Source organism: Pseudomonas sp. GW821-FHT01C01 (assembly GCF_059422645.1).
Map to the genome: position 1 here is coordinate 1 of NZ_JBWKXF010000031.1, position 56,949 is coordinate 56,949.

General features: G+C 61.4%; 49 protein-coding genes and 1 pseudogene (1 of these 50 only partly in view). 21 read left to right on the forward strand and 29 right to left on the reverse strand.

The window, feature by feature from the left end:
• Positions 1 to 108: 108 nt before the first annotated feature.
• Genes AC07XF_RS18570 through cbiE form a run of 3 tightly spaced genes read right to left on the reverse strand, consistent with a single transcriptional unit; the run spans position 109 to position 3,135 of the window.
• Complete coding sequence (locus AC07XF_RS18570) at positions 109 to 837, reverse strand: cobalt-precorrin-6A reductase (protein ID WP_495027587.1); 729 nt, start codon at positions 835 to 837, stop codon at positions 109 to 111.
• Entirely contained in the window at positions 834 to 1,931 is a 1,098-nt protein-coding gene (locus AC07XF_RS18575; RefSeq protein WP_495027588.1) for a cobalt-precorrin-5B (C(1))-methyltransferase, read from the reverse strand. The genes AC07XF_RS18570 and AC07XF_RS18575 overlap by 4 nt, the downstream gene beginning before the upstream one ends.
• A complete protein-coding gene (gene cbiE / locus AC07XF_RS18580; protein ID WP_495027589.1) occupies positions 1,924 to 3,135 on the reverse strand; it encodes a precorrin-6y C5,15-methyltransferase (decarboxylating) subunit CbiE in 1,212 nt (403 codons plus the stop codon). The genes AC07XF_RS18575 and cbiE overlap by 8 nt, the downstream gene beginning before the upstream one ends.
• A gap of 229 nt (positions 3,136 to 3,364) precedes the next feature.
• Here cbiE and cobG point away from each other — a divergent pair, with 229 nt between their 5' ends.
• From cobG to AC07XF_RS18610, 6 genes are all read left to right on the forward strand, one after another.
• The gene (gene cobG / locus AC07XF_RS18585) at positions 3,365 to 4,672 is read left to right on the forward strand and encodes a precorrin-3B synthase (RefSeq protein ID WP_495027629.1); all 1,308 of its coding nucleotides are present in this window, start codon (positions 3,365 to 3,367) and stop codon (positions 4,670 to 4,672) included.
• Entirely contained in the window at positions 4,665 to 5,291 is a 627-nt protein-coding gene (locus AC07XF_RS18590) for a precorrin-8X methylmutase (protein ID WP_495027590.1), read from the forward strand. Before cobG ends, AC07XF_RS18590 begins: the two co-directional genes overlap by 8 nt.
• Entirely contained in the window at positions 5,291 to 6,022 is a 732-nt protein-coding gene (locus AC07XF_RS18595) for a precorrin-2 C(20)-methyltransferase (RefSeq protein WP_495027630.1), read from the forward strand. Before AC07XF_RS18590 ends, AC07XF_RS18595 begins: the two co-directional genes overlap by 1 nt.
• The gene (gene cobJ, locus AC07XF_RS18600; RefSeq protein WP_495027591.1) at positions 6,022 to 7,725 is read left to right on the forward strand and encodes a precorrin-3B C(17)-methyltransferase; all 1,704 of its coding nucleotides are present in this window, start codon (positions 6,022 to 6,024) and stop codon (positions 7,723 to 7,725) included. The genes AC07XF_RS18595 and cobJ overlap by 1 nt, the downstream gene beginning before the upstream one ends.
• Before the next feature lie 188 nt (positions 7,726 to 7,913).
• Positions 7,914 to 8,723, forward strand: coding sequence for a hypothetical protein (locus AC07XF_RS18605; RefSeq protein WP_495027592.1), 810 nt, complete (start codon positions 7,914 to 7,916; stop codon positions 8,721 to 8,723).
• Positions 8,724 to 8,792: 69 nt separating this feature from the next.
• Positions 8,793 to 9,443: a hypothetical protein gene (locus AC07XF_RS18610; RefSeq protein WP_495027593.1), complete on the forward strand. Its 651-nt coding sequence runs from the start codon at positions 8,793 to 8,795 to the stop codon at positions 9,441 to 9,443.
• A gap of 60 nt (positions 9,444 to 9,503) precedes the next feature.
• Here AC07XF_RS18610 and AC07XF_RS18615 read toward each other — a convergent pair whose 3' ends face one another.
• The 14 genes from AC07XF_RS18615 to gcbA form a co-directional block, all read right to left on the reverse strand.
• On the reverse strand, positions 9,504 to 10,100 hold the full coding sequence (locus AC07XF_RS18615) for a MarC family protein (protein WP_495027594.1): 597 nt from the start codon (positions 10,098 to 10,100) through the stop codon (positions 9,504 to 9,506).
• A gap of 65 nt (positions 10,101 to 10,165) precedes the next feature.
• The gene (locus AC07XF_RS18620) at positions 10,166 to 12,943 is read right to left on the reverse strand and encodes a hybrid sensor histidine kinase/response regulator (protein WP_495027595.1); all 2,778 of its coding nucleotides are present in this window, start codon (positions 12,941 to 12,943) and stop codon (positions 10,166 to 10,168) included.
• 99 nt (positions 12,944 to 13,042) lie between these two features.
• Complete coding sequence (gene purD, locus AC07XF_RS18625; RefSeq protein ID WP_495027596.1) at positions 13,043 to 14,338, reverse strand: phosphoribosylamine--glycine ligase; 1,296 nt, start codon at positions 14,336 to 14,338, stop codon at positions 13,043 to 13,045.
• A 143-nt stretch (positions 14,339 to 14,481) separates the two neighbouring features.
• Positions 14,482 to 16,089: a bifunctional phosphoribosylaminoimidazolecarboxamide formyltransferase/IMP cyclohydrolase gene (purH, locus tag AC07XF_RS18630; protein WP_495027597.1), complete on the reverse strand. Its 1,608-nt coding sequence runs from the start codon at positions 16,087 to 16,089 to the stop codon at positions 14,482 to 14,484.
• An 81-nt stretch (positions 16,090 to 16,170) separates the two neighbouring features.
• Positions 16,171 to 16,491 carry a DNA-binding transcriptional regulator Fis gene (fis, locus tag AC07XF_RS18635; protein ID WP_007907419.1) on the reverse strand — a complete coding sequence of 107 codons (321 nt, stop codon included), beginning with the start codon at positions 16,489 to 16,491 and terminating at the stop codon, positions 16,171 to 16,173.
• Positions 16,488 to 17,498, reverse strand: a complete 1,011-nt coding sequence (gene dusB, locus AC07XF_RS18640; protein WP_495027598.1) for a tRNA dihydrouridine synthase DusB — start codon at positions 17,496 to 17,498, stop codon at positions 16,488 to 16,490. Before dusB ends, fis begins: the two co-directional genes overlap by 4 nt.
• A gap of 184 nt (positions 17,499 to 17,682) precedes the next feature.
• The gene (locus AC07XF_RS18645) at positions 17,683 to 18,936 is read right to left on the reverse strand and encodes a DUF3426 domain-containing protein (RefSeq protein WP_495027599.1); all 1,254 of its coding nucleotides are present in this window, start codon (positions 18,934 to 18,936) and stop codon (positions 17,683 to 17,685) included.
• A 30-nt stretch (positions 18,937 to 18,966) separates the two neighbouring features.
• The gene (gene prmA, locus AC07XF_RS18650) at positions 18,967 to 19,845 is read right to left on the reverse strand and encodes a 50S ribosomal protein L11 methyltransferase (protein ID WP_495027600.1); all 879 of its coding nucleotides are present in this window, start codon (positions 19,843 to 19,845) and stop codon (positions 18,967 to 18,969) included.
• Positions 19,846 to 20,151: 306 nt separating this feature from the next.
• Entirely contained in the window at positions 20,152 to 21,510 is a 1,359-nt protein-coding gene (accC, locus tag AC07XF_RS18655) for an acetyl-CoA carboxylase biotin carboxylase subunit (RefSeq protein ID WP_429366255.1), read from the reverse strand.
• A gap of 17 nt (positions 21,511 to 21,527) precedes the next feature.
• Entirely contained in the window at positions 21,528 to 21,992 is a 465-nt protein-coding gene (gene accB, locus AC07XF_RS18660) for an acetyl-CoA carboxylase biotin carboxyl carrier protein (protein WP_495027601.1), read from the reverse strand.
• 48 nt (positions 21,993 to 22,040) lie between these two features.
• Positions 22,041 to 22,493, reverse strand: a complete 453-nt coding sequence (aroQ, locus tag AC07XF_RS18665) for a type II 3-dehydroquinate dehydratase (RefSeq protein ID WP_020797556.1) — start codon at positions 22,491 to 22,493, stop codon at positions 22,041 to 22,043.
• A gap of 132 nt (positions 22,494 to 22,625) precedes the next feature.
• Complete coding sequence (locus AC07XF_RS18670) at positions 22,626 to 24,371, reverse strand: protein-disulfide reductase DsbD (RefSeq protein WP_495027602.1); 1,746 nt, start codon at positions 24,369 to 24,371, stop codon at positions 22,626 to 22,628.
• A gap of 178 nt (positions 24,372 to 24,549) precedes the next feature.
• A complete protein-coding gene (locus AC07XF_RS18675; RefSeq protein WP_495027603.1) occupies positions 24,550 to 26,496 on the reverse strand; it encodes a methyl-accepting chemotaxis protein in 1,947 nt (648 codons plus the stop codon).
• Positions 26,497 to 26,548: 52 nt separating this feature from the next.
• Positions 26,549 to 28,219, reverse strand: a complete 1,671-nt coding sequence (gene gcbA, locus AC07XF_RS18680) for a diguanylate cyclase GcbA (RefSeq protein ID WP_495027604.1) — start codon at positions 28,217 to 28,219, stop codon at positions 26,549 to 26,551.
• 483 nt (positions 28,220 to 28,702) lie between these two features.
• Between gcbA and AC07XF_RS18685 the strand changes: the two genes are divergently transcribed.
• From AC07XF_RS18685 to AC07XF_RS18710, 6 genes are all read left to right on the forward strand, one after another.
• On the forward strand, positions 28,703 to 29,770 hold the full coding sequence (locus AC07XF_RS18685; protein WP_495027605.1) for a DUF2333 family protein: 1,068 nt from the start codon (positions 28,703 to 28,705) through the stop codon (positions 29,768 to 29,770).
• Positions 29,771 to 29,773: 3 nt separating this feature from the next.
• Complete coding sequence (locus AC07XF_RS18690; RefSeq protein WP_495027606.1) at positions 29,774 to 30,343, forward strand: NUDIX hydrolase; 570 nt, start codon at positions 29,774 to 29,776, stop codon at positions 30,341 to 30,343.
• Positions 30,344 to 30,670: 327 nt separating this feature from the next.
• Positions 30,671 to 31,042 carry a translation initiation factor Sui1 gene (locus tag AC07XF_RS18695; protein ID WP_007991289.1) on the forward strand — a complete coding sequence of 124 codons (372 nt, stop codon included), beginning with the start codon at positions 30,671 to 30,673 and terminating at the stop codon, positions 31,040 to 31,042.
• Between the two features lie 219 nt (positions 31,043 to 31,261).
• Entirely contained in the window at positions 31,262 to 33,175 is a 1,914-nt protein-coding gene (speA, locus tag AC07XF_RS18700) for an arginine decarboxylase (RefSeq protein WP_495027607.1), read from the forward strand.
• A gap of 232 nt (positions 33,176 to 33,407) precedes the next feature.
• A complete protein-coding gene (locus AC07XF_RS18705; protein ID WP_495027608.1) occupies positions 33,408 to 34,727 on the forward strand; it encodes a contractile injection system protein, VgrG/Pvc8 family in 1,320 nt (439 codons plus the stop codon).
• Positions 34,724 to 35,518, forward strand: a complete 795-nt coding sequence (locus AC07XF_RS18710) for a DUF4123 domain-containing protein (RefSeq protein ID WP_495027609.1) — start codon at positions 34,724 to 34,726, stop codon at positions 35,516 to 35,518. Before AC07XF_RS18705 ends, AC07XF_RS18710 begins: the two co-directional genes overlap by 4 nt.
• A gap of 51 nt (positions 35,519 to 35,569) precedes the next feature.
• Here the strand turns inward: AC07XF_RS18710 and AC07XF_RS18715 are convergent, their stop codons facing one another.
• Positions 35,570 to 36,919, reverse strand: coding sequence for an MATE family efflux transporter (locus AC07XF_RS18715; protein ID WP_007991298.1), 1,350 nt, complete (start codon positions 36,917 to 36,919; stop codon positions 35,570 to 35,572).
• 162 nt (positions 36,920 to 37,081) lie between these two features.
• Positions 37,082 to 37,375 carry a hypothetical protein gene (locus tag AC07XF_RS18720; RefSeq protein WP_495027610.1) on the reverse strand — a complete coding sequence of 98 codons (294 nt, stop codon included), beginning with the start codon at positions 37,373 to 37,375 and terminating at the stop codon, positions 37,082 to 37,084.
• 259 nt (positions 37,376 to 37,634) lie between these two features.
• Between AC07XF_RS18720 and AC07XF_RS18725 the strand changes: the two genes are divergently transcribed.
• Genes AC07XF_RS18725 through AC07XF_RS18740 form a run of 4 tightly spaced genes read left to right on the forward strand, consistent with a single transcriptional unit; the run spans position 37,635 to position 39,926 of the window.
• Positions 37,635 to 37,937: a MazG-like family protein gene (locus tag AC07XF_RS18725; RefSeq protein WP_126049043.1), complete on the forward strand. Its 303-nt coding sequence runs from the start codon at positions 37,635 to 37,637 to the stop codon at positions 37,935 to 37,937.
• A complete protein-coding gene (locus AC07XF_RS18730) occupies positions 37,937 to 38,686 on the forward strand; it encodes a methyltransferase domain-containing protein (RefSeq protein WP_495027611.1) in 750 nt (249 codons plus the stop codon). Before AC07XF_RS18725 ends, AC07XF_RS18730 begins: the two co-directional genes overlap by 1 nt.
• A gap of 12 nt (positions 38,687 to 38,698) precedes the next feature.
• Positions 38,699 to 39,307, forward strand: coding sequence for a DUF4136 domain-containing protein (locus tag AC07XF_RS18735; RefSeq protein ID WP_495027612.1), 609 nt, complete (start codon positions 38,699 to 38,701; stop codon positions 39,305 to 39,307).
• 55 nt (positions 39,308 to 39,362) lie between these two features.
• Positions 39,363 to 39,926, forward strand: coding sequence for a DUF4136 domain-containing protein (locus AC07XF_RS18740; protein WP_495027613.1), 564 nt, complete (start codon positions 39,363 to 39,365; stop codon positions 39,924 to 39,926).
• A 137-nt stretch (positions 39,927 to 40,063) separates the two neighbouring features.
• Here AC07XF_RS18740 and AC07XF_RS18745 read toward each other — a convergent pair whose 3' ends face one another.
• The 3 genes from AC07XF_RS18745 to AC07XF_RS18755 all read right to left on the reverse strand — a co-directional run bounded on the left by AC07XF_RS18745 (position 40,064) and on the right by AC07XF_RS18755 (position 45,309).
• Positions 40,064 to 42,805: an ATP-binding protein gene (locus AC07XF_RS18745; RefSeq protein WP_495027631.1), complete on the reverse strand. Its 2,742-nt coding sequence runs from the start codon at positions 42,803 to 42,805 to the stop codon at positions 40,064 to 40,066.
• A 294-nt stretch (positions 42,806 to 43,099) separates the two neighbouring features.
• The gene (locus AC07XF_RS18750; protein WP_495027614.1) at positions 43,100 to 43,954 is read right to left on the reverse strand and encodes a MaoC family dehydratase; all 855 of its coding nucleotides are present in this window, start codon (positions 43,952 to 43,954) and stop codon (positions 43,100 to 43,102) included.
• Between the two features lie 2 nt (positions 43,955 to 43,956).
• Complete coding sequence (locus AC07XF_RS18755; RefSeq protein ID WP_495027615.1) at positions 43,957 to 45,309, reverse strand: 3-oxoacyl-ACP reductase; 1,353 nt, start codon at positions 45,307 to 45,309, stop codon at positions 43,957 to 43,959.
• A 214-nt stretch (positions 45,310 to 45,523) separates the two neighbouring features.
• On the opposite strand from AC07XF_RS18755, the gene AC07XF_RS18760 reads away from it, so the two are divergent.
• Positions 45,524 to 46,801, forward strand: coding sequence for an acetyl-CoA C-acetyltransferase (locus AC07XF_RS18760; RefSeq protein WP_495027616.1), 1,278 nt, complete (start codon positions 45,524 to 45,526; stop codon positions 46,799 to 46,801).
• A gap of 138 nt (positions 46,802 to 46,939) precedes the next feature.
• Here AC07XF_RS18760 and AC07XF_RS18765 read toward each other — a convergent pair whose 3' ends face one another.
• Together AC07XF_RS18765 and AC07XF_RS18770 are read right to left on the reverse strand one after the other, a co-directional pair.
• On the reverse strand, positions 46,940 to 47,707 hold the full coding sequence (locus tag AC07XF_RS18765; protein ID WP_371319548.1) for a methyl-accepting chemotaxis protein: 768 nt from the start codon (positions 47,705 to 47,707) through the stop codon (positions 46,940 to 46,942).
• 90 nt (positions 47,708 to 47,797) lie between these two features.
• Positions 47,798 to 48,988 (reverse strand): annotated as a pseudogene (locus AC07XF_RS18770) (cache domain-containing protein); the annotation flags it as partial.
• Between the two features lie 345 nt (positions 48,989 to 49,333).
• Between AC07XF_RS18770 and AC07XF_RS18775 the strand changes: the two are divergent.
• Positions 49,334 to 50,227 carry a PA4780 family RIO1-like protein kinase gene (locus tag AC07XF_RS18775; protein ID WP_277534267.1) on the forward strand — a complete coding sequence of 298 codons (894 nt, stop codon included), beginning with the start codon at positions 49,334 to 49,336 and terminating at the stop codon, positions 50,225 to 50,227.
• Positions 50,228 to 50,403: 176 nt separating this feature from the next.
• Here the strand turns inward: AC07XF_RS18775 and cueR are convergent, their stop codons facing one another.
• From cueR to AC07XF_RS18790, 3 genes are all read right to left on the reverse strand, one after another.
• Entirely contained in the window at positions 50,404 to 50,817 is a 414-nt protein-coding gene (cueR, locus tag AC07XF_RS18780; protein ID WP_007991319.1) for a Cu(I)-responsive transcriptional regulator, read from the reverse strand.
• Positions 50,814 to 53,207 (reverse strand): heavy metal translocating P-type ATPase, encoded by a 2,394-nt coding sequence (locus AC07XF_RS18785; protein ID WP_495027617.1) that lies wholly within the window; start codon positions 53,205 to 53,207, stop codon positions 50,814 to 50,816. Before AC07XF_RS18785 ends, cueR begins: the two co-directional genes overlap by 4 nt.
• A 129-nt stretch (positions 53,208 to 53,336) precedes the next feature.
• A complete protein-coding gene (locus AC07XF_RS18790; protein ID WP_495027618.1) occupies positions 53,337 to 53,720 on the reverse strand; it encodes a hypothetical protein in 384 nt (127 codons plus the stop codon).
• 147 nt (positions 53,721 to 53,867) lie between these two features.
• Between AC07XF_RS18790 and AC07XF_RS18795 the strand changes: the two genes are divergently transcribed.
• A complete protein-coding gene (locus tag AC07XF_RS18795) occupies positions 53,868 to 54,065 on the forward strand; it encodes a heavy-metal-associated domain-containing protein (RefSeq protein ID WP_007991325.1) in 198 nt (65 codons plus the stop codon).
• Between the two features lie 90 nt (positions 54,066 to 54,155).
• Entirely contained in the window at positions 54,156 to 55,352 is a 1,197-nt protein-coding gene (locus AC07XF_RS18800) for a multidrug effflux MFS transporter (protein WP_495027619.1), read from the forward strand.
• 8 nt (positions 55,353 to 55,360) lie between these two features.
• Here the strand turns inward: AC07XF_RS18800 and AC07XF_RS18805 are convergent, their stop codons facing one another.
• Both AC07XF_RS18805 and AC07XF_RS18810 read right to left on the reverse strand, forming a co-directional pair.
• On the reverse strand, positions 55,361 to 55,534 hold the full coding sequence (locus AC07XF_RS18805) for a hypothetical protein (protein ID WP_007991330.1): 174 nt from the start codon (positions 55,532 to 55,534) through the stop codon (positions 55,361 to 55,363).
• A 250-nt stretch (positions 55,535 to 55,784) separates the two neighbouring features.
• Positions 55,785 to 56,798: a zinc-binding alcohol dehydrogenase family protein gene (locus tag AC07XF_RS18810; protein WP_495027620.1), complete on the reverse strand. Its 1,014-nt coding sequence runs from the start codon at positions 56,796 to 56,798 to the stop codon at positions 55,785 to 55,787.
• Between the two features lie 125 nt (positions 56,799 to 56,923).
• Between AC07XF_RS18810 and vimR the strand changes: the two genes are divergently transcribed.
• Positions 56,924 to 56,949, forward strand: the beginning of a protein-coding gene (gene vimR, locus AC07XF_RS18815) for a transcription regulator VimR (RefSeq protein ID WP_495027621.1). The gene runs 904 nt beyond the window's last position; only the first 26 of its 930 coding nucleotides appear in the window; it begins with the start codon at positions 56,924 to 56,926; its stop codon lies beyond the right edge, outside the window.

Below are 56,949 nucleotides of genomic sequence, written 5' to 3' on the forward strand. Positions count from 1 at the left end.
GATGAAAGCAAGCCAAACACGCATCGAAAACAGTATTGCAGAAATGGGGGTATCCATAGATGTGGGAGCGGGCTTGCCCGCGAAGGCGTCCTGACGCGTTCGCAAAAATCAGGTTAAAAACTGCTCTGTCATCGCTCGCAACAGGTCTACGACCGAATCGAACTCCCGTTCCACGCTTGGCAATTCGGGACGCTTCAAAACAATCACCGGCACCCCCCGCTCACGCGCCACTTCCAGTTTCGGCTCGGTCGCCGTGCTGCCGCTATTCTTGCTGATCAACACGTCGATGTTTCGCCGCTCGAACAACCCACGTTCATCGTCGATCAGGAAGGGCCCACGTGCGCCGATCACTTCGCAGCGCTCGTTGCCCGGATACTCGTCCAGCGCGCGCAGGGTCCAGAATTGCTCCGGGGGGATTTCATCCAGGTGCTGCAGGGGTTCGCGACCGAGGGTGAACAGCGGTCGGCGGAAGGGTTTCAGGGTTTCGATCAGTTCGGCCCAATCGCTGACTTCCCGCCAGTCATCGCCCGCCTGGGCTTGCCAGGCCGGACGCCGTAGCGCCCAGCAGGGGATGCCGCTCAATTGCGCTGCAGTTGCGGCGTTCTGGCTGATTTGGGCGGCGTAGGGGTGAGTGGCGTCGAGCAGCAGATTGATGCCTTCATCGCCAATGAATTGCGCCAGGCCTTCGGCGCCGCCATAGCCACCGACGCGAACCTGGCATTGCAGATCCGTCGGCACCCGACCGACGCCGGCCAGGCTGTAGATATGCTGTGGCCCGAGCGTGCGGGCAATGGCCAGGGCTTCGGTCACGCCGCCGAGCAACAGAATGCGCTTCATTGAAAAGCTCCCGCATGGCCAACAACCCCACCCTGGCGATCAATGGCAAAGACTTCCACTTGAACCTGCGCCGGCACCACGCTGCGGGCAAAATCCAGGGCGTGCTGACAGACTGCATCACCCAGGGTGACCCCCGCTGCGGCGGCCATGGCCAGTGCCTGCTGGCTAGTGTTGGCCTCGCGGATGCGCTGCTGCAACGCCGCATCGGCGCCAACCTGCGCCGCCCATAGCGCCAGTTGCGGCAGGTCAATGCTCGAATGACGACTGTGCAAATCCATGTGCCCGGCCGCCAGTTTGCTGATCTTGCCGAAACCACCGCACAGGCTGAGTTTATCCACCGGTACTTTGCGCAGGTGCTTGAGTACGGCGCCAACGAAGTCGCCCATTTCGATCAGGGCGATTTCCGGTAGGTTGTAGACCCGGCGCATGGTGTCTTCGCTGGCATTGCCGGTGCAGGCGGCGATGTGCAGGTAACCGTTGGTTTTCGCCACGTCGATGCCCTGGTGGATCGAGGCAATGTAGGCCGCACAGGAAAACGGCCGGACGATGCCGCTGGTGCCGAGGATCGACAGGCCGCCAAGAATGCCCAGGCGCGGGTTCATGGTTTTCAGTGCCAGCGCCTCGCCGTTCTCGACATTGACCGTCACGTCGAAACCACCGCTGTAGCCGAGTTCGTCGGCCAGCCGGGCCAGGTGTTCGCTGATCATTTTGCGCGGCACCGGGTTGATCGCCGGCTCGCCGACACCCAGCACCAGCCCGGGCCGGGTCACTGTGCCGACACCGCGACCGGCCTTGAAGCGTGTCCCCGGTTCGGCGCTCAGGTGCACCTGGGAGTAGAGCAGGGCGCCGTGGGTCACGTCCGGATCGTCGCCGGCGTCCTTGAGCGTTCCCGCTTCGGCGCCGTGCTCGGTGAGGCGACAGAACTCCAGGCGCATCTGCACCTGTTTGCCCTTGGGCAACACGATTTCCACGGCGTCGACCGCTGTGCCATCCAGCAGCAGACGCGCGGCGGCGAGGCTGGTGGCCGTGGCGCAACTGCCGGTGGTCAGGCCACTGCGCAGGGGGGCGGGTTGTTCGGCGGTTTCGTCACGCATCGAAAGGTTTCGTCACGTCCAGCAAGGTAATCGGAAGGGCCTGGCGCCAGGTGTCGAAGTCGCCCAGCGCTTGTGCTTGCGCGATATGAATGCGGGTCAACTCTCCGCCGTATTGCTCGCGCCAAGCCATCAGGGTCATTTCACTTTGCAGGGTGACCGCGTTGGCAATCAGCCGGCCACCGGGTTTGAGTTCGGCCCAGCAAGTATCGAGCACGCCTGCGCGGGTGACACCGCCGCCGATGAAAATCGCATCCGGCCGCTCCAGTCCGGCCAAGGCTTGCGGCGCACTGCCGCGAATCAATTGCAGGCCGGGAACGCCGAGGGCATCACGGTTGTGTTCGATCAACGCTTGTCGGCCGTCATCCGCCTCGATGGCCAGGGCGCGGCAACTGGGGTGGGCGCGCATCCATTCGATGCCGATCGAGCCGCTGCCGGCGCCGACGTCCCACAACAGTTCGCCGGGGATCGGGGCCAGGCGCGCGAGGGTGATGGCGCGCACATCGCGTTTGGTCAGTTGGCCGTCGTGCTGGAAGGCCGAGTCCGGCAGGCCGGCCAGTCGTGACAGGCGAGGTGTATCCGGTTCTGCGATGCAGTCGATGGCAATCAGGTTCAGGTCGGCAATCCGCGGATCACTCCAGTCGCTGGCGATACCGTCGACACGCCGCTCGGCTTCACTGCCAAGGTGTTCCAGGACGGTGAGGCGGCTGGGGCCGAAGCCACGTTCGCGCAACAGGGCTGCGATGGCGGCGGGGCTGCGGCCGTCGTTGCTCAATACCAGCAAGCGTACGCCGCTGAACAATTGCGCGTTGAGTGCGGCGACGGGACGGGCCACCACCGAGAGTGTGACCACATCCTGCAAGGGCCAACCCATTCGCGCAGCGGCCAGCGAGCAGGAAGACGGCGCAGGAAGCGTCAGCATCTCGGCCGCAGGGAGTTGCCGGGCGAGGCTGGCGCCGACGCCGAAGAACATCGGATCGCCACTGGCCAGGACGCAAACGGGTTCTCCACGCAGTGACAGCAGCGACTCAAGGCAGAAGGGGCTCGGCCACGGCTGGCGCTCGCCGCGTATGCACGGCGGGAGCAAATCCAGATGCCGCTGGCCGCCAAAGATCTTCGACGCGCGCAACAATGCGTGCCGGGCGTTCTTGCCCAGACCCTTGAAACCGTCTTCGCCGATGCCTACTACCGTCAGCCAGGGTGTCATGCCGTTCCTCAATCACGCGTTCAACGTTGTTGGGCGGCATGATAGCGCGGGTTCCTTGAGCTGACTGCCTTCTGTTCCCGGATGAGCCCGTTGGCCACAGGCCATTGAGGCAGAGCAAGCATTCCGACCGGAGTCTTTTCATGCGGTGAAGCAAAGCAGGCATAATACCGCGCACTTTCGCCGTGAAATGCTTCGCCACCTGAACGGGTCCGCCTTGAACGAACGTCCGCTGTCTGCTGCCTTACGCCCCTCGGCCTGTCCGGGGTTGCTGCGTATTGTGCCGGCGCTGGATGGCGGCATCTGCCGGATCAAGTTGAACGGTGGTTCGATCAGCAGCGCTCAAGCCGAGGCTGTGGCGACTGCGGCCGAGCGTTACGCCAGCGGGACGATCGAGGCGACCAACCGGGCCAACCTGCAGATCCGCGGGATTGGCCACGAGCAAAGGGCGTTGATCGACAGCCTGCTGGCCGCCGATCTGGGACCACGCACGGCGGCGGGCGATGATGTGCGCAACCTGATGCTCAGCCCCGGCGCCGGGATCGATCGGCGCATGCTATTCGACACACGCCCGCTGGCCGGGCAGATCCTCGCCACATTGCAAAACCACGAAAGTTTCCACGATCTCAGTGCCAAGTTCGCCGTGCAACTCGATGGCGGTGAAGACCTGGCGATGCTCGAACATCCCCATGACCTGTGGCTCTCGGCGTTTGAGCAAGACGGCGAGCGCCGACTGGCGTTCGGTCTGGCAGGATGTCCGACCGACCGGCCCGCCGGTTCGGTAGCACTGGATGACGGGCACGCGCTGGTGGTCGCGGTCCTTGAGTTGTTCCTTGAACTGGCGCGCCCCGAGCAGACGCGGATGCGCCATTTGCTGGCCGAATACCCGATCGAGGGCATTCTGCTCCGGCTGGAAGAGCGTGTGCCGCTGCAAGCAGTGGTCGGTTGGCAGCGGGTTCCGGGCTCCAGTGATTTGCACGTGGGTGCCCACCCCCAGGCCGAATCCGGTGTCGTCTATGTGGGGGGCGTGCCGCCACTGGGACGGCTCGATCCCGCGATGTTGCGGGGTGTGGCACAACTGTCGCGCGAGTTCGGTGATTCCAGCCTGCGCTTCACACCCTGGCAAAGCCTGATGCTGGCCAATGTCCGCGCGGAGAACGCCGCTGAGGTCATTCGGCAATTGCAATGTCTGGGCTTGAAGTGCGAAGCCGATCAGCCATTGTCCCGGTTGATCGCCTGCACTGGCTCTAACGGCTGCGGTAAAGGCCTGGCCGAGACCAAGGGCGATGCCCTGCAACTGGCCGCGCTGCTGCACCGCCATGGACCGGCGCTGAACATACACCTGAGCGGTTGCCTGCGTTCCTGCGCCGCCGCGCATACGGCACCCGTCACATTGCTGGCCGTCGCCCCCGGTCTCTACGATCTCTATTTTCGCGATGCAGCGCAGCCGGGTTTTGGCGCGCTGCACGCACGCAACCTTACTATTGAAGCGGTCGCGACCCTGCTCGACGCCCGCTCACGGAGCCCCATTGATGCTTGATTACATCCGCGACGGTCAGGAGATCTATCGCAACTCCTTCGCGATCATTCGCGCCGAGGCCAACCTCGACCGAATCCCGGCCGATCTGGAAAAACTCGCGGTCCGTGTGATTCACGCCTGCGGCATGGTCGAGGCTATCGACGGTTTGCAGTTTTCCGAAGGTGCGGGCAAGGCCGGGCGTGATGCGCTGGCGGCCGGTGCGCCGATCCTGTGCGATGCGCGGATGGTCTCCGAAGGTGTGACCCGCGCGCGGTTGCCGGCCAACAACCCGGTGATCTGCACATTGCGCGATGAGAGCGTTGCGGAACTGGCCCGTGAATTGGGCAACACCCGTTCCGCCGCCGCGCTGGAGCTCTGGCGTCCGCATCTGGAGGGTAGCGTGGTGGTGATCGGCAATGCGCCGACTGCATTGTTCTACCTGCTGGAAATGCTCGACGCCGGTGCACCGAAACCGGCACTGATCCTCGGCTTCCCGGTAGGCTTCGTCGGCGCTGCCGAATCCAAGGCAGCGCTGGCGGCGGATAGCCGTGGCGTGCCTTTTGTCATCATGCAGGGGCGGCTGGGCGGTAGCGCCATGGCCGCCGCCGCCGTCAATGCCCTCGCCACGGAGATCGAATGATGCAGCAACCTGGACGTTTGATCGGCCTCGGCGTCGGTCCCGGTGATCCGGAACTGATTACCGTCAAGGCCTTGCGTTTGCTGCGCGAATCCCCGGTGGTGGCGTACTTCGTGGCCAAGGGCAAGAAGGGCAATGCCTTCGGCATCATCGAAGCGCACTTGCAGGAAGCCCAGAATTTGTTGCCGCTGGTGTATCCGGTGACCACCGAAGCCTTGCCGGCGCCGTTGTCCTACGAGCAAGTGATCAGCGACTTTTACGATGACGCTGCCGAAGAACTGGCCATGCATCTCGATGCAGGTCGTGATGTGGCGGTGATTTGCGAGGGCGATCCGTTCTTCTACGGCTCCTACATGTATCTGCACGACCGGCTCGCCGAACGCTATCAGGCTGAAGTCGTACCCGGTGTGTGCTCGATGCTCGGCGGTGCCTCGGTGCTCGGTGCACCACTGGTGTATCGCAACCAGAGCCTGTCGGTGTTGTCCGGTGTGCTGCCGCATGATGAACTCAAGCGTCGCCTGGCCGATGCCGATGCGGCGGTGATCATGAAGCTGGGGCGCAACTTTCCCAAGGTTCGCCAGGTGCTGGAAGAGCTCGGCCTGGCCGAGCGTGCGTTGTATGTCGAGCGCGCGACCATGGCCAATCAGAAGATCGTGCCGCTGGATCAGGTCGAACCGATGTCCTCGCCGTACTTCTCGTTGATCATCGTTCCCGGTGAAAGGTGGCAAGGCTGATGACCCGTCCAGTTCCGGCGATTGTCATTCTTGGCAATGGCAGCCTCGCGACCGCACGCAGCATTCAACAGGTGTACCCCGAAGCCCTGATCCATGGCCTGGCCGAACGGGTCGAAGGCGCGGATCGGGTTTATCACGAATTCGGTGCGACCCTGCGCGAACTCTATCAGCGGGGCACTCCGATCATTGCGCTGTGCGCGGCCGGGATCGTGATCCGCACGCTGGCGCCCTTGTTGCTGGAAAAGGGCGCCGAGCCACCGGTGTTGGCGGTGGCCGAAGACGGCAGTGCCGTGGTTCCACTGCTGGGTGGTCTCGGCGGGGTGAATGTAATGGCGCGGGAGATTGCCGCCGTGCTTGAAGTCGCGGCGGCGATCACCACCAGCGGTGAGTTGCGTTTTGGCACTTGCCTGCTCAACCCGCCCAGCGGTTATGCCCTTGGCGATCTGGAGCTGGGCAAGCGTTTCGTTTCCGATTTGCTGGCTGGCGAAACGGTGCGCATTGAAGGTGAGGCCCCGTGGCTGGCGCAGGCGCAGTTGCCCGAAGATGCACAGGCCCGATTGGCGGTGCATGTCAGTCATGCCGAGCGCGCACCGGCCGCCAACGAATTGCTGATCTATCCGCGCAACGTGGTAGTCGCCGTCAGTGCCGGCGTGACCAACGTAGCGACGGCGGTTCGCGAGGCGTTGCATCAAGTAAAAGTCGCCACGCAATCGCTAGCCTGCCTGTTGGTTGCCGACACGGAAATGGCCAACCCGGCGTTACGTGACGCGGCGCTGGAGCTGGGTGTGCCATTGCGTTTTGCCAGTGCTGAGGCAGGTATCGGTGAGCGATTGCGCGCTGTCATCGGCCAGCCTGTTTCTATCCTGGGTAACGACACCGTTGCCATTGCGGTAGCCGGGCAACCGGTGGACCCGTTGCAGATTGGCCGACCACGCGGACGCCTGGCCGTGATTGGTCTGGGGCCGGGGGCTGCCGAATTGATGGTGCCAGCCGTGAAGGCGGAACTGGCCCGCGCAACCGACGTGCTGGGTTACGAAACTTATGTGCGCATGGCCGGGCCGTTTCGCGCCGATCAGGTGCTGCATTGCACCGACAACCGCGAAGAGATGCAGCGCGCCCGCCACGCCTTCGAACTGGCGGCCCAGGGGCGTTCGGTGGTGGTGGTTTCCTCAGGGGATCCGGGTGTTTTCGCCATGGCCGCTGCGGTGCTGGAAGCGCTTCATGAGTCCAGCGATGCCCATTGGCATAATGTCGATCTCGAGATTTTGCCGGGGGTTTCCGCCTCGTTGGCGACGGCCGCCCAGGCCGGTGCGCCGCTGGGGCATGACTTCTGTGTGCTGTCGCTGTCGGACAACCTCAAGCCTTGGGCAATCATCGAGAAACGCCTGGACCTGGCCGCTCAAGCCGATCTGGCGCTGGCCTTCTACAACCCGATCTCGCGTTCTCGCCCGTGGCAACTGGGGCAGGCGCTGGATATCGTCGCCCGGCACCGCGTGCCAGAGACCCCTGTGGTGCTGGGCCGGGATATCGGGCGTCCGGGGCAGACGCTGCGGGTCACCACCCTTGGCCAGTTGACGCCCGATCAGGTCGATATGCGCACCATGGTGTTGATCGGTTCTTCGACTACCTGTGTATTCCCTCGCGCCGAAAATGGAGTTTGGGTCTATACACCGCGTTGGTATGGGAACAAGCCCGGTTCTTGAATGAGTGCGGCCTCTAATAAGAGGCCGCTATTTCACGCTTTAACTATGCCGGCTTCAATACAGGTCGTTACGTCTTGGTAACTATTGGCATAAGTTGATTCTTATATATAGGTTGATGGTTATTCTTGTATGTCTTAGCTTTGGTTTGTGCCGCATGGAGCGGCAGATTGTTAACCAAGGAACTTGATATGCAAAACTCGACCATTAATGACACGGCACAATTGCCTTTTGATGTTGCCGCACAAGATAAATACTTCAAACAGATCGAAGCACAACTCGCTGCCGTGCCTGCACGTCCACGGGCGAGGAGCCTGGCTACAACGGTGAGCGTTTCAGCCAATCGCATCGCTCAAGAACATGATGCTTCGGTGGTAGGTCCGTCGCTTGTAGTGTTCGAGGAAAAACTTTCCGAAGACGACAAGCAAGATGCCCTGGACAGCCAGTCCTTTGCCGAAGCGGTGGTTCGCAAGCTACCCGCCAACAGCACTCAAGAACAACGTTACGCCGCCTATAACGAAGCGCTGACTGCAATCGGCTGGGTGACGGAAAGCTATACGCGCAAAAAGTACGATTCCAAAACGCTGACATTGACCATGAATGACGCGCTGTTGCAGATCCTTCAAACCGTTATCAGTGCCGGCTCCGGCAACGTGTTGAGCCTGGTGGCTGCCGGTTTCGAAAAACTCAAGGGCGACAAGGAAGCGTTGAAGATCGTCGATTCCGGAAGCAAGAACAGTGAGCTTGTCAGCTTCAAGGCTGTCCCTTGCGTCGTTGCGCCGGGTGGCGGCATGGCGATGGTCATGGGCGGGCTGGATGTGTACAGCAAGAGTTTCAACGGCAACTTCCTGTTTATCACTATCAATACTGAAGGTGTGCATCTTTTTCAAGCAGCAGGTGTTCGAAAGTTCAATAAGCGCGCTTTCGATCGCAAGCGTCAGCAGGTTTACAGTTATATCGATCAGTTTGGTGATGATTTATTTAAAAAGTTGACGAGCTAATAAACTCGTAAGGGAGTTGCTCAATGCAAATTACTGATTGTCCAGGTTCTGGTCGGTGGGGGTTGCAATATGCCGGGTCTTGCTGATGCGATTGTAGTAGGGGGCTGTCTGCTGTCTTTTGCAGACAAGGTGCGCTTGCAGGATCAGCAAGACATACAGGATTGCTTGTTGTATGCAGAACTGGCGACAAATGATAAATACCCTGGGCAAGTATCAAAGAAGGTCTGGTTCGATTATTACCAAGGCCGTTTGCTCAAAGCCGGCTTTACCTTGAAAACTATTGTTCCGTCCGAACCTTTCAGAGTGTCGAATGTTCGCCAGCTGCTGAACATCAGCCATACCGTGATTGGTCATTTGGGTTCGGAGCGTTTGGGACAACTCGTCAAGGAAACCTACAGAGCATTGCAGCTCGACGAATTCGCCTGGGAGTTTTTCCGTGGCAATGTCATGCAGGGTGGTTTGGGTATTCTCAAGTGCGCACCTTGCGAACGCCTCGACTCGGGTGAAACGGTGGTCTGCCTTTACGGCATGCGCTACGACACCACTGTTATCGAGCAGGACTTCTTTTTCTGGAGCGAGTTTGACAAAGAAGTGGTCATCATCCCCGATGGCGGGGTGTTTGCTTTTGATCCCGAGGTGTTTGAAAACTATCGAGCGCGAGTACACGAAAAGATAGACAAGTATTCGGACAAGCTTCTCGTGCGCAAGCTAACGCTTTGAACCGTTTGCAAAACGAAAAAGAAAAGGCCTTGTTGTGAGCAACAAGGCCTTTTTTTGCGGTCAAGGCACCAGGTATCCCTTCACCCCGGTAAAGATGATCTGTGCCGCCAGTGCGCACACGAACAACCCCATCAACCGGCTGACGATCTGTAACCCCTGGTCGCCAAGAATGCGCTCGATACGGCCGGACAAAAACAGCACCACACCCACGGTAAAACTGGCCAGGGCAATACTGAAAATGGCCGTGAGCTTGTCGTCCCAGTGCGGCTGGCCCACGCCCATCACCAGCAGGGCACCGATGGTGCCGGGCCCGACGGTCAGCGGAATGGTCAGCGGGACGATGGTCACATCCTGCTGCACGTTGTCGGTCTGTACCGCCGATTTGCCTTGTGCCATCCCTAGTGCCGAGATGAACAGGACACTGCCGGCGCCGATGCGGAAGGCGTCCACGGTAATGCCGAAGACACTGAAGATCACCCGGCCGAACAAGTACAGCAGCACGCTGGAGACCAGTGTGGCGACCGCGACTTTCCAGGCCAGCCGACGCTGTTCCTTGCGCGAATAACCACGGGTCAGGCTGATGAAGCAGGACAACACGAAGAATGGGCTGTAGAGCACCAGCATCTTCAGATAAACGCTGAACAACTCATGGAGCATGGTGCCGGGCTCACTGGCGAGGGAAGTCGAGGGGGAGTCTATCAGGGGTTGCGAAGTCTGTCGGCTCAGGACGTTTGGGTCGTTGCACGATTTTGCTGGTCACGCTGGGCGACCCAGTGCTCGATCAGTTCGCGCAGTTGCGACAGCTCGACCGGTTTGGCCATGTGCCCGTCCATGCCGGCCTGGCGCGCACGCTCCTTGTGTTCGGCGAGGATATGGGCAGTCAACGCCACCACAGGGGTGCGAGCCCGCTGGTTGCCGACTTCCCATGCGCGCAATTGCTGGGTGGCCGAGAAACCGTCGAGGATCGGCATTTCGCAGTCCATCAGGACCAGGTCGTAACGCTGGGCTTTCATCGCCTGCAAGGCTTCTTCGCCATTGCAGGCGGTATCCGGTTGCAGGTTGAGCTTGCCCAGCATGCCGCGGATCACCTTGGTCGAGATGCTGTTGTCTTCAGCCACCAGAATGCGGAAGTCGCTTGGGACCTTGATCGGCAGGGCCGGGCCGTTTTGCACGGGCTGGGTGGCGGCGAGACCCTTGTTGCGTTGGGTCAGTTCGTCGGCCAGGGTGGTCTTGAGGGTGTAGCCGGCCACCGGTTTGGCGAGGATGCGCTTGATCCCGGAGTTGCGCGCGATGATCTTGCTCGGCGCATTGCTGATGCCGGTGAGCATGATCAGCAGGATGTCATGGTTCAGGCTCGGGTCTTCCTTGATCTTGGCCGCCAGTTGCATGCCGGTCATGCCGGGCATGTTCTGGTCCAGCAGGACCACATCGAAGTAATCGCGCAAATGCGCCTTGGTGCGCAGCAGGGCCAGCGCTTCCTTGCCGGAAGGTGCGGCGCTGACGTTCAGGCCCCAGGCGCTGCATTGCTGCACCAACACCTTGCGACAGGTGTCGTTGTCGTCCACCACCAATACCCTCGCACCTTGCAGCGGACCGTCGAGGTCGGAGGTCGGGTGTTCGAGGCGATCAGGATCCAGGGGCAAGGTCAGCCACAGGGTGCTGCCCTGGTTGCTGCCACTCTTGATCCCGAATTCCCCCTGCATCAAGCGAATCAGCTGGCGGGCAATCACCAGCCCCAGGTTGCCGCCCAGGTGGGTGGCCGAAAGGAAATGCCGGCTGTGCAGTTCGGCGTGCATCAGGGCGTCACGTTCTTCGGCATCCATGGGCTCGCCGCTGTCCTGCACGGCGATTCGCAGGCGCGGTCTGGCGTTGCGCTCGTCGAGCGCCACGACGATCAGGATTTCGCCTTCATCGGTTTTCTTCAGGGCATTTTCCAGCAGGCTCAACAGCGTCTGGCGCAAGCGTGTCGGATCACCGCTGATCACTCGCGGCACTTGCGGCTGAATGAAGCTGATCAACTCGACGTTTTGCTGCTCGGCCTTGGCGCGGAAGATGCTCAGGCAGTCTTCGATCAGTGCGTTGAGGTCGAACTGCACATCGTCCAGTTCGATCTGCCCGGACTCGAGTTTGGAAATGTCGAGAATTTCGTTGATCAGTGTCAGCAGCTCGTTGCCGGCGCTATGGATCGTCTGCACATAGTCGCGCTGCTTGACCGAAAGCGGTGTGCCAAGCAGCAGCTCGGTCATGCCGAGGACGCCGTTCATCGGGGTGCGGATATCATGGCTGATCTTTGCCAGGAACTCGGCCTTGGCGTTGATCTCGGCGTTGCTGGCCGCCAGGTCGCGACTGATGCTGAAACGGTCTTCGGTGATGCGGCGCTGGCGCTCGCTCAACGCAATGCTCATCAGCAGGCCGCTGATGCAGATGAACACCAGCAATGTGGTGATCAGGCCATGGGGTTCGACCAGGGTCAGCCCCAACAGGGCGGGCAGGATGACCAGTGTCCCGAGGTTGAATACCACCATCGCCGCCACAAAGAGGCGAGCCGGGCGATAACCTTTTTGCCAGTGATAGGTGCTGATGAACAGCATGCTCAGGCCGGCCAGGGCGACCAGACCGTAGGTAATGAAGTTCAGCGGCAAGGTATTGACGAACAGCAGCATCAGGTTGCAGGCGGTGATGAGCAGGACCTCGCCGAGCAGCAACCGGTTCAGCGGATGCGGCCCGAGCGGGGAGAAGAAGCGATAGGCAAGCATCAGGCCGCAGGGTGCAGTCATTAACAGTGCCAGGTAAGACCCCGGCGTTTGCAGTGCATGCCAGTCCGGCAGCCAGGGGCGGGCGAGGTTCAGCAACAACATCAGGCTGAGCATCAACAACCCTTCGCACGTCGCCAGCCAGAGGGCGCTGTGCGAGCGGGTGTAGGCGTAGCGGATGAGATTGTGCAGGATCAACATGGCGATGCAACCGAACAGCAGGCCATAGATCAGCGTCTGGTTCTGGTTGGCAGCCGCGAGGATCGCCGGTTGCAGGGTGATATAGGGCCGTAACTGGTGGTCGGAGTCCAGTCGCAGGTAAACGTCGAGGGGGTTGTCGCTTTGCGGCAGTGCCAGCATGAAGTCGCTGCTGGGCAATGGCCGCTCGGACTGGGGCTGTTCGTTGCCCGTGCTGGATTGATCGATCAGCTTGTCGCCGTCCAGCACGTACATGTTGAACTGGCGCAGGTCGGGTGCGAACACCCGCAGCAATTGTTCGTGTTTGCCCGGTGCAAGCCTGAATCGCAGCCATAACGCGCCATCGGGTTCGGCCGCGGTAATGCGGTCGAGCTCGATGGGGCTGAATTGATTGGTGTAACGTGCGGAACGAATATCGCTCAGTTGCAGGTCGCCCTGTTCGTCAAGCAATACCGCCCAGCCACTGCCTTGCGTGGCCTGGGCCGGTAGCATGCAGAGCAAGGTCAACAGCGTGACGGTTAAGCTTATGGCAATCCTGAGCCAGCGCACGGCGAAATCCCTTCTTAGGTTGATGCCAGAATATAACGATGCGCGGCGCCGGAATAGCCAGGCAAGGAATCGCAATCCCTGCCTGGCGTGGTGTCTACCTTATTCCTGACTCTCGCCGCGCTCGCGGGCAATGGCGCGGTAGCCAATGTCCTTGCGATAGAAACAGCCTTCCCAGTCAAGCGTAGCCGCCAGCTTGTAGGCCTGCTGCTGCGCAGCATCGACGCTGGCGCCCATGGCAGTGGCGCACAACACCCGACCACCGGCCGTCACCACTTGACCATCCTTGAGTGCGGTGCCGGCGTGGAAAACCTTGCCTTCCAGTGCGGCGGCGGCATCCAGCCCCTTGATGGCTGCGCCTTTGGCGTAGTCACCAGGATAGCCGCCAGCGGCCAGGACGATGCCGACGCTCGGACGTGGATCCCATTGCGCTTCCACTTTATCCAGCGCCTGGGCCAGGGCGGCTTCGACCAGCAGCACCAGGCTCGACTGCAGGCGCAACATCACCGGTTGGGTTTCAGGGTCGCCGAAACGGCAGTTGAATTCGATGACTTTTGGGTTACCAGCCTTGTCGATCATCAGGCCGGCGTACAGGAAGCCAGTGTAGACGTTGCCTTCCTCGGCCATGCCGCGCACGGTCGGCCAGATCACCAGGTCCATGACACGCTTGTGCACGTCGGCGGTGACCACTGGTGCCGGGGAGTAAGCACCCATGCCGCCGGTGTTCGGACCGGTGTCGCCGTCGCCGACACGTTTGTGGTCCTGGCTGGTGGCCATCGGCAGCACGTTCTTGCCGTCGACCATGACGATGAAGCTGGCTTCCTCGCCGTCCAGGAACTCTTCGATGACCACGCGCGAACCCGCATCGCCAAAGGCATTGCCCGCCAGCATGTCGCGCACGGCGTCTTCGGCTTCGGCCAGGGTCATGGCGACGATCACGCCTTTACCGGCGGCCAGGCCGTCGGCCTTGATCACGATCGGAGCGCCTTTTTCGCGCAGGTAGGCGAGGGCCGGCTCGATTTCGGTGAAGTTCTGGTAGTCGGCAGTCGGGATCTTGTGGCGAGCCAGGAAGTCCTTGGTGAAGGCTTTCGAGCCTTCCAGCTGCGCAGCACCAGCGGTCGGACCGAAGCAATCCAGGCCGCGGCTGCGGAACAGATCCACAACGCCGGCAACCAGCGGCACTTCAGGGCCAACGATGGTCAGGGAAACGTTTTTCTCGGCAAAGTCTGCCAGTTGCTCAAGCGCCAGTACGTCGATGGCGACGTTCTCGCACTTGGCTTCGATGGCGGTACCGGCATTGCCCGGAGCCACGAACACTTTCTGCACGCGCGGATCCTGAGCCACTTTCCAGGCCAGGGCGTGTTCACGGCCACCGCTGCCAATGATCAAAACATTCATTTCAAAAACCTCGGATGACGCTAATTCTGGAGGGCACCCCGCGGGGTGCTCTTGTAGGAGCTGGCTTGCCAGCGAAGAAGGCTCCGCAGTGTGTCTGACGGATCGCCTTCGCCGGCAAGCCGGCTCCTGCAGTGGGCGTTTTATCAGTGACGGAAGTGGCGCATGCCGGTGAACACCATGGCGATACCAGCTTCGTCAGCGGCTGCAATCACTTCGTTGTCACGCATCGAGCCGCCCGGCTGGATCACCGCAGTGATTCCGGCCTTGGCCGCGTTGTCGATGCCGTCGCGGAACGGGAAGAATGCGTCGGATGCCATGACCGCACCTTGAACCTGCAAGCCGGCATGTTCTGCCTTGATTGCAGCAATGCGCGCGGAGTTCACGCGGCTCATCTGGCCGGCGCCGACACCGATGGTCTGACGGTTCTTGGCGTAGACAATAGCGTTGGACTTCACGTACTTGGCGACTTTCCAGGCGAAGATCAGGTCGTTGATTTCCTGTTCGGTCGGTGCGCGCTTGGTCACCACTTTCAGGTCGTCGGCGCCGATCATGCCGATGTCGCGGCTCTGTACCAGCAGGCCACCATTGACGCGCTTGTAGTCCCAGGCCGCTGCGCGGTCAGCCGACCATTCGCCGCAGGCCAACAGGCGTACGTTGGCTTTGGCGGCAACAATGGCGCGGGCTTCTTCACTGACCGAAGGCGCGATGATCACTTCGACGAATTGACGCTCGACGATGGCCTTGGCGGTCTCGGCGTCCAGTTCGCGGTTGAAGGCGATGATGCCGCCGAACGCGGATTCGGTGTCGGTGGCGTAGGCCAGGTCGTAGGCCTTGCGGATGCCGCCTTCGGCGTCAGGGCTGACGGCCACACCGCACGGGTTGGCGTGCTTGACGATGACGCAAGCCGGCTTGACGAAGCTCTTCACACATTCCAGCGCGGCATCGGTGTCGGCCACGTTGTTGTACGACAGTTCCTTGCCTTGCAGCTGGGTCGCGGTGGCGATGCCGACTTCGGCAGGCTTGGCTTCCACGTAGAACGCCGCGCTCTGGTGCGGGTTCTCGCCGTAGCGCATTTCCTGGGCCTTGATGAACTGGCTGTTGAAGGTGCGCGGGAATTCGCTGCGGCCTTCTGTGCTCAGGGTGTCAGCCGCCTGGTTCACGGTGCCCATGTAGTTGGCGATCATGCCGTCGTAGGCAGCGGTGTGTTCGAAGGCCTTGAGCATCAGGTCGAAGCGCTGAGCGTAGGTCAGGCCGCCGGCCTTGAGGTTTTCCAGGACGCTGGCGTAATCGCCGGCATTGACCACGATGGCCACGTCTTTGTGGTTCTTGGCTGCCGAACGGACCATGGTCGGGCCGCCGATGTCGATGTTCTCGATGGCGGTCGGCAGGTCGCAGCCCGGCTTGTTGATGGTGGCTTCGAACGGGTACAGGTTGACCGCTACCAGGTCGATCGGCTTGATGCCGTGTTCGTTCATGATGGCGTCGTCGATACCGCGACGACCGAGGATCCCGCCGTGGATTTTCGGGTGCAGGGTTTTCACCCGGCCGTCCATCATTTCCGCGAAACCGGTGTAATCCGCGACTTCCACTGCGGCAACGCCGTTGTCTTGCAGCAGTTTGAACGTCCCGCCGGTGGAGAGGATCTCGACGCCCAGGGCTTCAAGCTCCTTGGCGAATTCGAGGATACCGGTCTTGTCGGAAACGCTGATCAAAGCGCGGCGGATCGGCAGGCGGGTAGTCTGGTCGGTCATTTCAATTTCCATCAAAAGCAAAGGAGTCAGCAAAAAAGGCGACCGGTTTTACGCGGGCGCCTTTCTGGTTTGATTGAATGCTTACAGCAAATCGTATTGCTTGAGTTTCTTGCGCAGCGTGCCCCGGTTCAGCCCGAGCAGCTCGCTGGCCTTGGTCTGGTTGCCCTTGACGTAGTTCATCACGCACTCGAGCAGGGGAGCCTCGACTTCGGAGAGCACCAGGTTGTACACATCCGTGACGGCAGCGCCCTCAAGGTGGGCGAAATAATTGTGCAGCGCCTTCTCGACACTCCCGCGAAGGGTCTGGCCTTCTTCGCTCGGTGTATTGAGGTGCTGTTTCAAATTCACGTTGTCGCTCACGGGTGTTGTTCCACTCACTAAAGTCTCGGTCATCATCGTCATGCGGCCACCCACTCTCCGTCCCCTGTCAGGCTCTTGTAACGTTCGGCGAAAAACGCCTGAACGTTGGCGCATTGTGTATCCGTACCATCCAAACGATTGAAGTGGGCGCGAAACTCCCTGGCGCCCGGCAGGGTTGCGAGATACCAGCCCACATGCTTTCGAGCAATGCGCACACCCATGACATCGCCATAGAAGGCGTGCAGGGCTGCAAGATGCTCTAGCAGAATGCGTTCCACCTCGATCAGTTCCAGCGCCGGGAGCTTCTCTCCGGTACGCAGGAAGTGCTCGATCTCGCGAAAAATCCACGGCCGCCCCTGGGCGGCCCGGCCAATCAACAGGCCATCGGCACCGGTCGCGTCAAGCACGTACCGGGCTTTTTCCGGCGAATCGATATCGCCGTTGGCGAAGACCGGAATCGACACCGCCTGCTTGATCGCGGCAATGGTGTCGTACTCGGCTTCACCGGTGTACAGGTCGGCACGGGTGCGGCCATGTACCGCCAGCGCCGTAATGCCTGCCTGCTCGGCGATCTTCGCCACCGTCAGGCCGTTCTTGTTGTCCCGGTCCCAGCCGGTCCGGATCTTCAGGGTAACCGGCACATCGACCGCAGCCACAACGGCCTGCAGGATCTCGGTTACCAGGGCTTCATCCTTCAACAGGGCGGACCCGGCAGCCTTGTTGCAGACCTTCTTTGCCGGACAGCCCATGTTGATATCAATAATCTGCGCGCCCATTTCAACGTTGGCGCGGGCAGCGTCCGCCAGCATCTGCGCGTCCCCACCGGCGATCTGCACCGAGCGTGGCTCGGGATCACCTTCGTGGATCATGCGCATGCGCGACTTGCGGGTGTTCCACAGGCTCATGTCGCTGATGACCATTTCCGAGACTACTAGTCCCGCGCCCAAGCGCTTGCACAGCTGACGAAAGGGCTGGTCGGTGACACCCGCCATAGGGGCGAGGATCAAGCTGTTATGTAATGTGTATGGACCGATGCGTACCGCCGACATAGGACTTCCCTGTTGTGGGGCCGGATCATTAGAGTTCGAAAAAGGGTTGGCATGATACCCGCTCTCGATGACTGGATAAAGGCTGAATTGAACAAAATCTGAACAGTTATTCTGTTATTACCCGTGGTTTGGTTTGCCAGGGGGAGTCGCAAAGCCGACGTTAATCCGGGAGCGATCAAGCGTTTCACTCCGGAGAGTGAAAGCTCAGACTGTAGTTCACGGCCTTGGCGCCAGGGTCGAGAATGTCCAGAGCGATGTGGATCGGCGTTTGCGGAGGCATTTCCGCCATGCCTTCGAGATCGCCATTGAGGTACTCGCCGGGTTTGAAGCGGCGACTGGCGATCAGGTGGCCATTGAGGTCGGCAAAGCGCAGTTCCAGCAGCGGGAAGGGCTGGGAGAAGGTCGCGCGGTTATAGATGATCGCATCGACCACCAGTGCGCCGTTGAACTCCGGATGGCTGCGCACCACCAGGTTGCTGCTCTTGATTTTTGCGATGTCGACCTTGGAGGGCACAGTGCAGCCGATTTGCGGGCACAACTGCTGGAACCACGGGCGATATTGATCCTGTCGCGCCAGTTCGTCGAAATGGTAGGCGATGTACTGGCCGGCGAGGGCGCCAGCGGCAATCAGCACCAGTAGCAACCACAACAGCCGTCTGCCCCAGGGCGAGCGGCGTTTTTGCCAGTCCAGCTGCAGCGGGTCGTCGGTCAGGTCTTGCAGTACTTCGGCACGCACGCCCGGTTCACTGCGTTCGCGTCGGCTGCGCAGCGGTTCGATCGAGGGCAGGTTATCGTCAGTTTCGTTCTCGTCGGTGGCCGACAAGCGTTCGTGGCTCAGTGGCGCATCGAGAGGGTCGTGCAGGCGCAATTGGGGTGGTTGCGGCTCGTCGTCCAGATCAACCGGTTCCAGAGACAGCGAAGGTTCGGTGCGTGAGGCTTTGTTCGGTTCGGGTGTCGGCTCTGGCGTTTCAAGGCTGTCGAGCGGTTCGTCGATTGGCACGCGATCGGTCGCCGATGCACTGAACAGGCTTTCGGACCACGGCTCCTCGTCGTCCTGCCCGGCACTATCGCGACGGGCACTCAGCGAGTCGTCGCGATGTCGGCCGAGCTCGGTGGTCGGCTGGATTTCCCGCTGTTCGAGTCGGGCGAGTTCTTCGTCGAGGTCGAGGCTGTCCAGGTCCAGTTCGGCAGCGCTCCATTGCTTTTGGCTGATGGCGCGCGGCTGCGATGGCTCGACGGGCTCCGCAGGTTCCACAGGCGGGAGCGGCGTCGCTACCGGTGGTTCCTTGCCGGCCTGCTCAAGCAACTGCTTGGCGGCATTGAACACCTGCAGGCAGGAGCCGCAACGAACCACCCCACGAGCCACGCTCAACTGGGCATGGCTGACGCGGAAGCTGGTTTGGCAATGCGGGCACTGAGTGACGAAGCTATCGGTCATGCGGCGATCCGGATTATGCAGGCAGCCATTCTAGCGCCGACGGCCAGTGATGCGCACCCAGCCATCGCGATTGGCGATCGGGTCCAGGTCGAAGTCCTTGGCGTAAGCAGCGGCGACTTCATTGCCTTGCTCGGCGAGGATGCCCGACAGCGCCAGGCGACCGCCCGACTTGACCAGGCCGGACAGCTGCGGTGCCAGGGAAACCAGCGGGCCGGCGAGAATGTTGGCCACCAGTACGTCGGCCTGCACCTGCGGCAAGTCTTCCGGCAGGTACAGCGGGAACAGGTGTTCGGCGATGTTGTTGCGCCCGGCGTTGTCGCGAGAGGCTTCCAGCGCCTGCACGTCGATGTCGGTGCCCACGGCCTCCCTGGCGCCCAGCAACAGCGCGGCAATCGCCAGAATCCCCGAGCCGCAGCCGAAGTCCAGCACGTTGCAGCCTTTCAGGTCCTGGCCGTCAAGCCATTCCAGGCACAGCGCGGTGGTCGGGTGGGTGCCGGTACCGAATGCCAGGCCCGGGTCCAGCAGCAAATTCACGGCATCAGGTTCCGGCGCGGCGTGCCAGCTTGGCACGATCCACAGGCGCTGGCCGAAACGCATTGGCTGGAAATTGTCCATCCAGCTGCGTTCCCAGTCCTGGTCTTCGATCACTTCGCTGTGGTGTTCAGGCAGCGGGCTGCCGGTCAGCAGCTCCAGATGGGCCAGTACCGGGCCGGGCTCGGTGCCACCTTCGAACAGGGCCAGCAGGTGAGTGTGGGACCACAGCGGCGTGGTGTTGAGTTCCGGCTCGAAGATTGGCTGATCTTCGGCGTCCATGAAGGTCACCGACACGGCGCCCACTTCAAGGAAAGCGTCTTCATAGGTTTCGGCTTGTTCTGGGCTGATGGCGAGACGTACTTGCAGCCAAGGCATGGCGGGCACCTTTGAAAAATGTTGATTGCAGCCTAGCGGGCTGCGAGAAGCGCGCAAGTTTACGCGAGCGCGGAGGTTTTGTGGGAGTGGCTCGCTGTGATGCCGCTTGTAGCAGCTGGCGAAGCCTGCGTTCGGCTGCGCAGCAGTCGTGAATCAGATTGATGCGGTGTGTCAGGAAAGCCGTGCTTTCTGGTTTTACGGCTGCTGCGCAGCCGAACGCAGGCTTCGCCAGCTGCTACAAAGGTTGTTGCAATGCGCAGATACAACAAAGCCGCCCGAAGGCGGCTTTGTTGATCAGGCTGAAGCTTAGTGCTTCTCGCCAGCCAGCTTGTGCTCGAGGTAGTGAATGTTCACGCCCCCTTTGCAGAAGCCTTCATCGCGGGTCAGGTCGCGGTGCAGCGGGATGTTGGTCTTGATCCCGTCGACCACGATTTCGTCCAGCGCATTGCGCATGCGCGCCATGGCTTCGTCGCGGGTTGCGCCGTAGGTGATCAGCTTGCCGATCAACGAGTCGTAGTTCGGCGGAACGGCATAGCCACTGTACAGGTGCGAGTCGACGCGAACGCCGTTGCCGCCTGGAGCGTGGAAATGCTTGACCGTGCCCGGGCTCGGCATGAAGGTTTTCGGATCTTCGGCGTTGATCCGGCATTCCAGCGCGTGACCGCGGATGACCACGTCATCCTGGGTGAACGACAGCTTGTTGCCGGCGGCGATGCTGAGCATCTCCTTGACGATGTCGATGCCGGTGACCATTTCCGAAACCGGGTGCTCTACCTGGACACGAGTGTTCATCTCGATGAAGTAGAAGCGACCGTTTTCGTACAGGAACTCGAAAGTACCTGCGCCACGGTAGCCGATATCGATGCAAGCCTTGACGCAGCGTGCGAGTACTTCCTCACGTGCGTTCTCGTCGATGCCCGGTGCCGGCGCTTCTTCAAGAACCTTCTGGTGACGGCGCTGCAGCGAGCAGTCGCGGTCGCCCAGATGGATGGCGTGGCCCTGACCGTCGGAAAGCACCTGAACTTCCACGTGACGTGGGTTGGTCAGGAATTTTTCCAGATAAACCATCGGGTTGCCGAACGCTGCGCCCGCTTCGGAGCGGGTCAGTTTCGCCGAGGAAATCAGGTCTTCTTCTTTATGCACAACGCGCATGCCGCGACCACCGCCGCCGCCAGCGGCCTTGATGATCACTGGGTAACCGACTTCGCGACCGATGCGCAGAGCGGTTTCTTCGTCTTCCGGCAGCGGGCCGTCAGAGCCCGGAACGGTCGGTACGCCAGCAGCGATCATGGCGTGCTTGGCCGATACCTTGTCGCCCATCAGGCGAATGGTTTCGGCTTTCGGGCCAATGAACGCGAAGCCGGATTTCTCGACCTGTTCGGCGAAGTCGGCGTTTTCCGCAAGGAAACCGTAACCAGGGTGAATGGCGGTGGCGCCAGTCACTTCGGCCGCGGCGATGATTGCCGGAATGTGCAGGTAGGAGTGAGCGGCCGATGCCGGACCGATGCAGACGGATTCGTCTGCCAGGCCCAGGTGCATCAGTTCCTTGTCAGCCTTGGAGTAAACGGCGACGGTCTTGATACCCATCTCTTTGCAGGCGCGCAGGATCCGCAGGGCGATCTCACCGCGGTTGGCGATCAGAACTTTTTCCAACTTCGCAGTCATCAAAGGCTCTCCGCGGTTCAAACGATGGTGAACAGCGGTTGGTCATACTCAACCGGCTGGCCGTCTTCAACGAGGATGGATTCGATCACACCGCTGGTTTCAGCTTCGATGTGGTTCATCATCTTCATGGCTTCAACGATGCACAGGGTGTCGCCTTTCTTCACGGTCTGGCCGACTTCCACGAAGGACGGCGAGGTTGGCGAAGATTTGCGATAGAACGTACCGACCATCGGCGAACGGGCAACGGTGCCGTTCAGTGCTGGAGCGGCGGCGACAGCAGGTGCGGCAGCGGCAGCCGGAGCGGCGGCAGCGACAGGCGCGGCAACCGGAGCAGGCATTGGAGCCGGCGCGTAGTACTGCTGAGCCGGGGTCTTGCTATGACGGCTGATGCGTACGGACTCTTCGCCTTCCTTGATCTCGAGCTCGTCGATGCCGGACTCTTCCAGCAATTCGATCAGTTTCTTAACTTTACGGATATCCATGAATCATCAACTCCCAAGGGTCGGTCAGGGGCGTTTAACGCTTGTTGTTCAAGCTGTTGCCGGTCTTTCAAGCTGTTCTAGGGCAGCCTCCAGGGCCAGTCGGTAACCGCTGGCGCCAAGGCCGCAGATCACTCCCACCGCTACGTCGGAGAAGTAAGAGTGATGGCGGAAAGGTTCGCGTTTGTGCACGTTAGACAAATGCACTTCGATGAATGGGATGCTCACCGCCAGCAGCGCGTCACGTAATGCGACACTTGTATGTGTAAAAGCTGCCGGGTTGATCAGAATGAAGTCCACGCCTTCACTGCGGGCAGCGTGGATGCGGTCGATCAATTCGTACTCGGCATTGCTTTGCAGGTGCAGCAAATGGTGGCCGGCTTCACGGGCACGGCGTTCCAGGTCCTGGTTGATCTGCGCCAGTGTCGTAGCGCCATAGGTACCCGGTTCGCGGGTGCCGAGCAAGTTCAGGTTGGGTCCGTGCAGAACCAGTAGGGTCGCCATCGGCTGTTCCTTTGTTATCCGTGTGCAGTTGTCAGAACCCGGCGACTATGCCGCAAAGCCTTTGTGACTGTCCAGTTCTCTGCAATAGGCAGCACGATGACCGATGTTTGCGCGAAATATATGACTGCTTGATTAAATGTGGTCATTCGCCCTGGTAACACGTTCGGCGAAGTCTTTGGCGTTGATCTCGCCGATCACCCGCACATCGGCACGTTCGACGCCGTCCTTGCCGAAAAACATCAGGGCCGGTGGACCGAACAACCGGTAACGGTCGAGCAGGGCGCGTTGCTCGGCATTGCTGGCGGTGATGTCGAAGCGGATCAGCCGGTAACCCTTGAGGCGTTCGACAACGACCGGGTCGTCCAGTACCTCATGCTCGATGACCTTGCAGCTGATGCACCAGTCGGCGTACCAGTCGAGCAGCAGCGGTGTACCGGATGATCGTGCGTCGGCGAGTGCGCGATCCAGATCGGCCGGAGTACTGACGGTTTGCCAGGCACTGGTGTTTTGCGCAGCTCCGCTGTTGTCAACGATACGGGGCTGGCCAATTGGGTTGAGCGGGTCGGTCTGGCCGCTGAAGGCTCCATACCAGCAGGCCAGCGCGTAAAACAGCAAAAACATGCCGAGCAATTGGCCCAGGCGTTTGCGCGGTGGTTTATAGACGAATTCCAGCGCCCCCATGAACAAGCCGACGCCGCCGGCCAGCAAACCGATCAGCAGCAAGGTGACCTGACCTGGCAGGACGCGGCTGAGCAGTCCGACGGCCAGCCCGAGCAACAACACCCCAATCGCGTTTTTCACGTAGACCAGCCACGGACCGCTTTTCGGCAGCCAGGCTGCGCCACCGGTGGCCACCAGCAACAGCGGAGCACCCATGCCGAGACCGAGCATGAACAGTTTCAGGCCGCCGCCCAGCGCATCGCCACTGGCGCTGATGTACAGCAGCGCACCGGCCAATGGCGCCGAAACACAGGGTGAAACCAGCAAGCTGGAGACCACGCCCAACACCGCGGCGCCCCACAGTGAACCGCCTTTGGTACGACCGGCGATGCGGTCCAGGCGACTGCTGATGGCGTGCGGCAACTTGAGTTCGAATACGCCGAACATTGCCAATGCAAACACGGCGAAAAACATCGCGAACGGCACCAGCACCCAGGCCGATTGCAGCCGCGCCTGTAGATTGAGCTGGGCACCGAACAAGCCCATCAGCGCACCGAGCAGGGCAAAGCAGGCCGCCATCGGCAGCACATAGGCCAGCGACAGATTGAAACCGCGCCAGCCGCCGACCTGGCCGCGCAGCACCACGCCGGACAGGATCGGCAGCATGGGCAGCACGCATGGCGTGAACGTCAGGCCCAGGCCGGCGAGGAAGAACAACGCCAGTTCGCGCCAGCTCCATTGATAAGCCGTCGCCGGAGTGCCGCTGCCGTCGATGCTCAGGCGCTCGGTTTCCGGCGGATAGCACAAGCCTTTGTCGGCGCAACCCTGATAGGTCACGGCCAGGGTGAAGGTGCGTTGATCGGTACGCGGCAACTCGACGTCGAGAATGCCGTGGTAGACCTCGACGTCGCCGAAGTATTCATCGTGCTTTTTCTGGCCGTCGGGCAGTTTTGCCGCGCCGAGGACAACATCGGCTGGATCGGCGCGAAACTGAAAACGGTGGCGGTAGAGGTAATAACCTTCGGTGGCGACGAAGCGCAGCTTGATCGATTGCGGTGTGCTTTCCACCAGGCTCAGCTGGAAAGCTTCGCGCACTGGCAGGAAGTCGGCGCTGTTGTTGATCGAGCCCAGGGTCGAGCTTGGACGATTTTCCAACAAGCCGGTGGCGCTGACCGGCAGGGCGAACACTAAAAACAGCAGGCAGAGCAAACGGCGCATGACGATCTCGCGTATCGGAATTGGGGGGATGATAGCGGACAGTGGGCCGGTGTACAGGGGGGAGTCTTGCGGTGGGTTTTCTGACGCTTTCGCGAGCAAGCCCGCTCCCACAGGTGACCGCGTTCTTTCATGGACGTGCGGTTAAATGTGGGAGCGGGCTTGCTCGCGAAACGGTGTGTCAGACGCGGAAGGCTTGAACGGCGGTGTGCAATCGCCCGCCCAGCACCAGCAGGTGTTCTCCCTGCTCACGCCCTTCACCAATACGCAGCAAGTTATCCCCGCCCAACTGGTGAATTCGCTCACTGTGGTCACGGATCTCGCTGACAGCGCCGCTTTGCTGGGCGGTGACATCGGCGATGCGCACTGCCGTGTCGGAAATGGTCTGGATCGCCCCGACGATTTTATCCAGTGCGCCATCGGCGGCCTGGGCCTGGTTGGCCGTGGCTTCGGCGTGTTCGACCTGGGCGCGCATGCCTTCCACCGATTGCCGGGCGGCGGTTTGCAGTCCGGCGATCAACGTCTGGATCTCTGCCGTGGCCCCGGCGGTACGTTGCGCCAGTGAGCGGACCTCTTCCGCCACCACCGCAAAGCCTCGTCCCATTTCCCCGGCACGAGCCGCTTCAATGGCGGCGTTCAAGGCCAGTAGATTGGTCTGGTCGGCAATCGAACGGATCACCGTCAACACACCGCCGATGGTGGCCGACTCTTCGGCCAGGTGTTCGATCATTTGCGCATTGCCCTGCACTTCATCCACCAGCGCATGCAGGCCGGTGAGGCTCAGGCCGATGACTTTCTGTCCGTGCTCTACGGCCAGGCCGGCGTGGCGGCTGGCATCGGCGGCCTGGCTGGCATCGCCGGCAACTTGTTGAATGGTCGCTTCCAGTTCGCTGAGGGAGTCGCGGATCAGCGCCGTGTCGCCGGCCTGATGTTCTGCACCGTCATGTAAATCGTTGCTCAGGTCGGCCAGGGTGCGGCTGCTGCCGGCCACCTGTTCGGCGTTGCGGCGAATGGTTCCCACCAGATCCACCAGATAAGCGCGCAAGCGGTTGAGCGACGCTTCAATGTCATGCAATTCGCGGTTGGTGGCGCCCAATTGAATGTCGCGGCTGAAATCGCCTTCTGCCCAGGTCGACAGGGCCGGGGCGAGGTTGGTCAGGGTTCGGGCCAGTTTGCGTTGCAGGGTGTCGATCAGCAGGGCGATCAACAGAATCAAGCCGATCATCACGCCTTGCATCAGTCGCACTTCACCCTGGATCTGCCCGTGCTGGGCGCGCACCACCGGCTCCAGCCCGGCAATGGCCTGTTGCACGTCGGCGATTTTCACGTGAGTCGCGGTGCTCAGGTCAGCGCGTTTGCCGATTTGATCGCGAGTGCGCGCGAGCTCGGCCGGGTAGCGGGTGAGCAGGCTGTTGAGTTCGCGCTTGAGGCCGACGCCGGCATCTTCGGCGACGGTTTTTTCCTTGTTCTCAAGGCCCATCATCGAGGCGAAGTCATCGGTGTTCGATTCGCTGCTGGTGGTCACGCCCAGCAAGGGCAGGGCGTCGAGTTTCTCGGCCTGGGTGCGGATGTTGGCGACTTCGCGTTCGACATCGGCGGCCAGTTCACTGCGGCCGCTGCTGACCAGTTTGTCCCGCGCCAGCGACAATTTTCCCAGGTGCTGCGACGCAGTGAGCAACGGCGTCAGGTAGGCCGCGTTACCACTAGCGTACTGGCTGAGCTGATCGAGGCTGGCACCCAGTTCGCGCTCGGCCTGCAGCAGCAGTGCCTGTGGATCGCCTGCCAGTTTGCCGGCGGCCAGCAGGTCGGTTTTGCTGAATTCTTCAAGGGTCGACAGGCTGGGGCGCAAAGTATCGGCCAAGGCCGGTGGCAATTCGCCGAGTTCTTTTTGCAGGTTGTCGATGCCCTGGGCGGCACTGCTCAGGCGCAGGGCATCGCCGCTGCCAAGGTAATCCTCGATGCTGCGGGCGACTTCATTCTGAAATTGCTGCGACAGGCCCAGGTAGCGCTCCATTAATAGATACGGACGCTCAAGGGCTTTCTGCGACCACCACAGCGTCGCGCCGAGGGCCACGCACACGGCCACCAGAAGGAGGGTATTGAGATTGGTCAGCAGCTTCAGGCGCATTACGGACTACCAACGGCGGAAATGGTAAGTGCCTGAAGTTATTGCGTTTCTGTTACAGGGTTATGACCGAATGGGTCGATTGCGATGAAAAAATGGCACTTTGCTTTGACGTCAGTGCCGCCTGGACGCGGTTGCGTCCGGCGCCTTTGGCACGATACAGCGCCTCGTCTGCCTGACTGGCCATCAACAGACTGTCAGAGTCTTCGCACAGCTCGACCACCCCGGCGCTGAAAGTGCACCACAGATCCTGCGGCTGGGCGGGGTAGTGGATTTCCGCAAAGCGCTGACGGATTTCATCGAGTACGTTGTAGGCCGCTTCGATATCGGTGTCCGGCATGACGATGGCGAACTCTTCGCCACCGTAGCGGCCGATGAAGTCGGTTTTGCGCAGGCGTTGCTTGAGAAACAGCGCCAGGCTCTTGATCACCCGGTCGCCCATGGGGTGGCCGTGGCTGTCATTGACCCGTTTGAAATGGTCGATGTCGAGCATGGCAAAGCTCAGCGGCTTGCTTTCGCGGCGGGCGCGGAACGAACAGTCTTCAAGCAATTGCAGGATATGCGTGTGGTTGTACAGGCCGGTGAGGCTGTCGCGGACCATCCGTGCCTTGAGGTTGCGGGCTCGCGCCGCACGGTTGCGCACGGTGGTGATCAGGTGCCGGGGCTTGATCGGTTTGGTCAGGAAGTCATCGCCGCCCTCGCTCATGGCGTCGAGCTGCTTGTCCAGATCGTCTTCGGCCGACAGGTAAATGATCGGCACGCTGACATAGCGGTCGTTGTGACGGATCACCTTGGCCAATTCCGTACCGGTGCAGGCTGGCATGTACATGTCGAGGATAATCAGGTCCGGCTGGAAGTCTGCCAGTTCGGCCATGGCCTGGATCGGCTCGATCAACGTCCGGGTGACGATCCCGGCGCTGTTGAGCAGGCGCTCGGTGTGCAGGGCCTGGGCACGGGAGTCGTCGATGATCAGTACTTTATAAGGCTCGTACTGGGCGACGCAGGTCAGGACTTCGATCTTCTCCAGCAGGCTCGACGCTTCAAGGGTGCCGGTGAGGAACTCCTGGCCGCCGGCGCGCACGGCGGCGAGGCGGGTCGGGGTGTCGGTTTCGTGCAGGCTGAAGAACAGCAGCGGCAAGCGATGATCCAGGCCTTCCTGGGCTTCGGCGGCCAGTTTCAGGCCGACACCGGGGCCGCTGAAATCCACGTCCATGACAATCGCCGCCGGCAAGCGCTCAACCATCGATGAGCGAAACGCGTCTACGCTGTCCAGGGACTGGGCGCTGAGCCCGAAGAATTCCAGTTGCTTGGCCAGGCGCTCGGCACGGTCGTGATCCTGCAGCATTACGTAGATCGGCTTGCGCAGCGGTGGCAGGAAGGTCTGGTCGAGCTGATCGCCATGGCGCAGGCCAGTGCGCGACAGGCGTTGCATCAAGCGATTGAGGTCGGTGATCAGGCCGCTGCTCAGGCGTCCGCGATTGGCGTCGACAGCCTCCAGGGACTGACCGATGTGGTGGGCCAGTTGCGTGTGTTCCGGTTGCTCGAAACGCTCGGCGAAACGCAGCAGGCGCAGATTGGCCTCGCTCAGTTCCGAAAGGTCGGCGGTGGACCACTCACTGCGTTGCAGGCGCTGCCATATCTCAAGAATCTGACGAGCCTGATGAATTACCCGCTGGGCAAAGTGGTGCTTGAGGCGCTCGCGGCTGGGGTCTTCTGGCTCGGTCATATCCTGACTACTAGTTAGGGTGCACACTGAGGTCGACTGGTGGCTCTATGCTAGCACCACTTTTCCATTACATGAGTGCTGTACGTCAATAATCTGCAATGTGAGTTAATTCAGTTTGTGACTGATCGGTCCGGTTCTGGCCTTTGAAGTCGTGCTGTGCCGGGGGCGAAGTGCTTGAATCAGGGCACCTGACGGGCGTGGGGTGGCAATTGGCGAGTGACTGACATTCGGCAGTTCGTGATTTTTTGTCTGTGTTGATCGGCCCGGTTTTTTTCGCCTCAGAGGCTCAGGGATTCCCTTAGGGGGCAATCCAAACCATAAGGGGGATTTCGACGGCCGCAGCGTCGTCCGGTGCGCAGGAACTCTTTTCATCCACGGCCCGGTAATTTTCCCCATCGGTGCAATGGCGGGTGCCGGGCCAAGGCACGTTGTTGTATGGTTGTGGTCGAACCGTTGAACTCAAGAGCTTGAAAGGATATCGCCATGCTGGACTGGAAGAACCGCACAGGCAGTGCGCCTGAACGTGCCGCTGAACCGAAGTCGGAGACCCGCAGTTATCTGGGCGGTCTGTTGTTCAGCCGGGCGCTGGCCACTTTGCTGGGCATCTACCTGTTGGTGGCGAGTGTCCTGGGCTGGTACTGGAGCCAGGAGCCGGCGCTGTTCCCGGTCCAGCAAACCGCCCAACTGGCCGCCGAGAAAGAAGGCAAGCAGATGGTCGTTGGCTACACCACGGTGGAAACCCTCAAGACCGTCGCCGGCACGTTGCTGACCAAACCGGGCGGCTATATTTCCAACGACCGATTCCCGCCAGGCCTGTGGATGGACAACATGCCGAGCTGGGAATACGGCGTGTTGGTGCAGGTCCGCGACCTGAGCCGTGCATTGCGTAAAGACTTCGCCCGTTCGCAGTCGCAGTCCGCCGAAGACGCCGACCTGGCCAAGGCCGAGCCGCGTTTCAACTTCGACAACAAGAGCTGGGTGCTGCCATCCAGTGAGTCCGAGTACCTGGAAGGCATCAACTCCCTGAGCCGCTATCAGGCGCGCCTGTCCGATCCGAACCAGAAGAGCGCGCTGTTCTATGCCCGCGCCGACAACCTGAACAACTGGCTGGGTGACGTCGGCACGCGACTGGGCTCGCTGTCGCAACGGCTGTCGGCCAGCGTTGGCCGGGTCAAGCTCAACACGGCGCTGAAGACCGAGATCGTGGCGCCGGGTGTGGCGCCGCAGGTCGACGAGGAAATCGTCGAGACTCCATGGTTGCAGATCGACAACGTGTTCTACGAAGCCCGCGGTCAGGCCTGGGCCTTGTCGCATTTGCTGCGCGCCATCGAAGTCGACTTCGCCGATGTGCTGGCCAAGAAGAACGCCACGGTCAGCGTGCGCCAGATCATTCGTGAACTGGAAGCCTCGCAGGAGCCGGTGTGGAGCCCGATGATCCTCAACGGCAGCGGCTTCGGTGTGCTGGCCAACCACTCGCTGGTCATGGCCAACTACATTTCCCGGGCCAACGCCGCGGTGATCGATTTGCGTCAACTGCTCAATCAGGGCTGAGTCATGGTTGATAACTCTGTCGATGGAATGCGAGAAGCCGCGCACCGTGCGGCTTCCGATGCGGAACAGATCGCCTGGGTCGACGAGCAGGACAACCTGCTCGGCGCCCTGGTCCGCTCCGACCTGCGCGAGCGCGGGCTGATCGGGCGCGGCACCTACATTATGTTGTTCAACTCCGCTGGCGAGCTGTGCGTGCATCGCCGTACGTTGAGCAAGGCGATCTATCCCGGTTACTGGGACGTGGCGGCGGGAGGCATGGTGCTCGCCAGCGAATCCTACGCCGAGTCGGCGGCCCGTGAGCTGGAAGAAGAGCTGGGCGTGAGTGGTGTGGAGTTGACCGCCCACGATCACTTTTTCTTCGAGGACACCGGCAATCGGCTGTGGTGTTCGGCGTTCTCGGCGGTGTGGGACGGCCCGTTGACCCTGCAACCGGAAGAGGTGCTCGAAGCACGCTTTATCCCCATTGATCAGGTCATGCTGGAGATCGAGCAAAAGCCTTACTGCCCGGACTCTCTGGCGGCGTTGAAGCGCTATCTGAAGGCTCAACAAAGCAACGTCGCAAAACAGCTATAAATTGGCGCCGATTGGCTCTTAGCAATCGGCGTTTTTGCCGTTACACTGCGCGACCTTTTCAAACTGAACCGGTATTGCTGGTTGTTGTAGGAGCGAGCTCGCTCGCGAAAAACGCAAAGGCGACGCATGCTGCCTGATGCCGCGCATTATCGTTGACGTCCATCGCGAGCGAGCTCGCTCCTACAGAAGACGTCATCGTTCGTGAGCAATTGCGTTTCAGCAATGTTGTACCGTTTCAGTAGCGCTGCCCCTGCCTGAGTGGGGCTTCGCGGTCGATAGCCTTCCCAAGTGCTGCGACCAGTCTTTGTCCTCCGAAGAGGATTGCCGGTGGCCAAAAAAGCCGCATCCTTCGCCGCCCTGGGCGGCCTGGTATTTTCCACCGACGCAGGTCGTCATTGCCCGGAATGCAGTAAACCGGTGGACGCCTGCATCTGCAAACAGACCGTTATCCCGGCCGGCGACGGCATCGCGCGCGTGCGTCGCGAAAGCAAGGGCCGTGGCGGCAAGACGGTGACCACCATCACCGGCGTGCCATTGGCTGAAGACGCGCTCAAGGAACTGGCCACGACGTTGAAGAAACGCTGTGGGACCGGTGGGGCGTTGAAAGACGGTGTCATCGAAATCCAGGGCGATCATGTCGAGCTACTCTTGGCAGAACTGATCAAGCTCGGTTTCAAAGCGAAGAAGTCCGGCGGCTAGCAGCCTCTGTGAAAACCACCCTCGGCTGGATCCGGTCCTGATGGCATTCAGGCCTGGCGGCGTCCACATGGTTTTCACAGAGCCTGTTCATGACCGGTTTCTAAACTCACTGCGGTCGGCGGGGTCTATTGCCTCGTTGACGAACCGTCATTTTCATTCTTTAGACTGCGCCGGCCTGAACCCAGGCGACGCACTATGACTTCTTTATAGGGGACTTCGATGTCCGTACGACGCACACGCAAAGACGATGGCAGCCAATGGACAGTTGCGGACAGCCGCAGTGTTTACGGGATTCGCCATTGGGGGGCCGGGTATTTCGCGATCAATGACGCCGGTCGCGTCGAAGTTCGTCCGAACGGTCCGAGCAGCTCGCCTATCGACCTGTTCGAGCAAGTCGACCAGTTGCGCAAAAGCGGCCTGTCCTTGCCGTTGCTGGTCCGTTTCCCGGACATTCTGCAAGACCGCGTGCGTCAGCTGACCGGCGCGTTCGATTCGAACATCGAACGTCTGGAATACCAGAGCAAGTACACCGCGCTGTACCCGATCAAGGTGAACCAGCAGGAAGCGGTGATCGAAAACATCATCGCCACCCAGAACGTTTCAATCGGCCTGGAGGCCGGTTCCAAGCCAGAGTTGCTGGCCGTGCTGGCGCTGGCGCCGAAGGGCGGCACCATTGTTTGCAACGGCTACAAGGATCGCGAGTTCATTCGCCTGGCGTTGATGGGGCAGAAGCTCGGCCATAACGTGTTCATCGTGATCGAGAAAGAATCCGAAGTCGGTCTGGTGATCGAAGAAGCGGCCTCGCTCAAGGTCAAGCCGCAGGTCGGCCTGCGCGTGCGGCTGTCGTCCCTGGCATCGAGCAAGTGGGCGGACACCGGCGGCGAGAAATCCAAGTTCGGTCTGTCGGCGGCGCAACTGCTGTCGGTGGTCGAGCGTTTCCGCGCGGCCGGCCTGGACCAGGGCGTTCGCCTGCTGCACTTCCATATGGGTTCGCAGATCGCCAACCTCGCTGACTACCAGCACGGCTTCAAGGAAGCGATCCGTTACTACGGCGAATTGCGTAACCTCGGCCTGCCGGTGGACCACATCGACGTCGGCGGTGGCCTGGGCGTGGACTACGACGGTACGCACTCGCGTAACGCCAGTTCGATCAACTACGACATGGACGATTACGCCGGCGTCGTGGTCGGGATGCTCAAGGAATTCTGCGATGCGCAGAGCCTGCCGCACCCGCACATCTTCTCCGAAAGCGGCCGCTCCCTGACCGCGCACCACGCCATGCTGGTGGTGCAAGTGACCGACGTCGAGAAGCACAACGACGACGTGCCGCAGATCGAAAACAAGGAAGCGCTGCCGGAAACCGTGCAGTGGCTGGTGGACCTGCTGGGTCCGACCGACATCGAGATGGTCACCGAAACCTACTGGCGCGCCACGCACTACATGAGCGATGTCGCCGCCCAGTACGCCGATGGCAAGCTGACCCTGGCCGAGAAAGCCCTGGCCGAGCAATGCTACTTCGCCGTGTGCCGTCGCCTGCACAACTCGCTGAAGGCGCGCCAGCGTTCCCACCGTCAGGTGCTGGACGAACTCAACGACAAACTGGCCGACAAGTACATCTGCAACTTCTCGGTGTTCCAGAGCCTGCCGGACACCTGGGCCATCGACCAGGTCCTGCCGATCATTCCGCTGCACCGCCTCGACGAAGAGCCACTGCGTCGTGCGGTACTGCAGGACCTGACCTGTGACTCCGACGGCAAGATCAACCAGTACGTCGACGAGCAGAGCATCGAAACCAGCCTGCCGGTGCATGCCCTGAACGAAGGTGAGGATTACTTGCTGGGTGTGTTCCTGGTCGGTGCCTACCAGGAAATTCTCGGCGACATGCACAACCTGTTCGGTGACACCGACTCGGTGAACATCTACCAGAACGCCGACGGCAGCGTGTACCACGCCGGTATCGAAACCCACGACACCATCGAAGACATGCTGCGTTATGTGCACTTGTCGCCGGAAGAGCTGATGACTCACTACCGCGACAAGTGCGCCAGTGCCCGCATCAGCGCAACCGAACGCACCCAGTTCCTCGATGCCCTGCGTCTTGGCCTGACCCGTTCTTCTTACCTGTCTTCCTGAGGTAAGCGCCACGCTCATCAGGTTGTCTGAATTTTTTCCGTTTACCGCGGAAATTTCAGATGACCTGGTGCGGCGATTCTGTTTTTTCAAGCGAAACTGCCCACGTCCTTGGCGATCCATGCCATTTGGTCTTCTTTTCGCGTAGGTCATTTCCTAAGTTGTACTTCGGCACTCTACTCGGCCATGTCTCTCAGCGAGAATCCCCGGCCTCCCCTCCTGTAGAGAAACGCCGATGTTCAATCCAGTCAGCGAACCGTCATTTCGTCTGGATGTAGCAGGTCTGCCCGACGCCCTGGAGGTCCTGGCCTTTACCGGTAGAGAGGCCATCAGCGAGCCGTTTGTGTTCGACATGGAGTTGCTGATCGATGACCCGATGCTTGACCTTGCCCGTTTGCTGTACCGCCCGGCCTCCTTGCATTTCGGGCCTGCCGGAAACCACGTGCATGGACAACTGCATGAACTCGTCCAGCGTGATCATGCCTCGGGAACCCGACTCTGCCAGGTGCGCCTGGGGCCAAAAATAGCGTGCCTGGCCCAGCGCTCCAGCCAACGGATCTTCAGCGCCCGTTCAGTGCCGCAAATCCTCGACCAAGTGCTCAAAGAGCACGGCATTACCGGCAAAGATCGACGCCTGGCGCTCGGCGGCGATTACCCGCCCAAGGATTTCTGCACGCAATATCGGGAGTCGGACCTGCAGTTTCTCCAGCGACTGTGCGCCCAGGAACGCCTTCACTATCACTTCGAGCACCGGGCTCGCGGGCACTGCGTGGTGTTCAGCGATGATCAGCAGCATTTTCGATCCGGCGAACCTGCGATATTCCGCAGCGAGGGTGATCGGCCGGCGGTGCAGCGCATCGAACGTCAGCGCTGCGGCGAGACTGCGACGCAGCGAGCGGAATGCCGGACGGACCTGGCGACCTTGCGCAGCGGTCAGCTGATGCCGCTGTCCGGTCATCCGGTCGCCGAATGCAATCGCCTCTGGCTGCTGACCCACATCGAGCATTGGGGCAGCCAGGATGCGACGACGCCGTACCACAATCAGGCCCGTGCCCTGCATTGGCCGACACCACTCGAGCCACCCTGTGCGACGGTCAAACCACAGATGCATAGCCTGCAACGGGCGTGGGTAGTTGAGGTCGATGAACCAGGCCCCGACCCGGCAAGGCCGGTACCGGTGCAATTCGATTGGCTGTATCAGGGCGAAGGGGCGATGCCCAGTCATTGCTGGTTGCCCCTGGCCGGGCAGTTGCAGGCCTCAACGTTCTCGTCATTGCGGGAAGGGACTGAGCTGGTCGTGAGCTTTGTCGAGGGCGATCCCGATCAACCGCAGATAACCGGGTTGCTACATGCACCGATAACGGTCGAGGTGACAGGCGCTGACACCTCCCAACCCATCTGCACCCATGCAGAGGGCCTGGAGCAATGGATGCGCTCGGAAGAGCCGTTGATGCTGCTGTGCCTGCTGCCCGGCGGTGGCAGCTTCAACCATTGCGCACAGGCGTTGTGCACCTGTCGTCTGGCGACACGGCTTGGCCAGAGCGCTGGAGCATGATCGCCACACGCACGCCCGAGGCCCCTGCGCAGTGGTTATTGCTGGATGTGCCGGGCACGCCGCAGGCGGGTGTCGCCCTGAGGCAGATGTTTGCGCAGGCCCGGTGGTCGGGGTTGTTCGAAGGTACGGAGTGGCATGCGCTGCATGAGCAGGGACCGGTCCTGGTCGATCTGCGCACATGCCCGGCACTCGCCGATTTATGCCGTGTCGACGGCCAACGCTGGCCCGGATTGCTGATGGTCAGCGAGGCCAGCGCATCGTCGTTGCTGGCGCATTTGCGGCGCATGCTCACGGTCACGCTTGGCCTGCACCGGGCCCTTTTGAGTTACTACAATCCGATCACGGCCAGCTATTTTTTCGATGCCTGCGATGCCGCTGAACTGAGTCGCTGGCTAGGTCCTGTCAGTCATTTGCGCTGGTTCGGCGGTACCTGGGCCGACCGCGCGATGGGTTGTGCAGGCTGGCAACGATTGTCTAACCCGGGGCTGGCGGTCAGCCCGTTGGCGGTCGAGGAAAGCCTCAACGCCGGGCAACTGGAAAAACTGCAAACCTGCCTGCTCGAACAGCATGCCTGGCGCTGGAGCCAATCCACCGGTGCCGATTTCCCCCGCCTGTGGACCCATGTGCAGGAAGGGCTGGCGCTGGGTTTTAGCGAACGTCCGGTGCTTGATGGCTGGATATGGCTACGCCTGCAATATCCCGACGCCGTGCCCGTGCAGCCGCTGCCGGGGCTGACCCAACAGGAACGCCTCGATAGCCTGCGTCACCTGTGGCAGAACGATCCACCCTGACCATGAGGTCGAAATTGATGAGGCGGCCTATTCGACGGCTGTCCCGCTTGCTCAGTGAGTGCCGCTGGCGAACCAGCCATCGTTACGACGCAGACGCCAGGCAATCACACCGAGGGTCAGACTGCGCAGCAGCATGAACACCAGAAAGGTTATCCACAGGCCATGGTTGCCCCAGCCTTGCAGTGCCCAGCCGAAAGGCAGCACCAGCGCCACTGTCAGCAGCATGCCGTTGCGCATTTCCCGGGCGCGGGTGGCGCCGATGAACAGGCCATCGAGCAGGTAACTCCAGACGGCAATCAGCGGCAGTACGGCGAGGTAGGGCAGGTAGATGAACGCGGTGTCGCGCACGCTCTGAATATCGGTCTGCATCTCGATGAACAAGTGCCCGGCAAACAGAAACAGCGCGGCAAAGCCCAGGCTCGCCAGCAACGACCAGCCGCACGCCACCACCAATGAACGGCGCAGGGCATCGCGGTCGCGGGCGCCAAGAGCATGCCCGCACAACGCTTCGACGGCGTGGGCCAGGCCATCGAGGGCGTGGGCGGTCAGCAACAATCCATTGAGCAGCAGGGCATTGGCAGCGACCGTGGCGTCGCCCAGCCGCGCGCCTTGCACGGTGATCAGGAAAAACACCGATTGCAGCGCCAGGCTGCGGATGAAAATGTCGCGGTTGACCGCCAGCAATGGCCGCCAACTTTGCCACAGCGCCAGCGCTGCCCAGACGATATGACCGGGATAGGCGCGCAGGGCTTTGCGGGTCATCAGCAAGCCGATCAGCGCCCCCGTCCATTCAGCAATCACCGAGGCCCGGGCCGCGCCGACCACGCCCCATTCCAGGCCGAGGACGAACCATAGGTTCAGGGCAATGTTGACCAGGTTGGTGCTCAGCAGAATCGCCAGCGGCGCCCGGGCATTCTGGGTGCCGAGGAACCAGCCGACCAGTGCATAGCTGGCCAGCGCCGCCGGCAGGCCAAACAGGCGGGTGTGGAAGAACTCGCGGGTCAGTTGATCGAGTTCCGCCGACGGTTGCATGAAATGCAACGCAACACCGCTCAATGGCACGCCCACCGCCCCCAGCACAATGGCCAGGCCGATGGCCAGCAACAGGCCTTGCAACAGGATCTGCCGTAAAGCCGCGCCATCCCCGCGCCCGGCCGCCTGGGCGGCGAACCCGGTGGAGCCCATGCGCAGAAAACCCATGGCCCAGGCGAGGAAGGTATACAGACTGGCCCCGACCGCGACGGCGCCGAGTTGATGGGCGTGGGGCAGGTGACCGATGACGGTACTGTCGACCAGCGCCACCAGCGGTACGGAAATGTTCGAAAGAATCATCGGCGCGGCCAGCGCCCAGACCCGGCGATGGGTAGGGCGGTCGCGCCAGTCGGCGGTCAGGTTGGACATGCAGGCTCCTTGGGGGAGCGGGCATTGTAGCGGCACATTTGAAATCCGCCGCGATCCATTGTGGGAGCGGGCTTGCTCGCGAAAGCGGTCGTCCAGTTAATATTGATTCGACTGACACTCCGTCTTCGCGAGCAAGCCCGCTCCCACAGGTGTTCGATGGTGTCAGTGAATGATCCAGCTGAGTAACCAAAGCCCCAGCATCAACCAGATGATCCCCATGATGAACGACGCATTGAGAAATGCGCGGATCGCCGACCACAGCAGTATCAGCCCGAGGATCAAGGTCACGATGCTGACGATCGAGGTGTCCATGCCCAGCGCCCTGGACAAGCCTTCGACAAAATTGCTGCTGGCGTTGCTCATCAGATTGAACAGCCCACTGAGGCCATCAACGATGAAGCGGATGATCGAGCCGAGTACCTGGCCAAGCCATTCGAAAAAACCTTCTACCTGCATGGAATGGGCATCCTGATTAAAGAGAATTGAGTCTTGGGCTGTCGATCATGCTGCCGAGTTCCCACAAGCATAGAGGGTTGCACAATACCTGTGGGAGCGGGCTTGCTCGCGAAAGCGGTTGTCCAGTTAATAATGATTCGACTGACACTCCGTCTTCGCGAGCAAGCCCGCTCCCACAAAAAACATACAGGGCACTCAATCGTTGTCACTTGCCATCCTCGGCCATCCCCCCGAAGCTATACGCCTTCAGGAGAGCCCGATGAACCTTGTTGAACTGACCGAACGCCTGCACGCCATCCGTGACCGCAATGACTGGCGGCAATTTCACAGTCCGAAAAACCTGGCCATGGCCGCGAGCGTGGAAATGTCCGAGCTGGTGGAGATTTTCCAGTGGCTGAGCGAAGACCAGTCACGCCAGTTGCCGGCGGACAAACTTGCCCACGCCGGGCAGGAAGTCGGTGACATCGTGCTTTACCTGTTGCTGTTGTGCAGCGAGCTGGGCCTGGACATGGAAGCCGTAGTGCGCAGCAAACTGGCGGACAGCGAGCGGAGGTTCAGCTGATGAGCGACCGTCATTTCGATCAACTGGCGACCCGTTTCGCCGAAAAAATCTACGGCGGTGCCAAAGGTGCCATCCGTCTGGCGGTGTTGCAGGCCGATCTGGCCGAAACCTTGCCCGACCGGCCGCTGCGCGTTCTGGACATCGGCGCCGGCCTTGGCCACATGTCGTTGTGGCTGGCCCAGCGGGGCCATCAGGTGACCCTCGCCGAGCCTGCCGAACCGATGCTCGAAGGCGCCCGCCAACGCTTTGCCGAAGCCGGGCAGAGCGCCACGTTCATACAGGCACCGTGGCAGGAGCTGCTCGGGCAGCTCACCGAACCCTACGACCTGGTGCTGTGTCATGCCGTGCTGGAGTGGCTGGCCGAACCCCACGCCATCCTGCCGGTGCTGCATCAACTGACCAAGGCGGACGGCTGGCTGTCCCTGGCGTTCTACAACCGCGACGCGCTGATTTATCGCAACTTGCTCAAGGGCCATTTCCGCAAGATGCGCAAGAACGACATGGCCGGTGAAAAGCAGAGCCTGACCCCGCAACAGCCCCTTGATCCGCGCGAGCTGGCGGCGCAACTTGAAGGTCTGTGGAAGGTCGAAACCCAGAGTGGAGTGCGGGTTTTTCACGATTACATGCCGGTGGAATTCCAGGCCCGCGCCGAGCTGGTGGACCTGCTGGAAATGGAACTGGCCCATCGTCGTCATCCAAGCTTTGCCGGGCTTGGGCGTTACTTGCACTGGATCTGTCGGCCTGTTTGATCGGAGCACGAAATGAAAAATCATTCAGGTGTACTGGTGTTCTGCCTGGGGCTGGCCGCCTGTCAAGGCAGCAACCCTTATGTCGCCACGTCCAACCCTTTGCCACCGGCGCCACCCCAGGCCGCCACCACCTTTGACCGCAGCGCTTACCCGGCAGCACCCCGTGACTATGGACGCTACCGCAGTTGGGCCTGGCTCAATGGGCATCTGCCACCAGGCACCGCCTGGGCCGACTCCGCGCAAGTCGCCGAAGCAGTCAGCAATGCGCTGGATCAACGCGGCTTGCGCCCATTGCACGACAATCGCTCGGCCGACCTGTTTGTCAGCGCCGACCTGCGGATGGAAACCCGCTTGCGTCAGGTTCGGGACGACTATTACGGCGGCGGTTATGGCGGCTACAACGGCTACGGCCCTGGGTATGGCGGGTACGCCACCGTACCGATCGTTCGTACCTATCAGGAGCAAGTCGTGGTGGTTCAGGTGGACATGTTTGACGCCAAAAGCGGTCAGCCGGTGTGGAGCTCCAGCGCTGAAACCGGCAACCGGGGCAGCGAAAGCGAACGGGCCGATGCCATACGGGAGGCTGTGGAAAAGGCAATGTCGGCGTATCCTCCTAGTTAGCTTCTTGTAGATAAGAAGCATTCCACAGGATCATGTCTTCAACCGGAGAATCATCATGTTCCGCCGTTTTGTTTTACTGGCAGTGGCCGCGCTGCTCAGTGCCTGCGCCGCCAACCAGGTCAATCATGACTTCGACGCCAGCCGCGACTTTGCTACCTATCGCAGCTGGACCTGGAAAGAACCCGCCCTGCAATACCGTCCCGATGATCCACGGATCAAGAGCGACCTGACCGAACAGCGCGTCCGCCAGGCAGTTGCCGATCAACTGGATCAGCGCGGTCTGCGCCCGGCCGCCGCAGGTGCCAAGGGTGACTTGAATGTACAGGCCTACCTGATTGTCGAAGATCGGCAACAACAGGTGACCACCAATTACGGCGGTGGGTGGGGAAACCCTTGGTATGGCTATTACGGCGCACCGATGTACAACGAAACCCGCAATGTCAGCTACAAAGTGGCGACCATCCAGATCGACCTGCTCGATGGCAAGGACGGCAAACTGGTGTGGCGCGGCAGTGACGAACAGATACTCAGCCGCACGCCGAACCCGTCGGATCGTCGCGATGCCATCTGGGAAACAGTCACGCGGATATTGGCCAACTATCCACCGCACGCCTCCTAGAATCAGCCAGCCCCACAACCCCTGTGCCCCCACAGGGGTTTTTTATGCTCGACACTGGCGAGCCTGAGGATCGACCTGAACAAAGTCGAGGCAGGTGCCAACCTCAGTTGTCACCCGGGACGCCCATCCCTGGTGATCTAGTCCGGCGTCACGATCGGCAGTTCGATGCAGAAGCGCGCACCCTCGGCGGAGTTCCTGACGCTCAGTTTGCCGCCCATGTTTTCAACGATGCCATAGCTCACCGACAGCCCCAGACCGGTGCCGACGCCGACCGCTTTGGTGGTGAAGAACGGCTCGAAAATCCGTTCCAGCAAACGCGGGTCGATACCGCCGCCGTTGTCCTCGACCCACAGGCGTACCGAGCGGGTATCCCGTTCGGCGTACACCGAGATCCACGGCTTGAACCCGGGGTTGGCCTCGCGCTTGCCGAGCAATGCATCCCGGGCGTTGACCATCAGGTTGATCAGCACTTGTTCAAGCTGATCGACATAGCCGCGCACTTGCACTTCAAAACCGCTCTCACTGATGCGCAGGTCGATGCCTTTGCCACGCATGCCCTCGGACAACAGCGACAGCGTGCCTTCGATGGCCAGGGTCGGGTTGAACGGTTGCTGCTCGATTTCCGAGCGACGGCCGAACACCCGCATGTGGTCCACCACCCGTGCGGCGCGCTGCACTTGCGTGTCGATGCGGGTGAGCTTGTCGATCAGGTAGTCGACCTGCGCGTCGCCGTTGCTCAGGCGCTTGAGCACATTGGCGATGGCCATGCGCATTACATTCAACGGCTGGTTGATCTCATGGACCAGGCCGGTGGCCATTTCACCGAGGGTGGCCATTTTCGCGCTTTGCGTGAGCTGCTGCTGCGAGCGCCGCACTTCGGTGTTGTCGCGCCCAACGGCCTGAACCTCGAGCAATCGGCCCTGTTCGTCAAATACCCCGCGATCGGACCAGACCCACCAGGCGTGTTCGCGGCCAGGCAGTTGCAGATTGATCTCGGCGGTGCTGACCGGAAGCTCGGGGCTCAGATGGTTCAGCCGCTGGGTGAATGCATCGCGCTGTTCCTCGGACATCCAGCTGCCCAGATTCACCCCCGGCAGTTGCTCGGGCGCCAGTTCCAGATAAGTCGCCAACGGACGGTTGCCGAAGGTCAGGGTCAGGTCCGGGAGGTAGCGGCAGATCATCGCCGGCGAGTCTTCCACCAGAATCCGGTAGCGTTCTTCACTTTGCCTGACCTGTTCGGTGGCCAGGGTCGCGTCGGTGACGTCCAGCCACAGACCCACGGCTTCCACCGGCAGGCCGAGGTCGTCGCGCAGCAATCGAGCCTCATCGAGCAGCCAGTGATAGTCGCCGCGACTGTCGCGCAGCCGATAGTGGGCGCGCACCGAGCCTTCACGCAGCAACTGGCGGGTGCGCTCGAAATACTGCAGGCGGTCGTCGGGATGCACCCGCTCTACCAGCGCTCCGGGTGTGCAGTCGGCGAGGGTCCAGCCGAGCAACGGCAACAGGCTGTCGCTGAAGAACACCGGTTGCAACGCACCTTCGACATAGCGCTGTACATAAATCACCGCCGGTGAGTTGGCGATCAGATTGTCCAGGCGCGCATGAGCAGCAGCGGCGCTCTGCTCCTGGTTCTTGATGTCGCTGATGTCGAGCATGAAACCCACCAGACGACGGCTTTTTCCCACGCCCATGGCTTGGCCTTGCAGGCGGTACCAGACCGGCGCGAGGGTGTCATCGGCGCGATGCAGACGCACGCACAGCAGCAGGGGCATGCCTGTGTCCTGCAAGTCATGCAGGCGAATACGCAGTTCTTCGCGGTCGGCGGGATGTATTTGAGCGAGCCAGTTTTGCAGGGGCAGTCGTGATGCTTCAAGGTTCAGGGTACTGGCCAGCGAGGGCGCCAGTTGAATGTCGCCGCTGTCGCTGAAGACTTCCCACCAACCTGAGCCCAGCAAGGCTTGCAGCGATTCCAGGCGCTCCAGTTGCAGATGATGCCGATGCTCGTGCAGGCGCTCGAGCAAAGGGCTGGCGAGTGCGGCGGCGATTTGCAGCCAGTCGCGTTCCGTGACATCGGGGGCGCGATGTGGCGCCGTGAAGTAACCGCACAGCAACCAGGCGACCACTCCTTGAGCGTCTTGATAGGGCACGGCGAAGCCATCGGTATTGCCGAACGTGCCTTGCAGGCGCGGGTGTTCGCGCAGGCTCAAGTGCTGTGGTGCCGAGCCGCTCAAGCTGTCCAGCCCCGTGCCCAGGCGTTGACCGTTTTGCCAAAGTTGCGGTGCATCGAAGGCCGCGTAGTGCTGGTGAATTTGCCAACCCTGTGCCTGCTCATCAAGCACGGCCAGGGCAATGCACGGAATCTGAAAGCGCTGTGCCAGGCTTTGCAGTTGTTCGGCCAGCACCTCGGGCAGGCGCGTCAGGCTGCACAGGCGCAACTGTCCGGCGATTTGCATCGCCAGCACCTGGCATTGTTCTCGGTTGCGCGACTGCCGGCGCTCAAGCAGCAAGTCGCCGATGTCCAGCATCTGCAACAACCAGGCATCGGCCAAGGGTTGCACCCAGCCGCGCAGGTGCAGCGGGGGACCGCTGAGGCTGTGAAAGTCCAGGTCCAGTGTTTTTCCCTGCCAGTCCGCCGGTGCACCTTCGATGGCGAGGATGCTGTGGGGCAGCAGGAAGTCGAGCAAATGCGGTGCCTGCGCGCCGGGGGGAGGCTGAGTCAGCAAGTGCCGCAGCGGACCGCTCAGTTGAACCACACGCCCCTCGGCATTGAGCTGCATCTGCAATCCGAAATTGTGCACCCGCAGTGCCTCTGGCAGCTCCGGTGGGGGCGGCGGATGGCGGTGGAGCAGGCGCCCGAACAGTTTGTCCCCGGCACTCAAAATTGCAGGCTCGCACTGGCCGTGAGTGTCGCTGGCAGATTCGGCATCTGACTGATGCCCAGGAGGCTGGCTTTCATGAGTGCGTCTACCCTGACCATCACTGAGTAATGTCAGCATAGAATCATTCAGACAAAACGGACGTTTTTTACCGTATGCAAAGCTTAGTCCTACTAACGCTCGGCCTGATGAGTGGTGAAGGGCATCTGTGTACGCCGATCTGTGGGAGCCACTGCCTTCACCGTGCCACTCGTCACCGCCCCTCGGTGCCATCGCGCAACATGGCATTCAGCCTTATCAGGCAACCGGTTGCCAATGCCCGACCATATGCTCCAGATCCCCGGCGCCCACCAACTGCAAATCCCCTCCAGGTCCCGGTGCACTGGCGAGCAACGTTACCTCGCCGGGCAACCGTACCGGCTTCTTGAACTGCACCGTGATCTCGATATTCGCCGTCGGCAGGTGCCCGGCCAGCGCAGCCAGCGTTCGCGCCTTGTTCCATAAGCCATGGGCGATGGCGGTCGGGAAACCGAAGAGTCGGGCGCTGGCCGCACTCAGGTGGATCGGGTTGTAGTCGCCGGATACCTTGGCGTATTGCCGGCCGATGTCCGAGGGCGCTTTCCAGTGCTCGACTTCGGTCAAGGCCAGGCTGCTTGGTAGATGCACTTCGACCGCTTCGCCCTCGAGTTTGACGCCGCGACAGAGCATTCGGCTTTGCGCTTCCCACAACGGCCCCAACTGATCGTCGAGGGTGGTCAGCAAATCAAACGTCGCGCCTTTGGCGTGGGGTTGCAGGTTCTGCACCTGCACGCTGACGCGCACCCGACTGACCCCGCCCATGGGGCGCAGCACACGGATGCGATTGCTCAGGTGAATCAGGCCCAGCAGCGGGAACGGGAAGTCCCTGGCCGTGAGCAATTGCATCTGCAAGGCAAACCCGAGGATATGCGGATAGGTCGGCGGCAGCAGGCCGTTGTCGGCGAAACCGCAGACCTTGCGATAGGCCGCCAGGCGCTTGGGATCGACATCGACCCAGCAGCGCAAACCCGAATCGGCCAGGCGGGCGCCAGTGATTTTTCGCCGTGTCGCCGCTCGTGCGTACAACCCTGGCAGGCTGGGTTCGCGGTTGAGTGTGTGCCAGTCGGTGGTCATCCTTAAGCCCCCAGAACGCTTTGCCCGCATACGCGCAACGCTTGTCCGGTGAACGCGCCGGTGCCCGGTTGTGCGAGCCAGGCCACGGCCTCGGCGACGTCTTGTGGCAAGCCGCCCTGGCCGAGGGAACTCATGCGGCGTCCGGCTTCGCGCAGGCCGAAGGGAATGTGCGCGGTCATCTGCGTTTCGATGAACCCCGGCGCCACGGCGTTGATGCTGATGCCGCGCTCGGTGAGCAGCGGCGCCCAGGCTTGCGCCAGACCAATGAGCCCGGCCTTGCTCGCCGCGTAGTTGGTTTGCCCGCGATTGCCGGCGATGCCGCTGATGGATGCCAGCAGAATCACCCGACCGTTGTCGTGCAGGGTGCCGCTGTCGAGCAGGGCTTTGGTCAGCACTTGCGGCGCATTGAGGTTGACCGCCAGCACCGCGTCCCAGAATTCCGGGGTCATGTTGGCCAGGGTTTTATCCCGGGTGATGCCGGCGTTGTGCACCACGATGTCAAGGCCGTCGGGCAACTGTTCGATCAACTGCGTGGCGGCGTCTTCGGCGCAGATGTCGAGGGTGATGCTGCGTCCGCCGAGGCGTGCGGCGAGGGCATCGAGATCGGTCCTGGCCGGTGGCACGTCGAGCAGGATGACGTCGGCACCATCACGGGCCAGGGTTTCCGCGATGGCGGCACCAATGCCCCGCGCCGCGCCGGTGACCAGTGCCTTGCGCCCGGCGAGCGGGCGCGTCCAGTCGGTGACGGGCGTCGCGCAAGGATTCAAGCGAATGACCTGCCCGGACACGAAAGCACTTTTGGGCGAGAGGAAAAACCGCAGCGGGCCTTCCAGTTGTGTCTCGGCTCCTTCGCCGACATAGATCAATTGCAGGGTGCCACCGCTGCGCAACTCCTTGGCCAGCGAACGGCTGAAACCTTCCAGGGCACGTTGCGCACTGGCGGCGAACGGGGCGCGCAAGGTTTGCGGATCGCGCCCGAGAATCACCAGATGCGCACAGTGATCGAGGTTTTTCATCAACGGCTGGAAAAACTCGCGCAGTTGCTTGAGCTGTTCGGTGTGCAGCAGATCGCTGGCGTCGAACACCACGGCCTTGAGTTTCGGCCCGTGGCCGGGAATCCAGGCGGTGGCTATCGAAGGCTCGGTGCCGTAGCTGTAAATCGCGTCGGTCAGGCGGTTGGCGAAGGCACTGACTTGCTCCGCCAACGGCCCGCCGCCGATCAGCAGCGCACCTTCTACAGGTCGCAGCCGGCCTGCTTGCCAGCGCTCCAGTCGGGTCGGCACCGGCAACCCCAGGGCGCCGACCAGGCGATGGCCGATGGACGAATTGGCGAAGTCGATATAGCGGTCAGACATGAAACGCGCTCCGAAAGCTGGGGTTCAAAGTGTGGACCATGAATGGCGATCAGTCGTTCGATCCACGAGATAAGGCCTACGCTGGTGTAGGAGCGAGCTTGCTCGCGATGGCGATAAGTCAGTCGACATCAATGTAGCTGACAGGCCGCCTTCGCGAGCAAGCCCGCTCCCACAGGGGGCCGTGTTCAGTTCAGATAATTCATCAGGAGCATTTATGACCCAACTGCGCCGCGTCGCGATCATCGGCGGTAACCGGATTCCTTTCGCCCGCTCCAACGGCCCTTACGCCACGGCCAGTAACCAGGTGATGCTCACTGCCGCCCTCGAAGGCCTGATCGAACGCTACAACCTGCATGGCCAGCGCATCGGCGAAGTGGTCGCGGGCGCCGTGCTCAAGTTGTCGCGGGACATGAACCTCACACGCGAGTGCGTGCTCGGTTCGCGACTGTCGCCCGCCACCCCGGCCTATGACATCCAGCAGGCTTGCGGCACCGGGCTGGAAGCGGCGTTGCTGGTGGCGAACAAGATTGCCCTGGGCCAGATCGACTGCGGGATTGCCGGTGGCGTGGACACCACCTCGGATGCGCCGATCAGTGTCAGCGAGGGCCTGCGCAAAATCCTCCTGCAGGCCAATCGCGCCAAAACCACCGGCGACAAACTGAAAACCTTCCTGCAATTGCGCCCCAAACATCTGATCCCCGAGTTCCCACGCAACGGTGAACCGCGTACCGGGTTGTCCATGGGGCAGCATTGCGAGTTGATGGCTCAGACCTGGAGCATCCCTCGCGAAGCACAGGATCAATTGGCGCTTGAGAGCCATCAGAAACTGGCTGCGTCCTACGCCGAAGGCTGGCACAACGACCTGATGACACCGTTCCTGGGGCTCACCCGCGACAACAACCTGCGCGCGGATTCGACCCTGGAAAAGCTCGCCGCGCTCAAGCCGGCCTACGAGAAAAGCGCCAAGGGCACCCTGACGGCGGGCAACTCCACGCCATTGACCGATGGTGCGTCACTGGTGCTGCTGGGCAGCGAAGAATGGGCCAAGGCTCGCGGGTTACCGATTCTTGCCTACTGGCGCGACGGCGAGGCGGCGGCGGTGGATTTCGTCAACGGTGCGGAAGGGTTGTTGATGGCTCCGGTCTACGCCGTGCCGCGTTTGCTGGCGCGCAATGGCCTGACCTTGCAGGACTTCGATTACTACGAAATCCACGAAGCCTTCGCCGCGCAAGTGCTGTGCACGTTGAAGGCCTGGGAAGATCCGGAGTATTGCAAAACCCGTCTCGGCCTCGACACGGCGTTGGGTTCGATTGACCGCAGCCGACTTAACGTCAAGGGCAGTTCACTGGCGGCTGGGCACCCGTTTGCCGCCACGGGCGGGCGCATCGTCGCCAACCTGGCGAAGCTGCTGGATGCGGCGGGCAAGGGGCGGGGACTGATTTCGATTTGCGCGGCGGGCGGGCAGGGCGTGACCGCCATCATCGAACGCTGAGCAAGGTTACTTATTTCTGTTTTGACAGTGAGCTCGCTTTCGCTGGCAAGCCAGCTCCTACAGGTTGGACCGTTCCGCACATTTGTAGGAGCTGGCTTGCCAGCGAATGGCCGCAAAGCGGCCACCCGGCAACAGGGATCAGGTACGGAACCTGCGCACCAACCCGTCCAGCTCATTCGACAACCCGGCCAGGCTCTGTGAATCCAGGCGCGCCGAGTTGGCCAGTTCCGCCACCAACTGCGCATCGCCATGGATCTGGCTGATGTGCCGATTGATGTCTTCGGCCACTTGATGCTGCTGTTCCGCCGCCGTGGCGATCTGGGTGTTCATATCGCGGATCACGTCCACCGACTCACGAATCTGCCCGAAGCTGTTGCGCGCTTCACCGATGCGCGTCACCGATTGCTGGGACACCTCCAGGCTGGCGTGCATCTGTTGGGTCACCTGGCTGGTGCGTTTGGCCAGGTTGCCCAGCAGTCCGTCGATTTCCGCCGTGGAGTCGGCTGTGCGTTTGGCCAGGGCACGTACTTCATCGGCCACCACGGCAAAACCGCGACCTTGTTCACCGGCCCGGGCCGCTTCGATGGCGGCGTTCAGTGCCAGCAGGTTGGTCTGCTCGGCGATCGAACGGATGGTCCCGAGGATCGACTGAATGTCGTTGCTGTCGCGTTCGAGCTGTTGCATCGACTGGGCCGACTGTTCGATTTCCTGGCTCAGGCGATCCACGCTGTTCACCGCCGCATCGATCTGCTGTTGACCTTCGCGCGCCTGGCGCTGGCCACTGTCGGCAGACTCCGCAGCCTGACTGCAAGAGCGTGCGACTTCGTTGGCGGTGGCGACCATTTCGTGGAACGCCGTGGAGACCATGTCCACCGCTTCACGCTGGCGTCCGGCGGCTTCGGCCATGTCGCTGGAAACCTGGGTCGAACTCTTGGACGTGGCGAGGATCTTGCCCGCCGCACCGCCGATGTTCTGGATCAGGTTGCGAATCGCGGTCAGGAACTGGTTGAACCAGTTGGCCAGTTGCGCGGTTTCGTCGTTGCCACGGATTTGCAGGTTCTGGGTCAGGTCGCCTTCGCCCTGGGCGATGCCTTCCAGGCCGCTGGCCACGCTGCGGATCGGACGCACGATGAGGCTGGCAAAACTGGCGCCGACGATGGCGAAGACGACGGCCAGAACGGCGGCGATGATGGCGATCAACCAGGTCAACTGGGTCGCGGAACTCATCACGTCGTTCTGTTTGATCAGGCCGATGAAGGTCCAGCCCAGTTGCTCCGATGGCCAGACGTTGGCCATGTAGCGTTCGCCGTTGAGCTCCACTTCCACCAGGCCCTTGCCGGCCTTGGCCAGTTGCGCGTAGCCGTCGCCGAGGCTGTTCAGCGGTTTGAAGTTGTGTTCCGGTTGTTTCGGGTCCACCAGGACCATGCCGGTGTTTTCCAGCAGCATCAGGTAGCCGGTTTCGCCGAGTTTGATCTGTTTGACGATCTCGGTGAGCTGCTTGAGCGTCACGTCGATGCTGACCACGCCGCCGTTGGTGCCCAACTTGTTGTCGATGGTGCGCACGGTGCTGACGTAGGTCGCATCGTCCTGGGCCCAGTAGTAGGCCTCGGTGCGGAACGGCTTGCCCGGTTTGGCCTGGGCGGCCTTGTACCAGGGGCGCTGGCGCGGGTCGTAGTTGCTCAGTTTCGGATCATCCGGCCACGACACGTAACCGCCCGCCGCCGTGCCGAGGATCGCATAGGCGTAGGCCGGGTGGCTGTTGCCCAGGTCCTGGAGCAGGGTGAAAACTTTTTTGTCCGCCTCGCCCTGAGGGATGCTCTCGGCGTTGGCAGCCATGTAGGTCTTTAGGCTGTCGTCGGAGTTTCGGATCAACGGCTGCCTGGCCAGGTAATCGACGTTCTGGCTGATACCGTCAAAGAACAATTGCATGGCATTGCTGACCTGACGAATCTCGCGGGCACTGCCGTCGATGAATTCGTCCCTGGCATCACTGCGCAGGTTCAGCACAACGAGGGTGGCAACCAGCACCACGGGCAGGCAGGCGATGATTGCAAACGCCCAGGTCAACTTCTGTTTGATGTTCATCCGCGCTCCAGATTTTCTTGTAGGCCCACGCAGTGCAGATGACTCGCGGTTTTTTGGCAGCCGTAAACGTTCTTGGTCAACCCGGGTCCTTGAGTGCGGCATCGCTTTTGTTGTGGCAGCGATTGTCGGACAAATCACTTTGTCACTAAGGACTTCGGCTGTTGTCGGAGGAAATTGAGGCCTGTTTGGAAAAATCCTACGGAAGGTGTGAACAGTGGTGTCGGTTTCTGTCGCAATTGCCCTCAATACCCTTGCACAACAAGTGACGCAGGCTCGGCTATGATCTGGAACGATCCGTGGCGGTGGTCGGTTTTATCCGATGAAATCGGCACATTGTGTGCATTCTGCAATGCTCATAAGTCGGCAACCCCTCCCCCCGGTGAGTGGATTGCCGTATAACGAATGACTTTCGCGTGTTTGGTAATAAAGGACCCACAATAAAAGCTGATGAAGACTCCAAAACGCATTGAACCCCTGATCGAGGACGGTCTGGTCGACGAGGTGCTGCGCCCACTCATGAGTGGTAAAGAAGCAGCTGTTTATGTGGTGCGCTGCGGTAACCAGTTACGTTGCGCGAAGGTCTACAAGGAGGCGAACAAACGCAGTTTTCGTCAGGCGGCCGAGTATCAGGAAGGCCGCAAGGTGCGCAACAGCCGTCAGGCCCGGGCGATGGCCAAGGGTTCCAAGTTTGGCCGCAAGGAAACCGAAGACGCCTGGCAGAACGCCGAAGTGGCAGCGCTGTTCCGCCTGGCCAATGCCGGTGTGCGGGTGCCCAAGCCGTATGACTTCCTCGAAGGCGTGCTGCTGATGGAACTGGTGGCCGACGAGTACGGTGATGCCGCGCCGCGTTTGAACGATGTGGTGCTGGAGCCGGATCAGGCCCGCGAGTATCACGCGTTTCTGATTTCCCAGATCGTGCTGATGCTGTGTACCGGCCTGGTGCACGGCGACCTGTCCGAGTTCAACGTGCTGCTGACGCCGACCGGCCCGGTGATCATCGACCTGCCGCAAGCGGTGGATGCGGCGGGTAACAACCACGCATTCAGCATGCTGGAGCGCGACGTGGGCAACATGGCGTCCTACTTCGGGCGGTTTGCGCCGGAGTTGAAGAAGACCAAATACGCCAAGGAAATGTGGGCCTTGTACGAGGCCGGCACCTTGCACCCGGCCAGCGTCCTGACCGGCGAGTTCGCCGAATCGGAAGATCTGGCCGACGTAGGCGGAATCATGCGCGAAATCGAGGCCGCACGCCTGGATGAAGAACGCAAGCAAGCGGCACGCGCGGCGGACGATGCTCCGCCGGGCAAAACTGAAGAGCCGCCTCCACCGTGGATGCAGTGATCGGCTAAAGAAAAACCCGGCTTCGGCCGGGTTTTTTGTGGGTGCCTACTTCCAGACACTGGAGAACTGATGTGGGAGCGGGCTTGCTCGCGAAGGCGTCGTGTCAGTCGACATCAATGTTGCATGACACACCGCTTTCGCGAGCAAGCCCGCTCCCACAGGGAATAGCCCTGCAATCATGCGCGGGCCGGGGTGGCACAACAGCCCGATTCAAGATTCTTCAGAATCGGACAATCCGGCCGATGATCGCCCTGACAGTGCTCAACCAGATCCTGCAACGTATCGCGCAACTGCCCCAGTTCACGGATCTTCTGGTTCAACTCATCGATGTGCTGGCGGGCCAACGCCTTCACATCGGCGCTGGCGCGCTGGCGGTCTTGCCAGAGGGTCAGCAACTTGCCGACTTCCTCCAGGGAAAACCCCAGGTCCCGCGAGCGCTTGATGAACGCCAGCGTGTGCAGGTCATCATCGCCGTACACCCGGTAACCGCTGTCGGTGCGATGGGCCGCCTTGAGCAAGCCGATGGACTCGTAGTAACGGATCATCTTTGCGCTCAGGCCGCTGTGGCGGGCCGCTTGGCCGATGTTCATCGGTTGTCCTCCAGGTCCTTGGGTTTCCAGGTTTTCAACAGTAGCGCATTGCTCACCACGCTGACGCTCGACAATGCCATGGCCGCACCGGCCAGTACCGGGTTGAGCACGCCAAACACTGCCAGCGGAATGCCGATCAGGTTATAGACGAAGGCCCAGAACAGATTCTGACGGATTTTTGCGTAGGTCTTGCGGCTGATCTCCAGCGCGGCCGGCACCAGTCGCGGATCGCCGCGCATCAGAGTGATGCCGGCCGCGTGCATGGCGACGTCGGTGCCGCCGCCCATGGCGATACCGATATCGGCGGCGGCCAGTGCCGGGGCGTCGTTGATGCCGTCACCGACCATTGCCACCACAGCGGTTTTCTTCAATGCGGCGACCGTGGCGGCTTTGTCCGCCGGCAGCACTTCGGCATGCACATCGTGGATGCCCAGCGCCTCGGCCACCACGTTGGCGCTGCCGCGATTGTCACCGGTCAGCAGGTGGCTGCTGATTCTCCGCGCGCTGAGTTGTTGCACCGCTTGCAGCGCGCCGGGCTTGAGGGTGTCACCGAAGGCGAACAGGCCCAGTACGCGTGGCTCGGGCTTTTGTTCGATCAACCAGGACAAGGTCCGGCCTTCGCTTTCCCATGCGATCGCCGAGTCGGCCAACAGGCCGGTGCTCAGGCCGTTGTCTTCCAGCAGGCGCCGATTGCCCAGCGCCAGACGACGGCCTTCGAGGCTGCCGGCGATGCCACGGCCGGTGAGGGACTGGCTGTCGCTGACATCGGCCACTGTCAAATGGCGTTCGGCACAGGCATCCAGAACAGCCTTGGCCAGCGGATGCTCACTGCCGCGTTGCAGGGCGCCGGCCAATTGCAGCAGGCTCGCCTCGTCACCGTCGATGGCACTCAGATGAGCGATGCGCGGGGCGCCGGAGGTCAGGGTGCCGGTCTTGTCGAACACCACTGCGCTGACTTCATGGGCACGTTCCAGTGCTTCGGCGTCCTTGATCAGAATCCCGTAGCGTGCCGCCACGCCGGTGCCGGCCATGATCGCCGTCGGTGTGGCCAGGCCCAGGGCGCACGGGCAGGCGATTACCAGCACCGCCACGGCGTTGATCAGCGCGGTTTCCATCGGCGCGCCATGCAGCCACCAGCCGATCAGGGTTGCCAGGGCAATCAACAGCACGGTGGGCACGAATACCTGGCTGACTTTATCCACCAGTTTCTGGATCGGCGCTTTTGCGGCCTGGGCGTCTTCCACCAGCCGGATGATCCGCGCCAGCACGGTTTCCGCACCCAGGGCCTGGGTACGCACCAGCAACCGGCCTTCGCCGTTGATCGCACCGCCGGTGACTTTGTCGCCGGGCTGCTTGGGCACCGGCAGGCTCTCGCCAGTGATCAGGGCTTCGTCGGCGTGGCTCCGGCCTTCAACCACTTCGCCGTCCACCGGGAAGCGTTCGCCGGGTTTGACCATCACCAAATCATTGAGGCGCAGGGCGCTGATGGCGACTTCTTGTTCGCGGCCATCGATCACCTGAATCGCCCGTTCCGGACGCAAGGCTTCGAGGGCGCGGATGGCGCTGGCGGTCTGGCGCTTGGCGCGGCTTTCCAAGTATTTGCCCAGCAGCACTAGGGCGATCACCACCGCCGAGGCTTCGAAATACAGATGCGGCATGCGCCCGGCGGCGGTGGCCCATTCGTACAGGCTCAAGCCATAACCGGCGCTGGTGCCCAGGGCCACCAGCAAATCCATGTTGCCGGCCCCGGCGCGTACGGCTTTCCACGCGGCGACGTAAAACCGTGCGCCGAAGATGAATTGCACCGGCGTGGCCAAGGCGAACTGCGCCCAGGCCGGGAGCATCCAGTGCACGCCAAATGGCTGTAGCAGCATCGGCAATACCAGCGGCAAGGCGAGGGCAATGGCGATGATCAAGGCCAGGCGTTCGCGATGCAGGCGCTGTTGCTGATTGTCGGTGGGTGGGTGTTCGGTTTCCCAGACGATGGCGGTGTAGCCAGCCTTGGCCACCGCCGCGATCAAGGTTTGCGGATCGATCTGGCCGAGCAGTTCAAGGTGGGCGCGTTCGTTGGCCAGGTTGACGCTGACGCTTTTCACTCCCGCAACTTTGCCCAGCGCACGCTCGACGCGACCGACGCAGGATGCGCAGGTCATGCCGTCGATGCTCAATTCCAGATTCTGTTGCGGCACGCTGTAGCCGGCCTTGGCCACGGCATCCATCAGGGCCGGCAGACTGTCGCTGGGCGCTTGCACCCGCGCCTGTTCAGTGGCGAGGTTGACGCTGACGGCACTGGCGCCAATGACTTTGCTCAAGGCGCGCTCGACACGCCCGGCGCAACTGGCGCAGGTCATGCCGGCAATCGGCAGGTCGAACGTGGTGGATTCGGACATCGGTCGCACTCCCTGTAGTAGATGACCACAGGATCAACCTTGCCATGCTGGCAAGGTCAAGCACCCATCTTAGACGTGCCACTGATTGAATGTGGGAGCGAGCAAGCCCGCTCCCACAAGGGTTGTGTGTCAGTAGCCGAGTCCGGCGCGCTTGAGGTATATCCCTTCCTGCGTCATCGCGATCCGGTACTTGAGCACATCCCCGGCCTTGAGCTGGATATTCTGCGAACCCGGCGCGAGCATGCCCGGATTGCAACCCGGCACCTGACCCGGCAGCAATTTGAGGCGCAGCGACACGATGCCGGGCGGCAGGTTGAACGAGGTGCTCTGCTCCTGAAACAGCCGCGCCGCCAGTTGATCCTGGATGTACACACCGATTTCGCAACTGGTCGCGACTTCCAGGCGCTCGCGAGAAATGATCAGCACGCCATAATCCTGACCGGCAGCATTGACCGAAGGCACGGTGGCGAAAAGGCTGAGAAAGCCAAACAGGCTGAAAACTGACCAGCGCATGGCTGAATCTCCTGAGTTCGAGTCATTGATGGACGCAGCTTGGCCGAGCCCCGCGTCGATTGCCAGCCCGGCAGCAATCTTCAGAACTTGACCTTGCCATGGTGGCAAGCTCGAAACTGGGCTCAATCTCGGAAAAGGAGTCATCCCATGCAAGTGTTCAACGTTGAAGGCATGTCTTGTGGCCATTGCGTCAAGGCCATCACTCAGGCGGTCCAGGCCAAAGACCCGGCGGCCAGTGTGCGGGTCGATCTGGCAGCCAGGGAGGTCGGAGTCGAAAGTGCGCTGAGCGCCGAGCAAGTGATCGAAGCGATCAGCGAAGAAGGTTACGGCGTCAAATTGGCCTGATTTTAATAGTTAGCGAGCTATCTTAATGTTCAAGGCGTCCATGCGCGGCTAGACTGTCGGCCTGCCGACTTCTGCCCCACTGGATGCCTGATGAACTTCCGTACCATTCTGATTCTCGGCGCCTTGAGCGCTTTCGGTCCGCTGGCGATCGATTTCTATCTGCCGGCTTTCCCGGCCATGGCACTGGCCTTCGGGACGGACGAAAATCACGTCCAGATGACGTTGGCGGCCTACTTCCTCGGCTTGTCCATCGGTCAGTTGGCCTATGGCCCGGTGGCGGATCGTTTCGGGCGACGCATTCCGTTGCTCACCGGTGTCGGCCTGTTCACCGCTGCCTCGGTGGCGTGCGCCTATGCGCCGAATCTGGAATGGCTGATCGGTGCGCGTTTCGTCCAGGCGCTCGGTGGCTGCGCGGGCATGGTGATTTCCCGGGCGGTGGTCAGCGACAAATGTGATGCGGTGGGTTCGGCAAAAGTCTTTTCGCAGTTGATGCTGGTGATGGGGCTCGCGCCTATCCTCGCGCCATTGCTGGGTGGGTTGCTGGTCAACACCACAGGCTGGCAGTCGATCTTCCTGGCCTTGACCGGGTTCAGTGCGTTGGCGGGGCTGGCGGTGGCCACGGGATTACCGGAAAGCTTGCCGGCCCACATACCGCGCCAACCGCTGTCGGGTGCGCTGCGTCAGTACGGTCGGTTGCTGGCCGACCCGATATTTCTTGGCCACGCCTTGACGGGGGGCATCGCCATCGCCGGGATGTTTGCCTACATCGCTGGCTCACCCTTCATCATCATCAAGCTCTACGGCGTTCCGGCCGAGCATTTCGGCTGGTTGTTCGGCACCAATGCGGCGGGCTTCATTCTGGTGGCGCAGGTCAACGCGCGGCTGCTAGCCAAACGTGGCCCGACGTTCTTGCTGGCGCGCGCGGTGTGGGTTTATCTCGCGGCCGGTCTGACCCTGCTCGCTGTCAGCGCTCTGCACACGGCCCACCTGTGGCCGCTGCTGATTCCATTGTTCATCTGTATTTCCAGCCTCGGTTGCATCAGCCCCAACGCCGCAGCCTGCGCGATGAGCGGACAGGGCACACGGGCCGGCAGCGCGTCGGCGCTGCTCGGTTGCCTGCAGTTCAGTGTGGCGGCCGGCGCCTCAGCGCTGGTGGGTGTATTGCACGACGGCAGCGCTGTGCCGATGGCCATGGTCATCAGCCTGTGTGGGATTCTGGTGGTGAGCGCGGCGATGCTTACCCGGCGTTTGCAAAATGCCCGGGCGCTGGCGCAAGCGCAGGTTTGAGGCCGGAGTCAGCCGGCAGCACGCTGCGGGTTGAGGATGGGAATCTGGTGGGGGGCCTGGATACGGGCTTCAAGGGTACGCGTGAAAGCGCGAGCTTCTGCTTCGCTGCGGAACGTCACAGCATGTTGGTCTAAGCGAACTTGCCACTGGGACTTTGCCAGTTCTTTTATCAGGATCTTCATAACTGAATTCCTCTCGTAAAAGATGTCTCGTAAAAGACGTTACGCAAAACATTGCCTCGCAGGAGATTCGATTGTAGTCCTGAATACGAGCACCATTGTGACAAGGATCAACTGTCGGACTGACGGTTTGTAACTAAAAAAAACACGACTCTTCGAGGGTGCCCTCAGGGGCTGTCTGCGACCGGGACTTCCCGGTCGCAGACGGAAAACAGCAGAAGGCGATGAAGTCAGCGATGGTTTTTTCAGCGCTTCAGAACCCTTCCAGCACAATCTTGCCCTTGGCTTTACCGCTCTCCAGCAGGGCGTGGGCACGGCGCAAATTGGCCGCGTTGATCGTGCCGAAGTGTTCGCCCACCGTGGTTTTCAGTGTGCCGGCATCGATCAGCCAGGCGACGCGATTGAGCAGGTTGTGCTGCTCAATCATGTCCTCGGTTTCAAACAGCGAACGGGTGTACATGAACTCCCAGTGCAGTGACAGGCTCTTGCGCTTGAGCTTGGTCACGTCCAGCGCCTTGGGGTCATCGATCAGCGCCAGCTTGCCTTGGGGGGCCAATGCCTCGACCAATTGATCCAGGTGCTGGTCGGTCTGGGTCAGGCTGGCGACGTGGGTGACCTGATCCACACCGGCACGCTTGAGTGCTTCGCTCAGTGGCTGGCCATGGTCGATCACCAGGTCGGCACCCAGCTCTTTCACCCAGCTTTGGGTTTGCGGACGCGAAGCGGTGCCGATGACTTTCAGGGCCGTCAGTTGGTTAGCCAGCTGAGTAAGAATCGAGCCGACGCCACCCGCCGCGCCGACGATCAACAGGCTCTGGCCTTCGTCGGTTTTGCCTTCGCGCACTTGCAGGCGTTCGAACAACAGTTCCCACGCCGTGATCGCAGTGAGCGGCAGGGCGGCGGCCTCGGCGAAACCAAGGGTCTTTGGCATGTGGCCGACGATGCGCTCGTCCACCACATGCAACTCACTGTTGCCGCCCGCACGCGCGATGGAGCCGGCGTAAAACACCTTGTCGCCGACCGTGAACAGCGTCACGTCACTGCCCACCGCCTTGACCACGCCCGCCACGTCCCAACCCAGCACCTTGGCCGTGCCGCCTTCCGGCTGGACGTTCTGGCGCACCTTGGTGTCCACCGGGTTGACCGAAATGGCTTTGACTTCGACCAGCAAGTCGCGGGGACCGGCAACCGGCTCTGGCAACTCGAGGTCTTGCAGAGCATTTTCGTCGCTGATCGGCAACGAGGCGTAGTAGGCAATGGCTTTCATGGGCGGCTCCTGAACACTAATAAAGAAGAGATTCGATGAGGCGGATGATTGGCTATTTCTCCTGAAGATAAAACCGGCTAAAAGAGCAGTCTCTTTCAATATTTTTTTGATAATCGGTGTTCTTGATGCTGCGTTTCGATGACTTGCAGTT

What these genes read in the sequence shown, in the direction of transcription:
- AC07XF_RS18570 (WP_495027587.1), bottom strand. Translation starts at nt 837, where the DNA reads ATGAAGCGCATTCTGTTGCTCGGCGGCGTGACCGAAGCCCTGGCCATT.
- AC07XF_RS18575 (WP_495027588.1), bottom strand. Translation starts at nt 1,931, where the DNA reads ATGCGTGACGAAACCGCCGAACAACCCGCCCCCCTGCGCAGTGGCCTG.
- cbiE (WP_495027589.1), bottom strand. Translation starts at nt 3,135, where the DNA reads ATGACACCCTGGCTGACGGTAGTAGGCATCGGCGAAGACGGTTTCAAG.
- AC07XF_RS18590 (WP_495027590.1), top strand. Translation starts at nt 4,665, where the DNA reads ATGCTTGATTACATCCGCGACGGTCAGGAGATCTATCGCAACTCCTTC.
- AC07XF_RS18595 (WP_495027630.1), top strand. Translation starts at nt 5,291, where the DNA reads ATGCAGCAACCTGGACGTTTGATCGGCCTCGGCGTCGGTCCCGGTGAT.
- cobJ (WP_495027591.1), top strand. Translation starts at nt 6,022, where the DNA reads ATGACCCGTCCAGTTCCGGCGATTGTCATTCTTGGCAATGGCAGCCTC.
- AC07XF_RS18605 (WP_495027592.1), top strand. Translation starts at nt 7,914, where the DNA reads ATGCAAAACTCGACCATTAATGACACGGCACAATTGCCTTTTGATGTT.
- AC07XF_RS18610 (WP_495027593.1), top strand. Translation starts at nt 8,793, where the DNA reads ATGCCGGGTCTTGCTGATGCGATTGTAGTAGGGGGCTGTCTGCTGTCT.
- AC07XF_RS18615 (WP_495027594.1), bottom strand. Translation starts at nt 10,100, where the DNA reads ATGCTCCATGAGTTGTTCAGCGTTTATCTGAAGATGCTGGTGCTCTAC.
- purD (WP_495027596.1), bottom strand. Translation starts at nt 14,338, where the DNA reads ATGAATGTTTTGATCATTGGCAGCGGTGGCCGTGAACACGCCCTGGCC.
- purH (WP_495027597.1), bottom strand. Translation starts at nt 16,089, where the DNA reads ATGACCGACCAGACTACCCGCCTGCCGATCCGCCGCGCTTTGATCAGC.
- fis (WP_007907419.1), bottom strand. Translation starts at nt 16,491, where the DNA reads ATGACGATGATGACCGAGACTTTAGTGAGTGGAACAACACCCGTGAGC.
- dusB (WP_495027598.1), bottom strand. Translation starts at nt 17,498, where the DNA reads ATGTCGGCGGTACGCATCGGTCCATACACATTACATAACAGCTTGATC.
- AC07XF_RS18645 (WP_495027599.1), bottom strand. Translation starts at nt 18,936, where the DNA reads ATGACCGATAGCTTCGTCACTCAGTGCCCGCATTGCCAAACCAGCTTC.
- prmA (WP_495027600.1), bottom strand. Translation starts at nt 19,845, where the DNA reads ATGCCTTGGCTGCAAGTACGTCTCGCCATCAGCCCAGAACAAGCCGAA.
- accC (WP_429366255.1), bottom strand. Translation starts at nt 21,510, where the DNA reads ATGACTGCGAAGTTGGAAAAAGTTCTGATCGCCAACCGCGGTGAGATC.
- accB (WP_495027601.1), bottom strand. Translation starts at nt 21,992, where the DNA reads ATGGATATCCGTAAAGTTAAGAAACTGATCGAATTGCTGGAAGAGTCC.
- aroQ (WP_020797556.1), bottom strand. Translation starts at nt 22,493, where the DNA reads ATGGCGACCCTACTGGTTCTGCACGGACCCAACCTGAACTTGCTCGGC.
- AC07XF_RS18670 (WP_495027602.1), bottom strand. Translation starts at nt 24,371, where the DNA reads ATGCGCCGTTTGCTCTGCCTGCTGTTTTTAGTGTTCGCCCTGCCGGTC.
- AC07XF_RS18675 (WP_495027603.1), bottom strand. Translation starts at nt 26,496, where the DNA reads ATGCGCCTGAAGCTGCTGACCAATCTCAATACCCTCCTTCTGGTGGCC.
- gcbA (WP_495027604.1), bottom strand. Translation starts at nt 28,219, where the DNA reads ATGACCGAGCCAGAAGACCCCAGCCGCGAGCGCCTCAAGCACCACTTT.
- AC07XF_RS18685 (WP_495027605.1), top strand. Translation starts at nt 28,703, where the DNA reads ATGCTGGACTGGAAGAACCGCACAGGCAGTGCGCCTGAACGTGCCGCT.
- AC07XF_RS18690 (WP_495027606.1), top strand. Translation starts at nt 29,774, where the DNA reads ATGGTTGATAACTCTGTCGATGGAATGCGAGAAGCCGCGCACCGTGCG.
- speA (WP_495027607.1), top strand. Translation starts at nt 31,262, where the DNA reads ATGTCCGTACGACGCACACGCAAAGACGATGGCAGCCAATGGACAGTT.
- AC07XF_RS18705 (WP_495027608.1), top strand. Translation starts at nt 33,408, where the DNA reads ATGTTCAATCCAGTCAGCGAACCGTCATTTCGTCTGGATGTAGCAGGT.
- AC07XF_RS18710 (WP_495027609.1), top strand. Translation starts at nt 34,724, where the DNA reads ATGATCGCCACACGCACGCCCGAGGCCCCTGCGCAGTGGTTATTGCTG.
- AC07XF_RS18715 (WP_007991298.1), bottom strand. Translation starts at nt 36,919, where the DNA reads ATGTCCAACCTGACCGCCGACTGGCGCGACCGCCCTACCCATCGCCGG.
- AC07XF_RS18720 (WP_495027610.1), bottom strand. Translation starts at nt 37,375, where the DNA reads ATGCAGGTAGAAGGTTTTTTCGAATGGCTTGGCCAGGTACTCGGCTCG.
- AC07XF_RS18725 (WP_126049043.1), top strand. Translation starts at nt 37,635, where the DNA reads ATGAACCTTGTTGAACTGACCGAACGCCTGCACGCCATCCGTGACCGC.
- AC07XF_RS18730 (WP_495027611.1), top strand. Translation starts at nt 37,937, where the DNA reads ATGAGCGACCGTCATTTCGATCAACTGGCGACCCGTTTCGCCGAAAAA.
- AC07XF_RS18735 (WP_495027612.1), top strand. Translation starts at nt 38,699, where the DNA reads ATGAAAAATCATTCAGGTGTACTGGTGTTCTGCCTGGGGCTGGCCGCC.
- AC07XF_RS18740 (WP_495027613.1), top strand. Translation starts at nt 39,363, where the DNA reads ATGTTCCGCCGTTTTGTTTTACTGGCAGTGGCCGCGCTGCTCAGTGCC.
- AC07XF_RS18750 (WP_495027614.1), bottom strand. Translation starts at nt 43,954, where the DNA reads ATGACCACCGACTGGCACACACTCAACCGCGAACCCAGCCTGCCAGGG.
- AC07XF_RS18755 (WP_495027615.1), bottom strand. Translation starts at nt 45,309, where the DNA reads ATGTCTGACCGCTATATCGACTTCGCCAATTCGTCCATCGGCCATCGC.
- AC07XF_RS18760 (WP_495027616.1), top strand. Translation starts at nt 45,524, where the DNA reads ATGACCCAACTGCGCCGCGTCGCGATCATCGGCGGTAACCGGATTCCT.
- AC07XF_RS18765 (WP_371319548.1), bottom strand. Translation starts at nt 47,707, where the DNA reads ATGGCCGAAGCCGCCGGACGCCAGCGTGAAGCGGTGGACATGGTCTCC.
- AC07XF_RS18775 (WP_277534267.1), top strand. Translation starts at nt 49,334, where the DNA reads ATGAAGACTCCAAAACGCATTGAACCCCTGATCGAGGACGGTCTGGTC.
- cueR (WP_007991319.1), bottom strand. Translation starts at nt 50,817, where the DNA reads ATGAACATCGGCCAAGCGGCCCGCCACAGCGGCCTGAGCGCAAAGATG.
- AC07XF_RS18785 (WP_495027617.1), bottom strand. Translation starts at nt 53,207, where the DNA reads ATGTCCGAATCCACCACGTTCGACCTGCCGATTGCCGGCATGACCTGC.
- AC07XF_RS18790 (WP_495027618.1), bottom strand. Translation starts at nt 53,720, where the DNA reads ATGCGCTGGTCAGTTTTCAGCCTGTTTGGCTTTCTCAGCCTTTTCGCC.
- AC07XF_RS18795 (WP_007991325.1), top strand. Translation starts at nt 53,868, where the DNA reads ATGCAAGTGTTCAACGTTGAAGGCATGTCTTGTGGCCATTGCGTCAAG.
- AC07XF_RS18800 (WP_495027619.1), top strand. Translation starts at nt 54,156, where the DNA reads ATGAACTTCCGTACCATTCTGATTCTCGGCGCCTTGAGCGCTTTCGGT.
- AC07XF_RS18805 (WP_007991330.1), bottom strand. Translation starts at nt 55,534, where the DNA reads ATGAAGATCCTGATAAAAGAACTGGCAAAGTCCCAGTGGCAAGTTCGC.
- AC07XF_RS18810 (WP_495027620.1), bottom strand. Translation starts at nt 56,798, where the DNA reads ATGAAAGCCATTGCCTACTACGCCTCGTTGCCGATCAGCGACGAAAAT.